The organism is Bacillus sp. mrc49 (genome assembly GCF_002803435.1).
Genome location: NZ_PHNG01000800.1, coordinates 634,089 through 691,759 on the forward strand (window position 1 = coordinate 634,089; position 57,671 = coordinate 691,759).

Genomic DNA, 57,671 nt, shown 5'->3' on the forward strand with positions numbered 1-57,671 from the left:
TGGATGGAATCACGGCATTAAAGGAAATTAAAAAGATCAATCCTCAAGCTAAGGTCATTATGTGCTCAGCAATGGGGCAACAAGCGATGGTCATCGATGCGATCCAAGCTGGGGCGAAAGACTTTATCGTGAAGCCTTTCCAAGCAGATCGGGTGTTGGAAGCCATAAATAAAGCATTAAGTTAAGAGGGTGTCTTCATATTGTCTTTTATTAAAAAATGGCTACAGGTCTCATTGATGATAGCAATATTCTTCACTGGGGCCATGCAGGCCCATGCGGAAAATCTTGATAAAACGGTGAAGGATGCCTATCGACAGCCGAATGCTAACGTGGATAAAGCTGATTCCAAAGACTTACAATCTAACAATCAAGCTTCTGGTCCCGATAAAGTCGGGATAACCGTTTGGGAATTTCTCAGGATGATATTTGCAACCATCTTTGTGGTAGGTCTTCTTTATATATTATTAAAATTCATCAATAAAAAAAATAAATCATACCAAAAGGCAAATTCAGTAGAAAATATAGGCGGTACCAGCCTTGGTGCAAATCGTTCCGTTCAGCTTGTTAAAGTGGGGGGCCGAATATTGGTGATCGGGGTCGGCGAAAATATCCAACTCCTTAAAGAAATCGATGATCCTTCGGAATGCGAACAGCTTTTGCAAGACCATAACGATAAGATCGATCAAATGCTGCAGCCCGGTGCCATGGCAATGAAGCTGAAAAATAAGTGGTTGAAGAAAAATGAATCAAAATCGGCCGGTTTCTCAACCGAGTTCAAAAATCAGCTCGATCAAATGTCTGCCAGCAGGAAGAAGCTGTTAAATGAGCTTGATAGGAAAGGGAGAGACGATGAATGAATGAGTTCATGGAGTTTTTCAAAACTAGCGATCCCGCCAATGTCTCCACTTCCGTCAAGCTTGTCCTGCTCATGACCGTTTTAACGCTGGCTCCCAGCATTTTGATCCTGATGACGTGTTTCACAAGAATAATAATAGTACTGAGCTTTGTGAGAACATCATTAGGTACACAGCAGATGCCTCCGAATCAGGTGCTGGTCGGACTGGCTCTTTTCATGACATTTTTCATCATGGCACCGACATTTCAGGAAGTGAATGAGAAAGCACTGACTCCATTATTTAATGAAGAAATAGATTTGGAAGAAGCATATGTGGAGGCCTCGATACCTTTTAAGGAATTCATGAGCGCCCATACAAGGCAGAAGGATCTGGCGTTGTTTTTGGACTATGCAAAGGTGGAAAAGCCTGAAACGATACAGGATATACCTTTGACTGCCTTTGTACCGGCGTTTGCAATCAGTGAAATCAAAACGGCTTTTCAAATTGGCTTTATGATATTCATTCCATTTTTGGTTATCGATATGGTCGTAGCAAGCGTCCTGATGTCGATGGGGATGATGATGCTGCCGCCGGTCATGATTTCCCTGCCCTTTAAAATCCTTCTTTTCATTCTTGTCGATGGATGGTATTTGGTCGTGAAGTCTTTATTACAGAGTTTTTAAGCGGGTGAAAAAATGAATGCAGAGTTTGTTATCGATATAGCAGAAAAAGGAATATATATGGTATTGATCATTGCTGGCCCATTGATGGTGATAGCTCTGGTTGTAGGGCTTTTAGTAAGCATTTTTCAGGCGACTACACAGATTCAGGAACAGACCTTGGCATTCGTTCCGAAAATCGTGGCCGTTTTGTTGGGACTCATACTTCTGGCTCCGTGGATGCTGAGCCATTTATTATCATACGCAAATGAAATTTTCGGTAACCTGAATCGATTTGTAGGGTAGGGCATGGAAGAACTATTTCCGCATTTTCCTGCTTTTTTATTAATCGTGGTCAGGGTCACCACATTTTTTGTGGCAATGCCGATTTTCTCCTACCGCTCAATACCGGTGCAGCATCGTCTTGGGCTTGGAATCTTCCTTGCCTGGATCATGTACTATACCATTGATGCCCCCATCCTTGATTTGGATGCCACATTTTATTTGTTGATCATTAAGGAAGCACTTGTGGGGCTTTTCATTGGATTTGCTGCCTATATGATTTTATCAGCCGTTCAGGTAGCAGGGGGATTGATTGATTTTCAGTTGGGTTTTTCGATAGCCAATGTCATCGATCCCCAAACCGGTGCCCAAAGCCCGTTGATGGGACAATATCTATATACCATCGCTTTATTATTCCTATTGAGCACGAACGGCCATCATTTGCTTTTGGACGGGATATTTTATAGCTACCAATTCATTCCGATCGATCAATTGTTTGTGCCATTTGGGGATCATAGATTGATAGAATACTTGGCCAAGGCATTCGGAAAAGCGTTCATGATTGCCTTTCAAATGTCGATACCAGTGGTGGGAAGCATTTTTCTGGTGGATGTCACGCTAGGCATCCTTGCAAGGACGGTTCCCCAATTGAATGTATTCGTTGTCGGAATCCCAGTCAAAATCATAGCGGGCTTGGCGGTTATTGTTTTGGTAATGGGAATGATGATGACGGTTGTCACCCAACTCTTCAATTTCTTGCTTGTGACGATGCGTCATCTCATGCAGCTGATCGGAGGCATATGATTTGGACAAAATTCAGCTGGATTTACAGTTCTTCGCAGGTGAGAAGACTGAAAAGGCGACACCGAAAAAACGCCAGGATTCGAAGAAAAAAGGACAGGTGGCAAAGAGTCAGGATGTTAACACATCCGTTAATTTAATTGCTGTATTTGCGGTGCTATTGATTATGGGGCCTTATATGTACAACCATCTCGTCGCTCTCATGAAAGATTATCTGCAGCATTTTACCGTGGCTGGCTTCACGGAGGGAACTGTCCAGATTATCATGATCGAAGTACTGAAGGAAATGGGCCTAGTCCTTGGACCTGTTTTTGCAGCGGCGGTGGTGGCTGGCATTTTGGCTAATGTCATGCAGATCGGGTTCATGTTTTCAACAGAATCCATACAGTTCAAGCTTGAAAAATTGGATCCCATTAAAGGTTTCAAACGTATCTTTTCGATGAGGGCGATTGTTGAATTATTGAAATCGATTCTTAAAATATCCTTTGTTGGCTTTGTTGCCTTTTATGTACTTTGGCAGCGAATGGACGAGATTATGATTTTATCACAGATTTCTGTGGAAGAAGCGATGGCAACGCTGGCGGATATAACGATCAAAGTAGGATTTTATGCTGCCGTGGCTTTATTGTTCATTGCTCTATTGGACTATTTGTATCAGAAATATGACTTTGAAAAAAACATCCGAATGTCCAAGCAGGATATTAAGGATGAATATAAAAACTCCGAAGGCGATCCGCTCATCAAGTCAAAAATCAAGCAAAAGCAAAGGCAGATGGCTGCTCAAAGAATGATGCAGGAGATTCCCAATGCCGACGTCGTCATTACCAATCCGACACATTTTGCCATTGCTTTAAAATATGATGAAGAAAAAGCGGAGGCTCCGTTTGTAGTGGCAAAGGGCGTTGACTTTGTCGCTCAGAAAATTAAATTCATCGCTAAAGAAAACGATGTAATCATGGTGGAAAATCGCCCTTTGGCAAGATCCTTATACGATCAGGCGGAATTGGGCCAGGCGATTCCCGAGGAGTTCTTTAAGGCGGTCGCTGAAATACTCGCCTTTGTTTATAAATCCAAAGGTAAGCTGTAAAGAAGTAAAGGTAACCCGTTAGTTAGGAGAGAAAAACATGCGAGCAAGAGATTTAGTTGTTATATCGAGCGTCATCATGATCGTTGCCATGTTGGTCATTCCATTGCCGACATGGTTGTTAAGTATTTTACTCCTTTTGAATATCTCTCTTGCGCTGCTGGTTCTATTGACAACGATGAATATGAAAGAACCTCTCGAATTCTCGATCTTCCCTTCGTTGCTCCTTTTACTGACATTGTTCAGGTTGGGGTTGAATGTTTCGACGACTCGTGCCATTTTGACCTATGGTGATGCTGGCGGTGTCGTAGAAACCTTCGGGTCGTTTGTAGTCGGAGGTAATGTGCTTGTAGGATTAGTTGTGTTCATCATATTGGTCATCATCAATTTCATTGTCATCACGAAAGGATCGGAACGGGTCTCGGAGGTTGCCGCCAGGTTTACACTGGATGCGATGCCAGGGAAACAGATGGCCATTGATGCGGATTTGAATGCTGGGATGATTTCCGAAACGGAAGCACGTGCCAGAAGGGATAAAATCAGTAACGAAGCAGACTTTTATGGCTCGATGGATGGTGCGAGCAAATTTGTTAAAGGAGATGCAATTGCTGGCATCATCATAGTCATCATTAACTTGATTTTTGGGATGATCATTGGGGTCATGCAATTGGACATGGGATTTGCTGAATCCGCCACCCATTTTTCGATGTTATCCGTTGGTGATGGAATCGTCAGTCAGGTGCCGGCCTTATTGATTTCAACGGCAACAGGAATAGTCGTGACAAGGGCTGCCTCGAACGGCAACCTCGGAGCGGATATTGTTGAACAACTGTTTCAATTTCCCAAAATGCTCTACCTGACAGCAGCCACCATCTTCCTGCTTGGATTGTTCACCCCGATTTCCGACTTATTCACTTTGCCGATTGCAGCTTTGCTAGTCGTAGGCGGGTATACCATTTCCAGGATACCGAAGCAGGACGAAAGCGAAATTCAGGAGATGGAAGAAGTTCTTGAAACGGATGAAATGAAAAGTCCGGAAAGTGTCGTGAATCTGTTAAGTGTCGACCCGATCGAATTTGAGTTTGGATATGGACTGATTCCTCTTGCGGATGCCAATCAAGGAGGGGACCTGCTGGATCGCGTCGTCATGATCCGCAGACAGCTTGCCATCGAATTGGGGCTCGTGATTCCCGTCGTCAGGATCCGGGATAACATTCAGTTGAATCCCAATGAGTACCGTTTGAAAATTAAGGGGAGTGTCATGGCAAAAGGGGAATTGCTCCTTAATCATTTCTTGGCCATGAGTCCGGGAATGGAGGATGATTCGATCGAAGGGATCGATACGATTGAACCCTCCTTTGGCTTACCGGCCAAATGGATCACGGATGATATGAAGGAACATGCCGAGATGATGGGATATACCGTTGTGGACCCTCCGAGTGTAGTTTCCACACACTTGACGGAAGTCATAAAGGCCAATGCACAGGAATTATTGGGCAGGCAGGAAACGAAGCAATTGATCGATCACCTCCGGGAATCTTCACCAATCCTTGTAGAGGAAGTAACACCTAATCCCTTGTCGATTGGCGATGTGCAAAAAGTGTTGGCAAAGTTATTGAAGGAAAAGGTGTCGATAAGGAATTTACCGATCATTTTCGAAACACTTGCTGATTATGGAAAGCTATCAACTGACACGGATTTGCTTACTGAATATGTAAGGCAGAATTTAGCACGGCAAATAACCGGTTCATTTATGACCGATGAAAATAAAATCAAAGTGATAACCTTATCGGGGAAAGTGGAAAAAACGATCGCTGATGGGGTTCAGCAAACCGAACATGGTAACTATTTATCACTTGATCCAATCATATCGCAATCCATATTGGAAGCCATTTCAGCCAAGCTGGAGGAACTGACATTAATGGATCACCAACCGATCTTGCTCTGTTCCCCGGCAGTACGGATGTATGTCCGCCAATTGACGGAACGTTATTTTCCCAATGTGCCGGTTCTTTCATATAACGAACTAGAATCCAATGTAGAAGTACAAAGTGTAGGGGTGGTGAATATCGATTGAAGGTAAAGAAATATTTGGCCCCGTCAATGACCGAGGCGATGAAGCGAATTAGGGGGGAGCTAGGCAGTGAGGCGGTCATCTTAAGCTCAAAAGCTGTCTATAAAGGTGGTTTCCTAGGTTTGTTCAAGAAGAGGAATATTGAAGTCATTGCGGCGATCGATCCTGTTTCCGCTCCTCTGCAACCGGTAACCAAGCAAAAAAAGAAGAAGCTGCCTTCCAATCCGCAACCGGAAGATCAAGCACCCGCTGTTTATGAATCCAGGGGGAATTCCGAGTTAATGAAAGAAATCGAAGGCTTGAAAGACATGATTAATCGGATACAGATCCATTCATCTGATCGAAAAATCCCCGAGAGATTGCAGAAAGCCTATGATTGCTTAACGGAACAGGAAGTCGACCCGGCACTTCGGTCACAAATCATGGATGAATTACTTGAAAAATGGTTCGCTTTCAAGCAACGTGCTACCGTTGAAGAGGTACAAGCCTGGTTGGAAGAAGCGTTGCTGGCGATTTTGGATCAGGTCGAGAACGGACAACCGGGAATGCAGAAAAAGTATATCAATATTGTCGGCCCAACAGGGGTGGGCAAGACAACGACTCTTGCCAAGGTAGCTGCAGAAACCATGTTGAAGCATGATAAAAGGGTGGCTTTCATAACGACGGATACTTACAGAATTGCAGCCATAGATCAGCTTAAGACGTATGCGAAGATTTTGAACGTTCCGATCGAAGTGGCTTATAACTTGGAAGACTTCAAACGGGCGACTGAACGTTTCTCCCATTATGATTATGTTTTTATAGATACAGCCGGGAGGAATTTCCGCAATCCGCAATATGTCAAAGATCTGAATGAGATCATTCATTTTACAGATGAGATCGAAACCTATTTGGTGCTGTCATTAACCTCCAAGCAAAAAGATATGGAAGATATTTACCGACAGTTTGCAGCCATTCCGATAAAACAGGTCATTTTTACAAAAGCGGACGAAACCTCGACTTTCGGTAGCATCTTTAATTTCATACACACGCATAAAGTAGGAGCCGCTTATATAACGAATGGCCAGAATGTTCCGGATGATATTGAAATTGCGACATCATCACAGCTATTGAAAATGGCTCTTGAGGCAAAAAAATATGAAAGACCAAGCTGAGAGCCTGAGAAGGAGATTGGAAGCCCTGCAAAAACACACAATGGCAAGAACCATTGCCGTTTTAAGTGGCAAGGGCGGTGTCGGTAAATCCAATTTTTCCTTGAATTTTTCAATTGCCTTATCCAAAAGGGGAAAAAAAGTATTGCTGTTTGACATGGACATCGGCATGGGGAACATAGATATTTTAATCGGGGGGCATTCCCCCTTCAGTATTATCGATTTCTTTGAAAATGGTCGCAGTCTGCAGGAAATCATCACGGATGGTCCAGGTAATATTTCAATCATCACTGGCGGAACGGGCCTGTTGAATCTCTTTTCACTTGATGAAGTGAAGTTTGCGCGTTTCAATGAAGAATTCAGTTCATTGATGGCGAACTACGATTATATATTATTTGATATGGGTGCGGGCATTACGCATGATTCACTGAAATTCCTGTTATGTGTCGATGAATTATTCGTGATTACGACCCCGGAGCCGACTTCCATCACGGATGCCTATTCTGCAATGAAATATATTCATTCAATCAATAAAGAGATTCCATGTTTCCTTGTGTGCAATAGGATATGTTCAAGCAAGGAGGGGAAGGAAACGATTAAGCGTCTGCAAAATGCCTTCATGAAATTTTTAGATCTTGAAACGGTTGCATTAGGTTATGTACCAGACGACAGGACCGTTTCAAAAGCCGTTTCTAAACAAATGCCATTTATCCTTTTCGACCCTGAAGCCGATGTATCCCGAGCCATCATGGACATGGGGACGAGATATGCAAATCATTCATTTGGGGGGGATATGACGTTGACTAAAGGTCATTTCCTCCGAAATATGAAAAGATATTTTCTTGGAAAGTAGGTCTCCTTACATGAGTAAAGTAAGAGTATTGATAGTGGATGATTCTGCGTTCATGAGAAAGCTAATTTCAGAGTTTTTATCGGAAGAAAGCAGGATTGAGGTCATTGGAACAGCGAGAAATGGAAAAGATGCTTTAGAAAAAATCAAGGCATTGAAACCTGATGTCGTGACTTTGGATGTGGAAATGCCGGTTATGGACGGTCTGCAAGCTTTGAACTTGATCATGAATGAATGTCCAACCTCCGTGGTCATGTTATCAAGCACAACCAAGGTAGGTACCGAAAATACATTTGCTGCGATGAGCAGCGGGGCCTTTGATTTTGTGGCAAAGCCTTCCGGTGCCATTTCACTGGATTTGCATAAAATCAAGAAGGAACTTCATGAAAAAGTTATGGCAGCAAGCCGGGCAAATGTTCACAAACTGCAAAAAAACGCTCTGAATATTGAAAAAAGCCCATCAGTTTGGAAAAAACATAGTAAAATAGAATCAGTTAATTTGGTTAAAAAACAAAAAAAAGAAGCAAACTGGTCCGATGGAAATGATAAGGTCATTGTCATCGGTACATCCACTGGAGGCCCAAGAGCCTTGCAGACTGTTTTGACAGGTCTGCCTGGCGATATCGATGCGTCGATCCTTGTAGTCCAGCATATGCCTCCCGGCTTCACGAATTCCTTGGCTTCCCGCCTGAATTCATTATGCAAGATACAAGTGAAGGAAGCTGAAGAGGGGGAACTGATCCAAAAGGGCATAGCCTACATCGCTCCCGGAGGTTTTCACTTGAAAGTGAGAAAGGTCGGAATGAATTGGGCGGTTCATTTAGATCAATCGGATTTGCGCAATGGACACCGCCCTTCCGTGGATGTGCTCTTTGAATCCGTCAGTGAAATGAATGAATTTGCGAAGATAGCGGTTATCATGACCGGGATGGGAATGGACGGGGCGAGCGGCCTTAAGAAGCTGAAACAAAAGGGCCTTTCAAAGGCGATAGCGGAATCACAGGAGACATCGATCGTTTTTGGTATGCCGAAAGCGGCAATCAATACGAATTTAATAGATAACATAGAGGATGTAGAAAAAATAGCTAAATCGATAATGGGCTATTGTTAACTCGTGGAGGTGGAGATTATATGGATATGAATCAGTATTTAGAGGTATTTATTGAGGAAAGTAAGGAACATCTTCAAACAGCAAGCGAACAATTGCTGGTGCTTGAGAAGAACCCGGAAGACCTCTCGATTGTCAACGAAATCTTTCGTTCCGCTCATACGTTAAAAGGGATGTCCGCAACGATGGGGTATGAGGATTTGGCGAACTTAACCCATAAAATGGAGAATGTTTTGGATGCGATCCGTAACAGTCAAATCATTCTTACGCCTGAAGTGTTTGATGTGATATTTTTAGCCGTTGATGATTTAGAAGCGATGGTCATGTCCATTGCAGAAGGCGGAGATGGAAAAAGAGACGTCTCTAAGGTTGTCCATCAACTGGATTTGATTGAAAAAGGGGAGTCACCAGTCACATCCTCGGCCGCAGAGGTTGCAGCAGCTTCAGCCGTTCTTGATAAGGAGGAAATGAATGAGGGGCAGTATGATGAATTCGAATGGACAGTGCTTCAGCAGTCCAAAGAGCAAGGGTTCAACAGCTTTGAAATCACAATACAATTGCGTACGGATTGTCTGTTAAAAGCTGCCCGGGTATTCATGGTATTTGAAGTGCTTGAAAAAGCCGGTGAAGTCATCAAATCCCATCCGCCTGTCGAACTGTTGGAAGAAGAGCAGTTCGATCAGCAATTCAGCGTCACGATGATAACCAAGGAATCGAGTGAAGAGTTACAGAAAAAAATCATGAAGGTTTCTGAAGTGGATACTGTGGTGATACATAGCCTTGATCTGGAAGTGGCGCGACATGCAAACGTTAAAGAGGATAAAATTGCTGAAATGGATAACAAGGGACAAGAGAAGAATGATGATATGCTTCCAATCGATGTTAAAGAAAAGAAAAAACAGCCGTCCGTTAAACCTGCATCAAGCAAAACGATCCGCGTAAACATAGAACGTCTTGATATATTAATGAATTTATTCGAGGAGCTTGTAATCGATCGAGGAAGGCTTGATCAAATTTCCAATGATTTGGGTAATCAGGAGCTGCATGAAACAGTAGAAAGAATGTCCCGTATTACAAGCGATTTACAAACAATCGTATTGAATATGCGGATGGTGCCTGTGGAAACGGTATTCAATCGCTTTCCAAAAATGGTCCGCCAATTAGCGAGGGATTTAAACAAGAAAGTTGAATTGGAAATCACGGGAGCAGAAACCGAGCTTGATCGCACAGTCATCGATGAAATTGGCGATCCACTCGTCCATTTATTGAGGAACGCCATGGATCATGGAATCGAGACACCTGAAGAACGTCTGGCGAAAGGAAAGAACGAAGAAGGCAAAATCCATCTGAAAGCATATCACAGCGGAAACCATGTATTCATTGAAATTGATGATGATGGGGCAGGCATTAAAAAAGAGCGAGTTTTGAACAAGGCGCTTACCAATGGAATTATAACGAGGGAAACGGCTGCCACTCTGACAGATAAGCAAATCTATGAATTGATATTCGCCTCGGGCTTCTCGACAGCTGAAACCATTTCGGATGTATCAGGACGGGGTGTCGGTCTGGATGTAGTGAAGAATACAATCGAATCTCTGGGCGGCTCTGTCACAATCGATTCAAAAGAGGACGAAGGATCGATATTCCTTATTCAGCTGCCACTTACATTGTCGATTATTTCAGTGATGCTGGTTGCCATCCAGGATGAAAAATATGCAATACCGCTTTCTTCCATTATAGAAACAGCGATCATAAAAAAAGAAGATATCATGAACGCCCATAATCAACAGGTTATAGACTTTAGGGGCAAAGTGCTTCCGCTTCTTTTCCTTAAAGATATTTTTGAAGTGCCGATCAGTCGGGCAGAGGAAGAGTTCCTCTCTGTGGTCATCGTAAGAAAGGGCGACAAATTAGCAGGATTGGTCGTTGATTCATTCATTGGGCAGCTTGAGGTGGTCTTGAAATCACTAGGCAATTATTTAACAAGCGCCTTTGCAATATCGGGTGCGACGATTCTTGGTGACGGTCAAGTAGCTTTAATCATCGATTGCAACACATTGATTCATTGATTGATGAAAGACAGGTGATGTGATGCTGGCTGGGGCATGCCGCAGCCAGGATATCGGCAAGCTTCCAACTGCACACTTGAGTTTTTTTAAAAGAGGAGGGGAATAGATGTCGCAGGAAATGAAAGTGATCGTATTCAAAATTAAAGATAAAGAGTATGCCATTCCAGTAGATAAGGTCAGTGGAATCGAAAAGCTTTTGCACATTACGAGAGTTCCGAAGGCAGTCCAATTCGTTAAGGGTGTAATCAATTTAAGGGGCGTCATCACGCCAATTATTGATTTGCGGGTGCGCTTTGGGTTCGAAGAGGTGGAGTATGATGATTCAACAAGGATCATCATCGTCATGCTCGATGATATGGAAGTGGGGCTAATCGTGGACTCTGCCAATGATGTTTTGGATATTCCAGTGAGTAGTATTGAGCCGCAACCTGAAGTTGTTGGCCATTCGGCTTCTGAATACATAAGCGGAGTCGCAAAAATCGAAAAGCGACTGCTCGTGTTAATAAATTTGGAAAAGGCTTTAAGCTTGGAAGTGACTGAAAATATGATAAAAGAAGGATAATGAGATGTCATACATTGAGAAAATCAGTCCTCTTCAACTTGATATATTGAAGGAAATTGGCAATATAGGTGCAGGGAACGCAGCAACTTCGCTTTCGGCCATCCTTAATCGGAAAATCGATATGAATGTCCCGAATGTCCGAATCGTTTCCTTCGATGAAATGATCGAGATGGCGGGCGGTGCCGATCACGTCATCGCCAGCGTTTTCCTAAGAATAGAAGGGGATGCCTCCGGGAGTATGTTCTTTATCCTTTCACTTCCATTAGCCCAATACTTGATACGGGAGATGGCCGGTGATGACACCTTTTCAATAGATAAGACACCGCATGCCGAACTCGCTCTTTCCTGCCTGCAGGAAATTGGGAATATTTTATCCGGATCGTATCTTTCTTCTTTGGCTGATTTCACACAGTTGAATTTTTTCCCTTCCGTACCGTCATTGAGCATTGATATGGTAGGAGCGACGATCAGTTATGGGTTGTTGGAGCTGTCACAGGAGAGTGATGCAGCGGTAGTCATTGATACGGTCCTTGTAAAAGATCAACTATTGGCCGATTCCATTGACGGACATTTCTTTTTATTGCCAGACCCGGAGTTTTTTGAAATCATTTTTGGCGCTTTAGAGATGACGGCTGATGACTGAATTGTTAAAGGCCGAGGTTGTTAAAGTTGGGATAGCGGATATGAAAATTGTAAAACCTCCCTGGTCGATCCGTACGTCTGGCTTGGGATCCTGCGTCGGCGTTGTCGTTTATGACGAGAAAAAAGCGGTTGCCGGTTTGGTCCATGTGATGCTGCCGGACTCTTCACTCACAAAGACGGGACAAATCAACGTAGCTAAATTTGCAGATACGGGGGTAAGGGAATTAGTGCAACGCTTGGTAAAAGAGGGTGCGAGAATGCCTTTCTTAAAAGCGAAGCTGGCTGGCGGGGCGCAAATGTTTCAGTTTGCCTCCGGAGGGGATTTAATGAGAATAGGGCCCAGGAATGTGGAGGCTGTCCGGAAAGAGTTATCTGACTTGCATATCCCAATCGTTGCTGAAGATGTCGGCGGTAATAGCGGAAGGACGATCGAATTCAATTTGCACGATTGTTCATTGAGTATCCGCACCGTCAATAAAGGAACAAAAAACATATAGCAAGCCGACTGGGCGTGTGTAAAAAATGCTGTTCGGAGTACAAAACGTATACAATGTAAGGAGGATGTCCAATGTCTCATCTGACCATCGAAGAAGAACAAGTATGTTGGAAAAATTGGATTGATTGCAGAGATCCGCGAGCTGGGGACATTTTGGTCAAGAAATATATCCCTCTTGTTTCCTATCATGTTCAACGCATTTCGGTTAGCCTTCCTAAAAATGTGAGCCGTGATGATATCAGGAGTCTAGGGATGATGGGGTTATTCGATGCCCTGGAACGATTTGATACGAAGCGCGACCTGAAGTTCGATACATATGCTTCATTTAGAATTCGTGGAGCGATTTTAGATGGATTAAGAAAAGAGGATTGGCTTCCACGGAGTGCAAGGGATAAAGCCAAGAAAATTGAGTCAGCCATAGAAAAGCTTGAGCAAAAATACATGAGGAACCTTTCTCCAAATGAAATTGCAACCGAATTAAATATACCGGAAGAAGATGTGTACGCTGCGATACAAGGGAATTTCTTTGCAAATGTTCTGTCCATGGATGACCAGGAGCACGATGATAAGGATAGTAAGACTTTTCACATCAAGGATGAAAAAGCGGATTTGCCAGAGGAACATGTATTACGGGAAGAACTGTATATGGAATTGGCAAAAGTCATAGAGACGCTCAATGAAAAGGAACAGCTTGTCTTACAGCTCTTTTATAAGGAGGAATTGACTTTAACCGAAATCGGGCAGGTCATGAGCCTGTCCACTTCGCGAATTTCCCAGATTCATTCAAAAGCGATTTACAAATTAAGAAACGCAATGAAAGAGCAATAAAATCATTCTTCAACTGCGATTGGTCAGTCGGATTGGATGCGGCACCCTTATCAATGATTGTTCCAAAATCACAGAATGTTCGAACTGGACATCGCAAAAGAAAAGTGAGACGTAATGAAAAACCTTTTTAACTTGTCTTGTCCGGTAAAAAGGATGGACAAGTGCCCGTGCAACCAAAATGGAGCTGGGATTCAAGTGAAGATTCAATAAAGGCATTCATTTTAGCAAGCCCATGACGTCCATCGATCTAAAAAGGCTTCAACACGAAAAGCCAGAGGGCGATTCCTGGTTATTTAGGAGGCAATATGTCAGTATTTTTTATGTTTCTCTTGTTTGTATTGAATATATGCTCCATTTTTGCCATCATCATTTTATATTTGCGCCAAAACCGTCTAGCCAAGCTGGAAAAAGATCAAAAAGCCATCATTCGTGAAATGGAGCAGCTTTTGTCCGGTTACTTGATGGAAATGAAGGAAGATAATGAAGCATTGATCAAGGCGTTCACCGAGCCGGCTGCCATGAATGGCCAGCCAGAACGGTTCGGGCAAGGGAAAGAACCCATCGGAGAGAAAGAAATCAACCATGACCAAAATATGCCTGAAGGGTATAAGGTTAAAAGTCGTGCCGCCACCCAAAGGCAGGCTCTCGACGCTTACAAAAACACGCCCGCAGAGGATGAGGATAAGCCTTTGCCGCTAAAGGTCGAGGACAAAATGGAGCTTTCCCCGGCAGCCCATCCCCCAACGAATGAAGGGGAGCTGGCCGGAAAGGAATTTGCCGATTTATTAAAGTCTTCGTTGCAGGAACCCTCACTGAATGAACAAGTGTATGCATTGGCGGATCAAGGACATTCGTTAGAAGAGATTGCCAAAAAAATGGCCAGAGGTCAAACGGAAATAGAACTACTACTCAAGTTTCGCAAGAATAGATAGAAATACCTTGATTGTGAAGAGTCGTTATGATATATTATGAAATGGTGTTAATACACACGCCCCGTGATTCTTGCAGCTGGTGCTGTTTCGACAGTTTCTGTATGAAAATGATCGGGTGCGGAGGAAAAACAAAACCATTTAGGAGGAACTAAAATGTCAGTCATTTCTATGAAACAATTGCTTGAAGCTGGTGTGCATTTCGGACACCAAACACGTCGCTGGAACCCTAAAATGAAGAAATATATCTTCACTGAGCGTAACGGCATCTACATCATCGACCTTCAAAAAACAGTTAAAAAGGTTGAAGAAGCTTATAACTTCGTGAAAGAATTAGCTGCTAACGGCGGTACTGTTCTTTTCGTCGGTACTAAAAAACAAGCTCAAGAATCTGTTAAAGAAGAAGCTATCCGTTCAGGTATGTACTATGTAAACCAACGCTGGTTAGGTGGAACTTTAACAAACTTTGAAACAATCCAAAAACGTATTGCTCGTCTTAAAGATATCGAAAAAATGGAAGCAAACGGAACTTTCGAAGTACTTCCTAAAAAAGAAGTTATCCAACTTAAAAAAGAATGGGATCGCTTAGAGAAATTCTTAGGCGGTATTAAAGATATGAAGACTCTTCCTGATGCGATCTTCGTTATCGACCCTCGCAAAGAGCGTATCGCTGTTGCGGAAGCACACAAATTACACATTCCACTTGTAGGTATCGTTGATACAAACTGTGATCCGGATGAAATCGATGTAGTTATTCCTGCGAATGACGATGCAATCCGTGCTGTTAAATTATTAACAGGTAAAATGGCAGATGCTATCTTAGAAGCTAAACAAGGTGAAGAAACAGCAACTGAAACAACAACTGCTTAATAAGCAAAAAAAGGTTGCTTATTCAGTAAGAAAAAGGTGATAAGAGGATAATGCCTTTTATCCCTTTTTTTTGCACTAAATAAGCATACATAAATCACCACGCCAAGGTTGAAAAGGCAGGCTGATTTTTAAGGGAAAAAGACTTTCGGCCGTTTGGTTTTGTCGATAAGACTGGCTTTTCTGGCAAATAGTTCTGGCATTCTGCCGAATCTCGTTATTTTCTTTGATAATAACCGTATTTTCTGGCAAAAATGGGTAAAGATTGAATAAACTGCATTTAATTTGAGGAGGATATATATTATGGCAATCACTGCACAATTAGTTAAAGAATTGCGTGAAAAAACTGGTGCCGGCATGATGGATTGTAAAAAGGCGCTTGTACAAACGGAAGGCGATATGGAAAAAGCGATCGATTTCCTACGCGAAAAAGGAATTGCAAAAGCTGCCAATAAAGGAGACCGTATTGCTGCTGAAGGATTGACTTCTATCGTGGTTGACGGAAACCAAGCGGTCATTCTTGAAGTAAACTCAGAAACTGACTTCGTTGCTAAAAACGAAGGCTTCCAAACTCTTGTTAAAGAATTGGCTGCATTCCTACTTGCTAACAAACCTGAAAGCGTTGAAGTAGCTCTAGAGCAAACTATGGAAAATGGAGCAAAAGTTGCAGATCATATCAATGCTGCTGTTGCTAAAATCGGGGAAAAATTAACGCTTCGCCGTTTCCAAGTTGTTACAAAAACAGATAGCGATGCATTTGGTGCTTACCTTCACATGGGCGGCCGCATCAGCGTACTATCCGTTGTTGAAGGCACAACTGACGAAGAAGCAGCTAAAGGCGTTTCCATGCATATCGCTGCTCTTAACCCAAAATATATCTCTCGTGACCAAGTCGATGCTAGTGAATTAGATCGCGAGCGCGAAGTTCTTACACAACAAGCACTTAATGAAGGCAAACCAGAAAAAATCGTTGCAAAAATGGTTGAAGGGCGCATCAACAAATACTACGAAGAAATTTGTGTGAATGAGCAAGCTTTCGTTAAAAACCCAGATCAAAAAGTGGGAGAATTCGTTGAATCAAAAGGCGGAAAACTTCTTTCATTCGTTCGTTATGAAGTAGGGGAAGGTCTTGAGAAACGTCAAGAAAACTTTGCTGAAGAAGTAATGAACCAAGTTAAAAAAGACTAACTGCTAAATAAAAATAGGGAACACTCTGGTGTTCCCTATTTTTTGAAACTTTTTGGCATTATTGCCGTTGGAAGCATGAAGAACAATTGAATAAGATTACATAGTTGGAGGGTGTCATGAGTAACGCTAAATATAAACGTGTAGTATTAAAACTCAGCGGCGAAGCATTAGCCGGTGAAGAGGGATTTGGAATCAATCCTGCTGTAATTAAATCTATCGCTGAACAAGTCAAGGAAGTGGCAGAGCTTGATGTGGAAGTGGCTGTAGTTGTAGGCGGCGGAAACATATGGCGCGGCAAGATTGGCAGCGAAATGGGCATGGATCGTGCCAATGCCGATTATATGGGGATGCTGGCGACTGTCATGAACTCTTTGGCTCTACAGGACAGCCTTGATCAACTAGGGATCGAAACGCGTGTGCAGACTTCGATTGAGATGAGGCAGGTTGCGGAACCTTACATTAGACGCCGTGCAATCAGGCATCTGGAGAAAAAGAGAGTCGTGATCTTTGCTGCTGGTACAGGTAATCCTTATTTTTCAACGGATACCACTGCCGCTCTGCGTGCTGCTGAAATAGAAGCTGATGTCATCCTGATGGCGAAGAATAATGTGGATGGCGTCTACAATGCCGACCCTGTTAAGGATAAAAATGCAGTGAAATATGACCAACTTTCCTATCTTGATGTGATTAAAGAAGGCTTGGAAGTAATGGACTCGACTGCGTCCTCACTATGCATGGACAATGATATTCCATTGATCGTCTTCTCGATCATGGAAAAAGGCAATATAAAACGGGCCGTTTTAGGCGAAACGCTTGGAACAATAGTTAGGGGGAAATAAAAGATGCCGAAGCAAGTTATTTCAAATGCGAAAACGAAAATGGAAAAAGCCATTGGAGCGTACACACGTGAATTAGCCAGCATCCGTGCCGGCAGGGCAAATGCCTCATTGCTTGATAGAATCTCGATTGATTATTATGGTTCTCAAACACCGGTTAACCAGGTGGCAGGCATTTCCGTACCGGAAGCTCGACTATTAGTGATCCAACCCTATGATAAAACGGTTTTAGGGGAAATTGAAAAAGCGATATTAAAATCAGACCTAGGCTTAAATCCTTCAAATGACGGATCGATCATCAGGATAGCGATTCCAGCTTTAACGGAAGAACGCAGAAAAGAGCTTGTAAAAGTGGTCAAGAAAGAAGCGGAAGAAGCGAAAATCGCAATCCGCAACGTACGTCGCGATGCTAACGACGACTTGAAGAAGCTTGAAAAAAATGGTGAAATCACGGAAGATGATTTACGCGGCTATGCTGATGACATTCAAAAGATGACGGATGGCAATATCACGAAAATCGATGAGATTACCAAAGATAAAGAAAAAGAAATTTTGGAAGTATAATTTCCACTTATGGAATTGATTAAGTAAAGAGGGCCTAATCCATACTGATCATGTCTTGGTTCTAACATATAGGTGTGCTTAAAAGAGAAAACTGTTATAATAAGGTTTCTCCGATAATGCGTACTCTTTAAGTTAGGATGTTGCATGGGACGTTGGAGGTGGCCCTTTTTTTGCATTTTTCACCGGACTTCGACCCGGTAACCGAAAAAAACTTAATGTGATTACCCGCTTTCCAGCTTCTAATGAAGAAATAATTTTCATAATAATAATATGAGAACCACCTTTTTTTTGATATTATAATATAGATTCTTTTTTGCAAAAATGCTTGATATACATAGCGCACGAAAATATTGCCTTTGTAGAGAGATAAGTACAACCTGATGGGGGACTAACATATGTATTCACTATGGAAGCGTTTCGTTAAAAAAGATGCTTCTTCCGATGTAACAAATAGGATTCAGCATATTCAGCAGTTTGATGTTCCTCAGCATATCGCCATCATAATGGATGGAAATGGCCGTTGGGCGAAAAAAAGGGCATTGCCGCGAGTGGCGGGACATCATGAAGGAATGAAAACTGTTCGTAAGATTACGAAAGTTGCCAATAAATTAGGTGTCAAGACATTGACCGTCTATGCGTTTTCGACGGAAAACTGGAAACGTCCAAAAAGTGAAGTCGACTTTTTGATGAAACTTCCCCAGGAATTTCTTGGGACCTTTTTGCCTGAGCTCATTTCCGAAAATGTAAGGGTGGAAACCATTGGGGAATTGTCACTACTTCCATCTCACACTCAAAATGCCGTAATAAGGGCAATGGAAGATACGAAGGACAATGACGGGATGATCCTGAATTTCGCTTTGAACTATGGGAGCAGGGGAGAGATTGTCTCCGCGGTGAATAGCATTATTCAAGATGCTAAGAATGGTATAATAAAGGAAGAAGTATCCGAGCAAATGCTCTCCAGTTACTTGATGACCGAGCATTTGTCAGATCCTGATTTACTGATTCGCACAAGCGGTGAAATCCGTTTAAGCAATTTCATGCTATGGCAGGCCGCTTACACTGAATTATGGTTTACTGAGGTGCTATGGCCTGATTTTAGTGAGGAGCATTTATTACAGGCGGTTGAGGAGTATCAAAAGCGTTCACGTAGATTCGGTGGCGTTTAATGCAGAAGGCGAGGAAATTGGAATAATGAAACAACGAATAATTACTGCGGTCGTAGTTGCCGCTATCTTCATTCCACTGGTTATTTTAGGGGAGATCCCGTTTTTATTGACGGTTTATCTATTGGCTTCCATCGGTTTATATGAACTGATGAAGATGAAAAATTTGCGAGTATTCTCATTTGAGGCCATTCTCTCCCACATTTTATTATGGGTGCTTTTATTGCCTGAACAATATTCCGCTTTTTTGGCGGACATTGATTATGATAAGGTGCAAATCTTTTTAATCGGGGTTTTGCTGTTCTTATTGTACACTGTCGTTTCCAAAAATCGATTCACTTTCGATGATGCGGGATTTTTAGTGATTTCCATCCTTTACCTGGGAGTGGGCTTCTACTATCTATTCGAAACACGTGATTCCGCAGAACTGGGACTGATTTATATCTTGCTGACCCTATTTACGATCTGGGCAACGGATTCCGGAGCCTACTTCATTGGCAAGGCTATAGGCAAAAGAAAGCTATGGCCGGAAATAAGTCCAAATAAGACGGTGGAAGGTTTTATCGGCGGGGTATTTTCAGCGATGATCGTCGGTGTGCTCTTTTATGCCTTCTCCAGCCTGGATTACACGTTATTTCAGCTATTATTGATATCGTTGGTGATTGGGGTTTTCGGCCAATTGGGAGACCTTGTCCAATCCGCGTATAAACGTCATTATGGGGTTAAGGACTCGGGAAAGATCCTTCCAGGGCATGGCGGGATATTGGACAGGCTTGATAGTTTGATATTCATTTTACCGATTTTGCATTTATTGCACGTTTTATAATATAAATATAGGCAAGCGTCAGGAATTAGGAGATGAATAATTTGAAAAATATCAGCCTTTTGGGCGCAACAGGTTCGATTGGTCAGCAAACAGCGGATGTAGTGCGGTCACATCCTGAGCAATTCAAAATCGTGGCGCTTTCTGCTGGAAAGAATTTAGAATTGGTGAGGGCTTATATAGAAGAATTTGAACCGAAACTGGTTTCAGTCCAGGCGGAAGAAGATTATCGAGTATTGAAAAATGAATTTACCAGCCGTAAGGATATCGAATTCATGTTTGGGGATGAGGGATTGACTGCAGTTGCTGTATACGATCAAGCGACGATATTGGTCAATGCCGTCATCGGAAGCGTGGGTCTTTACCCAACGCTCCAGGCAATCAAGGCTAAAAAGGATATTGCCATCGCCAACAAGGAGACTTTAGTGACGGCGGGGCATTTGGTCATGAGTGAAGCGAAAAAAGCAGGGGTGAGATTGCTTCCTGTCGATAGTGAGCATTCCGCAATCTTTCAGGCCCTGCAGGGTGAAAACGATAAAAATATTGAACGTTTGGTCATTACTGCTTCAGGCGGCAGTTTTCGTGATAGAACCAGGGAAGAATTGAAAGGGGTAACGGTGGAAGAGGCGTTGAACCATCCGAATTGGTCGATGGGCGCGAAAATCACGATTGATTCGGCCTCCATGATGAATAAGGGATTGGAAGTGATTGAGGCACACTGGCTATTCGAGCTTCCTTACGATAAAATTGATGTACTGTTACATAAGGAGAGCATCATCCATTCCATGGTTGAATTTCATGACTCCAGCGTGATTGCGCAATTGGGAACACCAGATATGCGCGTACCGATTCAATATGCCCTTACTTACCCAGACAGGATGCCTCTTGGAGGGCGCAAACGCCTGAACTTGGCCGAAGCGGGGAAACTGCATTTTAGTGATATGGATTTCACAAGATATCCTTGTTTGCAATTCGCCTATAAAGCGGGTAAAATGGGCGGAACGATGACAACCGTGCTGAATGCAGCCAATGAAGCGGCGGTTGCCGCATTTTTATCTGGAAAGATATCTTTCCTCGAGATTGAGACACTGATCGAAAAAGCGCTGAATCAGCATTCCGTCATTGCCCTTCCGGATTTAGAAACGATTTCTGAAGTGGATATCATGACAAGGCAGTATATAGAATCCATAGTGAAAGATAGGTGATTGGAACATGCAGACTTTAGAAACGATTATAGCGTTCATCATCATATTTGGCGCTCTTGTATTTTTCCATGAGCTTGGACATTTAGTGTTTGCAAAGCGGGCAGGCATCTTATGCCGTGAGTTCGCAATTGGCTTCGGGCCAAAAGTATTCACGTACAAAAAGCAGGAAACCGTGTATACGATTCGATTGCTCCCTCTTGGCGGTTATGTACGCATGGCTGGGGAAGATGCAGAAAATATTGAACTGAAGCCCGGATATCGCGTTGGATTAATGTTTGATCAGGAAGAGAATGTTACAAAAATCATTATGAACAACAAAGATAAATATCCTGATATTCGTCTTGTGGAAGTCGAATTGATCGACCTTGATCATAAACTAATCCTGACTGGTTATGAAGAGGGCGAGGAAGATGAATTAAAGACGTTTCCCATTCATAAAGAAGCGGTAATTGTCGAAAATGGTATGGAAAACCAGATTGCCCCATACGAGCGGCAGTTTGCCTCGAAATCGCTCGGCCACCGCTTCCTCACGATTTTAGCTGGTCCGGCGATGAACTTTGTTTTGGCCTTTGTCATTTTTGTCTTGATCGGCTTATTTCAGGGAGTCGTAGTTGATGAAGCGAAGCTTGGTGAACTGACACCGGAAGGTTCGGCTGTAAATGCCGGGCTGAAGTCTGGAGATATCATTCAATCCATTGAAGGGACGGAAGTCTCCTCTTGGGAAGATGTTCAGGAAAGCATCCAAAAAAATCCTGGGCAGGAAATTGAATTTGTCGTTGATAGGGACGGAAAAACATTTGAAGTACCTGTCGTTCCTCAAGAAGTTGAGCGAGAAGGCAAGAAAATAGGGATTATCGGTGTATACCCTCCGGTTGAAAAAGCGCCTATCAAAGCAATTCAATACGGTTTTACGGAGACCTATTTCTGGACAAAACAAATTTTCATCATCCTAGGTGACCTCGTAACGGGTGGGTTTACGATTGACAGCCTTTCCGGTCCTGTAGGAATCTACAAATCCACGGAAGAAGTCGCGAAGCAAGGTATCTTCACGTTGATGAAATGGGCAGGCTTGCTCAGCATTAACCTTGGTATCATGAACTTGTTGCCGCTCCCGGCATTGGATGGAGGCAGATTGTTATTCTTTGTCGTAGAATTCTTAAGAGGAAAGCCGATCGACCGTCAAAAAGAAGGAATGGTTCACTTCATCGGCTTTGCACTGCTGATGCTGTTGATGATCGTCGTTACATGGAATGACATCCAGCGTTTCTTTTTGTAAGCCATTAATCGATAAAGTGAAACAGCCAGCAGGTTTTTCTGTTGGCTGTTTCTTATCTCATAGTTTTTTAGCTGTTTTAGGGAAATAGTTTGTTTTCTAGCGAAATCGTCAGTATAATCGAGAATGAGTATAGTAAATAAGCTTTTAAAAAAGAACCCAGATTTTTTTGTGATTGGAACCGATCATGCCATGGTATGAATGACTATGGTTATGGATTAATATTAAGGAATTATTGAAGAGGTGCAGATATGAAACAAAGTATGACGTTGATCCCTACATTGAGAGAAGTGCCTGCAGATGCTGAAATCAAGAGCCATCAGTTGTTATTGCGTGCAGGATTTATGCGACAGAACTCCAGCGGGGTTTATAGTTTCATGCCGCTTGGGAAAAAAGTGCTCCAAAAGGTTGAAGCGATCGTTCGGGAAGAGATGGAGAATGCTGGCGCTGTCGAACTATTGATGCCTGCTTTACAACAAGCCGAATTCTGGCAGGAATCAGGACGCTGGTATACGTATGGCCCGGAATTGATGCGCCTAAAGGACCGCAACAACCGTGAATTTGCGCTTGGTGCAACACATGAAGAAGTGATAACGAGCTTGGTCCGTGATGAGATTAAATCTTACAAACGCCTGCCGTTAACGGTTTACCAAATCCAAACGAAATTCCGTGATGAGAAAAGACCTCGTTTCGGGTTGTTGCGCGGACGTGAGTTCATCATGAAGGATGCCTATTCTTTCCATGCAAATCAAGAGAGCCTTGATGCAGTTTATACAAAAATATATCAAGCCTATTCGAATATATTTAGCCGCTGCGGTCTTGACTTCCGTGCCGTCATTGCCGATTCTGGGGCGATGGGCGGTAAGGATACCCATGAATTCATGGTCCTATCGGAAATCGGCGAGGATACCATCGCGTATTCGGATACTTCCGATTATGCAGCTAACATTGAAATGGCACCGGTTAGCGTAAAATATGAAAAAAGCTCAGAGGAACAAAGTCAACTGGATAAAATTCACACCCCTGGTCAAAAAACGATTGAAGAAGTAACTTCATTCTTGAATGCTGCTACTGAAAAATTAATCAAATCATTATTGTTCAAAGTGGATGAAAAGCATGTGCTCGTATTGGTGCGTGGCGACCATGAAGTGAATGATATCAAATTGAAGAATTTCTTTAACGCTTCAGCCGTTGAATTGGCCGACCCTGATGAGACGAAAGAAGTCTTGGGATGTGCAGTGGGATCTTTGGGACCAATCAATGTCGCATCTGAAGTGGAAGTAATCGCGGATGTTGCCATTGAATCAATCGTGAATGGCATCTGCGGAGCGAATGATGAGGATCATCATTATGTGAACGTAAATCCGGATCGTGATTTTAACGTGGCCCATTACATCGATCTTCGCTTCATTCAAGAGGGTGACCCATCACCGGACGGAGAAGGGACGATTAAATTCGCCAAAGGGATCGAGGTAGGTCACGTATTCAAACTTGGAACTAAATATTCCGAAGCGATGAATGCGACATTCCTGGATGAGAACGGACGGTCACAGCCAATGATCATGGGTTGTTACGGTATTGGCGTTTCACGCACACTTGCTGCCGTAGCGGAGCAATTCAACGATGATAAAGGGTTGGTATGGCCAACGAATTTAGCGCCATACCAAGTCCATTTGATTCCAATCAATGTAAAAGATGAAGCACAGAATGCCCTTGCAGAGGATTTGTATACGGATCTTAAGGCAAAAGGCATGGATGTTCTGATGGATGATCGTCAAGAGCGTGCAGGGGTCAAATTTGCAGATTCTGACTTGATCGGTCTTCCGGTGAGGGTGACGGTCGGTAAAAAGGCTTCTGAAGGAATCGTCGAAGTGAAAATCCGTCAAACGGGTGAAGTGCTTGAAATTGAAAAAACTGAACTGGCGCAAAAGCTTCTAGAAATAATGGGATGAATTTAAGAGGGGATTCGGGCATCATTCATTTGGATGATGCCTTTCCTTTTCGTGCATAAAGATAGTAGTGAATGCTTTGCAGTATGATATAATAGCCTCTGATATCAGAGTGAAGATGAATAATATCTTAAGAGATAATAGATAGGGGAGAGAGGAAATGGATCAAAATCCAAATAGCGGTAGAGAGAGATTTCAACTCTTGCTCCAGCAAATGGGCTTGGTTGAGGATGCCTTTGTGAATTTTTTCATCGGTGCCGAAATTGATAAGCTCTCGATTGAGAGGGAGTCCAAAACATGGCATTTTGCCTTCAATATACCTGCATTAATACCTTGCAGTGTTCATACAAGATTTGCCACGCAACTAGCGAGTACTTTTTCTCATATTGCCAAGGTGACCTTCACCTTGAATGTGGCTAATCCTCAAGTGACGGAACAACTGATTAAAGAATATTGGAAGAATTGTATTGGGGAGCTCGAAGGCATGTCGCCTGCCCTTTTGTCGCTTTTGAATGAACAAGAGCCCGCAGTCAATGGATATAAGCTGATTGTAAGTGCCCGAAATGATACAGAGGCAGGCCAGTTGAAACGGAAATACTCCGGCATCATTTCGAATATATACCAAACCTTTGGCTTTCCTCCGCTGACCCTGGAGGCGGAAGTGAAGGAAACGGTATCGAATCCTGATTACCAGAAATTCTTGGAAGAGAAACAAAAAGAAGACGCGGAAAAGGGCCTTGCTGCATTAGTGGAAATGCAGAAGAAGGAATCGGAAAAAGGCAGTGATGATGGCGGCTACGATGGTCCCGTTAAAATTGGCTATACGATTAAAGAAGATGCAGATTTCCGCAGGATTGAACAAATTATCGATGAAGAGCGCAGGATTGCGATTGAAGGCTTCGTCTTTGATGCAGAGGTGCGTGAGCTTCGCAGCGGGCGCAGTCTTTTGACATTTAAAGTTACCGATTATACAAGTTCGATATTAGTGAAGATGTTTTCGCGTGACAAAGAGGATGCTGCCATTCTTGCCCGTGTGAAAAAAGGGATGTGGGTACGTGCACAAGGAAGCATCCAAAACGATACATTCGTACGTGACCTGGTGATGATCGCAAATGATATCAATGAAATTTCCAAGCAAGGCCGCCAGGATAAGGCTCCTGAAGGGGAAAAACGTGTGGAACTGCACATGCACACGCCGATGAGCCAGATGGATGCAGTGACACCTACGTCCGCACTTGTTGCGCAGGCTGCAAAGTGGGGGCATAAAGCTGTTGCCATCACGGATCATGCAGGGGCACAATCTTTCCCTGAAGCTTATAGTGCAGGCAAAAAGAATGGTATCAAAATCCTTTATGGCGTTGAAGTGAATCTTGTGAATGACGGAGTGCCTATCGTCTATAACGAAGCGCATATATCTCTGGCAGATGCCACCTATGTCGTGTTTGACGTTGAGACGACAGGGCTTTCAGCCGTTTATGATACGATTATCGAATTTGCTGCAGTGAAAATTCGTGACGGTGATATCATCGACCGCTTCGAGTCATTTGCTAATCCGCATCATCCGTTATCGAACACGACGATAGAGTTGACGGGAATCACCGATGACCTTGTCGAAAACGCGCCTGAAGTCGCAGAAGTATTGGAGAAGTTCAAGGCATGGGCCGGGGATGCAATCCTGGTTGCCCACAATGCTGCTTTCGATATGGGGTTTTTGAATATTGGCTATAAAAACATCGGATATCCTAAGGCATCCAACCCTGTCCTGGATACGTTGGAGCTTGCCCGGTTCCTTTACCCGGAGTTTAAAAATCACCGATTAAATACATTGTGCAAAAAGTTCGATATCGATTTGACCCAGCATCACAGGGCCATTTATGATGCCGAAGCCACAGGGTACCTTATGCTGAAGATGCTGAAGGATGCAATGGCAAAAGAAATTACCCATCACGATCAGCTTAATGACAATATGGGTAAAGGAAATGCTTATCAACGTTCCCGCCCATCCCATTGCACATTGATTGCGCAAACGCAGGCAGGACTAAAAAACCTTTTCAAATTAATATCGATATCACATATTGATTATTATTATCGTGTGCCACGGTTGCCGCGTTCACAGCTTAAGAAGTATCGTGAAGGAATCCTGGTCGGTTCGGGCTGTGATAAAGGGGAAGTATTTGAAGGAATGATGCAAAAGGGCTTCGAGGAAGTCGTCGATATTGCCGAATTTTACGATTATCTTGAAATCCATCCGAAGGAAGTTTATCAGCACTTGATTGAGTTGGAGTATGTCCGCGATGAAAAATCGTTGGAAACGATCATCTCCAATATCGTCAAGCTTGGTGAAAAACTGGACAAACCAGTGGTAGCCACAGGGAATGTTCATTATCTGGACCCCAATGATAAAATTTACCGCAAGATCCTCGTGAATTCACAGGGGGGAGCAAATCCGCTCAATCGTCACAAGCTGCCCGACGTGCATTTCCGGACAACGGATGAGATGCTGCGGGAGTTCTCCTTCCTTGGCGCCGATAAGGCTAAGGAGGTCGTGGTGGCGAACACGAATAAAATCGCTGATATGATCGAGGATATCAAGCCTATCAAGGATGAGCTATATACACCTAAAATTGAAGGTGCAGAAGAAGAAATGCGCGAGATGAGTTATGGCATGGCAAGGAAGATATATGGTGACAACCTGCCGGAAATCGTGGAAGCCCGTCTTGAGAAAGAATTGAAAAGCATCATTGGCCATGGGTTTGCCGTCATTTATTTAATCTCCCATAAATTAGTTAAAAAATCGCTGAATGACGGGTATCTCGTTGGTTCCAGGGGCTCTGTCGGATCATCCTTCGTAGCAACGATGACCGAAATTACAGAGGTAAACCCGCTTCCGCCTCATTATGTATGTCCGGAGTGCAAGAAATCCGAATTCTTCAATGACGGATCCGTAGGTTCCGGGTTTGACCTGCCAGATAAAGACTGTCCGGATTGTGAAATCCCATATACTAAAGACGGCCATGACATTCCGTTTGAAACCTTCCTTGGATTCAAAGGGGATAAGGTTCCCGATATCGATTTGAACTTCTCCGGTGAATATCAGCCGAAGGCCCATAATTATACGAAGGTCCTATTCGGTGAGGAGTATGTATATCGTGCAGGTACGATTGGTACGGTAGCTGAAAAAACGGCTTATGGGTACGTGAAGGGATATTCCGCTGATAACAACATCCACATGCGCGGCGCTGAAACGGACCGGCTTGTCGCTGGGTGCACGGGTGTGAAACGGACAACGGGACAGCATCCGGGCGGAATCATTGTCGTGCCGGATTATATGGATATTTATGATTTCACCCCAATTCAATTCCCGGCGGATGACCGGAATTCCGAGTGGAAAACGACGCACTTCGATTTCCATTCCATCCATGATAATATTTTGAAACTCGATATACTCGGACATGATGATCCAACTGTCATCCGTATGCTCCAAGATTTGAGCGGAATCGATCCAAAGACCGTTCCAACGGATGATCCTGAAGTGATGAAAATTTTCAGCAGCACGGAATCATTGGGAGTGACCGAAGACCAGATCATGTGTAAAACGGGTACACTCGGCATTCCCGAATTCGGTACGCGGTTCGTACGGCAAATGCTTGAGGATACGAAGCCTACCACATTCTCCGAGCTTGTTCAGATTTCTGGACTGTCACATGGTACGGATGTATGGCTGAGCAATGCACAGGAGCTGATTCACAACCGGATATGTACACTGAGTGAGGTTATTGGGTGCCGGGATGATATTATGGTTTATCTCATTTATCAAGGACTAGAACCTTCCTTAGCATTCAAGATCATGGAATCGGTGCGGAAAGGGAAAGGTCTATCTGAGGAATTCGAAGAGGAAATGCGCAAAAATGAAGTGCCGGAATGGTATATCGATTCATGTAAGAAAATAAAATACATGTTCCCGAAAGCTCATGCTGCAGCCTATGTGTTGATGGCTGTCCGGATTGCTTATTTCAAGGTGCATCTGCCCTTATTATATTATGCAGCTTACTTCACGGTGCGCGCCGATGACTTTGAAATCGACGCCATGACTAGAGGATCGCAAGCGATCAAAGGGAAAATGGAAGAAATCATGGTTAAGGGATTGGACGCTTCCACAAAGGAAAAGAATACATTGACCGTTCTTGAATTGGCTTTGGAAATGTGTGAACGCGGCTATGCATTCGCTAAGGTTGATTTGTACAAATCCAGTGCGGACCAGTTCATAATTGAAGGAAACACTTTGATACCGCCTTTCAATTCGATACCAGGCCTTGGTACGAATGCTGCCATCAATATCGTCAACGCACGCAAGAATGGCGAATTCCTTTCGAAGGAAGATCTGCAGCAACGGGGGAAAGTTTCCAAGACCATCCTTGAATATCTTGATAAGCAAGGATGCCTGGAGTCATTGCCTGAACAAAATCAATTATCCTTATTTTAATGTGGGGATGAGTTCCAAAAAGGAAGAAACAGACATGATATTTGCATAAATATCTTGATTATGGTATATTTTTATTGGAAATACTAAGAGGAACCAATGGCAAGAGTGGGGAAACCCACTCTTTCGTGTTGTATTGACCATTTAATTTTGAATCCGAAACCAAGCGCATACAACGCACGTATGGAGGAAACAAATGAGTAAAAAGGTAACGGAAGTTGTAGAGGAATTAGCATTACCAATTCTTGAGGAATTGCAGCTTGAATTAGTTGAAGTGGAGTATGTGAAGGAAGGTAAAAGCTGGTTCCTTCGAGTATACATTGATAAAGAAACAGGCGTAGATATTGAAGATTGCGGAAATGTGAGTGAAAAACTCAGTGAAAAGCTTGATGAGGTTGATCCGATTCCACAAAATTATTTTCTCGAAGTTTCATCTCCCGGAGCAGAAAGGCCTCTGAAAAAAGAGAAGGATTTCCTTAATGCTATCGGTAAAAATGTTTACATAAAAACATACGAGCCCATTTTAGATGAAAAAGAATTCGAAGGAACCCTAACCAGTTTCGATGGTAAAGAAGTGACGCTGGAAGTCAGGATCAAGACACGAAAGAAAACGATCGTCATACCATTCGAAAAGGTAGCCAAAGCAAGACTGGCGATTACCTTCTCTTAAGTCAAGTAAATCATTAATTAAATATCCGTAAGGGGGATCACCATGGGCAATGAGTTATTGGATGCTCTCTATATTTTAGAAAACGAAAAAGGAATTTCCAGGGAAGTTTTGATCGACGCGATTGAAGCTGCTCTTATATCGGCATATCGCCGTAACTTTAACCAAGCGCAAAATGTACGTATCGACTTGAATCTTGGTAAAGGAACGATGCGTGTATTCGCTAGAAAAGACGTTGTTGACGAAGTATTCGATTCACGTCTGGAAATTTCTGTTGAAGAAGCAAGAGCAATTGATCCCAACTATCAGTTAGAGGACGTTGTCGAGATGGAAGTTACGCCTAAGGATTTCGGCCGTATTGCTGCCCAAACTGCGAAACAAGTCGTCACTCAAAGGGTTCGTGAAGCAGAGCGAGGCATCATTTATGCCGAATTCATCGACCGCGAGGAAGATATCATGACTGGCATCGTTCAACGCCAGGATTCCCGTTTCATCTATGTAAGCCTAGGAAAAATCGAAGCTTTGCTTCCAGTGAATGAGCAAATGCCGAATGAACAATATAAACCCCATGATCGCATCAAGGTTTTCATCACGAAAGTCGAAAAGACGTCGAAGGGCCCGCAAATTTTTGTATCCCGCTCACATCCTGGACTTTTAAAACGTTTATTCGAAATCGAAGTGCCTGAAATTTTCGATGGAACGGTGGAAATTAAGTCAGTTGCCCGCGAAGCAGGCGACCGTTCGAAGATCTCCGTTCATTCAGATAACGAAGAAGTCGATCCTGTCGGTTCCTGTGTAGGCCAAAAAGGACAACGTGTTCAGGCCATCGTCAATGAACTGAAAGGCGAAAAAATCGATATTGTCAAATGGTCGGAGAACCCGGTCATTTTCGTAGCGAATGCTTTAAGTCCTTCCAAGGTCCTTGAAGTCATCGTAAAAGAAGAAGAAAAAGCGACGACCGTCATCGTCCCTGATTATCAATTATCCCTGGCAATTGGTAAGCGTGGACAAAATGCCCGTTTGGCTGCCAAGCTTACTGGCTGGAAAATTGATATCAAGAGTGAAACGGAAGCACGTGAAGCTGGGATCTATCCAGTGGAAGAACAGGAATTCCTTTTAAGCAGAGATAGTTATGTTAATGAAGAGGATACAGATTTCGAAGAGGATAACGAGTAATCCAGAGGTGAAAAAAGATGAATAGCCGAAAAAAAATCCCGATGCGCAAATGTGTGGCGACAGGCGAAATGAAGCCCAAGAAGGAACTCATCCGCATCGTTCGATCTAAAGAAGGGGAAGTCAGCCTTGATCCGACCGGAAAGAAATCGGGAAGGGGAGCTTATTTGACTCTTGATCGGGATATTATCGAGCTGGCCAAAAAGAAAAACGTGCTGGCTAATCACCTTAGTACCCAAATCGATTCTTCCCTTTATGAACAATTGCTTGAATTAGTGAATAAGGAGAAAAACTAAACATCATGACCCAACAACAACAATGGATGTCTCTATTAGGATTGGCCAATCGAGCACGCAAGCTAATTTCGGGTGAAGAATTAGTGGTTAAAGAGATTAGAAGCGGTAATGCCAAAGTTGTTATTTTATCCGCGGACGCTTCAAAAAACACTGAAAAAAAAATATCTGATAAGTGCGCATTTTATCAGGTTCCTTTAAAAAGAGTCGAAAGCAGGTCCATGCTCGGCCATGCGATAGGCAAGGATGCTAGAGTTGCCGTCGCAGTTCTGGATGAAGGTTTTGCACAAAAACTCCGAACGCTGCTCGATTAAATTTTACGGGGGTGAACGTATGACAAAATTGCGTGTATATGAATATGCAAAACAAAAGAACGTTTCAAGCAAGGATGTAATAAATAAACTTAAAGAAATGAATATAGAGGTAACAAACCATATGACAGCATTAGACGATTCAACTGTAAATAAATTAAACGATTCAATTAAACCTAAAAACGAAGATAAAAGCCAAGCTGCTGAACCGAAAGCTAACGCCACCGTTGCAAAATACGAAGCGGAAGCAGATGAGAAAAGCACGGTAAATAAAGAAAAGCTTAAGAAAAAACCACCAGTTAAACCTGTAGGCACGAAAAAACCGGCAGGCCAGTTTAACCGGAACAGAAATAACAAAAATAAAAATAACAAACAAAGACAACAAGCGCCAGCAGCTCCTGTTACAAAGCGTAAAGAACGGGAATTGCCAGAGAAAATTACGTTCTATGAGTCTTTGACCGTCATGGAGCTTGGAAAAAAACTTCACCGTGAACCTTCAGAAATCATCAAAAAGCTCTTTATGCTTGGTGTCATGGCTACAATCAACCAAACCTTGGATAAAGACGCGATTGAATTGATTTGTGCTGAGTACGGTGTAGTGGCTGAAGAGGAAATCCGTGTCGACCTAACCGATCTTGAATCATTGGTGACTGAAGATGCTTCTGAAGATTTGATTGAACGTCCGGCCGTCGTAACGATTATGGGACACGTTGACCATGGTAAAACGACATTGCTTGATTCAATTCGCCATACTAAAGTAACGGAAGGCGAAGCTGGCGGAATCACGCAGCATATCGGTGCCTATCAAGTCAAAGTAAACGACAAGAAAATCACATTCCTTGATACGCCAGGACATGCCGCGTTTACAACAATGCGTGCCCGTGGTGCTCAGGTTACGGATATCACGATCCTGGTCGTTGCAGCGGATGATGGCGTTATGCCACAAACGGTTGAAGCCATCAACCATGCCAAAGCGGCTGAAGTTCCAATTATCGTCGCTGTAAATAAAATGGATAAAGAAGCGGCCAATCCAGACCGCGTTATGCAAGAATTGACTGAGCACGGTCTAGTTTCTGAAGCATGGGGCGGAGATACCATTTTCGTACCTATTTCAGCGAAAAATGGTGAAGGCATCGATAGCTTGCTTGAAATGATCCTGCTTGTAAGTGAAGTGGAGGAGTATAAAGCGAATCCGACCCGTAAAGCAAACGGAACGGTCATCGAAGCACGTTTGGATAAAGGACGCGGCTCTGTTGCGACATTGCTTGTTCAAAACGGTACGTTGAAAGTCGGAGATCCGATCGTTATCGGTAATACGTTCGGACGTGTGCGTGCAATGGTCAATGATCTTGGCCGCCGTGTGAAGGATGCAGGTCCGTCCACACCGGTTGAAATCACTGGATTGAACGAAGTTCCACAAGCTGGCGATCGTTTCATCGTCTTTGAAGATGAGAAAACGGCCCGTCAAGTTGGGGAAGTTCGTGCGCAAAGACAGTTGGCTTCACAACGTAATGAAAAATCCCGTGTAACGCTTGATACATTGTTCGAGCAAATGAAAGAAGGGGAAATTAAGGAATTGAACATCATCTTGAAAGCGGATGTTCAAGGTTCTGCGGAAGCAGTTGCAGCCTCCCTGAATAAAATAGAAGTGGAAGGCGCTAAAGTGAAAATCATTCACACTGGCGTCGGGGCCATCACTGAGTCGGATATCATCCTTGCGACAGCTTCGAATGCCATCGTCATCGGATTTAACGTCCGTCCTGACGTGAATGCGAAGCGGGCAGCTGAATCGGAAAATGTCGATGTCCGTCTTCACCGCATCATCTATAAAGCGATAGAAGAGATCGAGTCGGCGATGAAAGGGATGCTTGATCCTGAATTCGAAGAAAAAATCATCGGTCAGGCTGAAGTCCGTACGACTTTCAAAGTATCTAAGGTCGGCACGATTGCCGGTTCATATGTTACTGAAGGGAAAATCACACGCGATAGCGGAATCCGCTTGATTCGTCAAGGTGTCGTCATTTTCGAAGGTGAAATTGATGCGTTGAAACGTTTTAAAGATGACGTTAAAGAAGTGGCAACGAACTATGAGTGCGGGATCACCATTAAAAATTACAATGACCTTAAAGAAGGCGATGTAATCGAAGCATATGTAATGGAAGAGATCGAGCGTAAATGATCGTTGGCTCTGCCCAATGTGAATGCATCATCCATGACACCCATTCATTGAAAGAAAAACGAGCCGTGCTGCAGCGTGTCATCACACGGCTTAAACAAAAGTTCAATATATCGGTAGCCGAAACCGATTTTCAGGATTTATGGCAGCGAACGAAGATCACGATCGTAACCGTAACATCCTCAAGGAAGGCTACTGAGAGGGAACTTCAAAATGCCCTTAAATTTCTAGATTCTTTTCCGGAACTAGAGCGAACAATAACAGATATAGACTGGCTTTAGGCTATCGAGGTGATATTATGAGCCTTCGTTCAAATCGTGTTGGCGAACAAATGAAAAAAGAGCTGAGTGAAATTATCGGCCGCAAAATAAAAGACCCAAGGATCGGATTTGTAACCGTAACGGACGTTGCGGTTACAGGAGATCTACAACAGGCAACTGTTTACATTTCCGTTCTGGGTGACCAGGAGCAACGGGAAAAAACACTGCAAGGGCTAGCAAAGGCCAAAGGATTCATGCGTTCAGAAATCGGGCAAAGAATCCGTCTTCGTAAAACGCCTGAGCTGTTTTTTGAATTTGATGAATCGGTCGATTATGGCAATCGCATCGAGTCATTGATTTCCCAAATCAATTCAGAGGATAAACCGGCTGAAAAAGACGAAGAATAAGCAAGCAGTAAAAAGGAGGCCGACTCAAAAAGTGCTTTGCACTTCTTGAAGTCGGCTCCTTTTTTTTTGAAAATGAATGATGAGGTGACAGCCATGAACGGCATTCTTCCATTATGGAAACCAAAGGGAATGACATCCCATGATTGTGTTTTTAAATTAAGAAAGATATTGAAAACAAAAAAGGTTGGGCATACGGGAACGCTTGATCCTGATGTGACAGGGGTTTTGCCGATTTGTATCGGCAGGGCAACGAAAGTCGCCGAGTATTTGACAGAAGCCGGCAAGGCATACGAAGGGGAAGTGACCCTTGGCTTTTCCACGACAACAGAGGATGCAAGCGGTGAAAAAGTCGAGGAGAAAACCATCGATGAAGTGATTACGCGGGAACGGATCCTGGAAGTGCTGGAATCATTGACAGGGAAAATCGAACAGACGCCGCCGATGTTTTCAGCTGTGAAGGTGAACGGGAAGAAATTGTATGAATATGCCCGGGCAGGCATTGAAGTGGAGAGGCCGACAAGGGAGGTCACCATCTACGATATAACCCTTCTCGATGATCGTACGGAATTCACCGGAGAAACGATTTCTTTTCGATTTCGCGTCAAGTGCAGCAAAGGAACGTATATCAGGACTCTTGCGGTCATGATGGGTGAAAAGCTTGGTATACCTGCCCATATGTCAGATTTGACCCGGATTGAATCAGCCGGCTTCAAGCTTGATGACTGTTTGACGTTCGCGGAGGTCGAAGCATTCATGGAAACTGGACAATCGGATGATTTTCTATTGCCTTTAGAGCGTGGATTATTTCATTTGCCGAAATGTAAGATTAGTGATAAAGTAGCAAAGAAAGTACTCAACGGTGCGGTATTGGAACAAACAGGGGATGTTGCTGCCGAAAAAGGGGAGCCCTTTGTGATGGTGGACCCATCCGATAAGGCAATTGCCATTTATCAAGTACATCCGACAAAAGAAGGATTAATTAAACCTGTAAAAGTATTGGCACAAGAATCATAGACCGTTTTGCCGTCGGAAAGAGGAGATTGAAAGGTGAAAGTGATTGCAATAGAGCATCCTCATCAATTTAATTCGGATGATTTTCCTGAGCTTGTTATGGCGCTTGGTTTTTTTGATGGGATACATAAAGGCCATCAGATCGTTATACAAACCGCCAAGCAAAAAGCCGATGAAATGAACCTGAAGTCAGCCGTCATGACATTTGATCCGCATCCTTCTGCAGTCTTGGGAAGGAAAACGGAAAATATCCGCTATATTACCCCGCTTGAAGATAAGGTGGCTATCATCGAGTCGATGGAGATAGATTATTTATTCATTGTCCATTTCAGCAAGGAGTTCGCTTCGGTATTGCCGGAACGGTTCGTTGACGAATACATTGTAGGGTTAAATGTCCGCCACGTAGTCGCAGGCTTTGATTATTCATATGGCCGTTATGGTCAAGGTTCGATGGAAGATCTGCCTGTTTACGCACAGGGAAGGTTTTCACAGACGGTAGTCGCCAAGCAGACACTCGAAGATGAAAAAGTTAGCTCGACAAGAATCAGGGAGACCCTTGGCAATGGTGATTTCACCGATTTTTATCATTTGGCGGGCCGCCGCTTCATAACGAAGGGGCATGTCGTTCACGGTGAAAAAAGGGGCAGGAAGCTAGGATTCCCCACCGCTAATATAGAAGTGAGCGATGATTACATTTTCCCTGCTTCTGGCGTATATGCTGTCAGGATCAACATAGGCGGCAAATGGTATCATGGGGTCTGCAATGTCGGTTATAAACCCACGTTCCATGAGGAAAAACCTAAATATCCTACTGTGGAGGTCCATGCATTGGATTTTTCGGGGGATATTTATGGCAGCCAGGTTTCTGTCGAATGGCATGTTAGACTTCGGAGCGAACAGAAGTTTTCCGGGCTTGAATCATTGGTTGCCCAGATTGAAGCGGACAAGGAGAATGCGATCGCTTATTTTGCGGAGCTCGAACATAAATAGAATACCGGAAGACAGGACTTGCAATTTTAGTGAAATGCATGTATTCTATTATATGTATGAAAATAACCATTGCTTGGCTAGTCGAGACTCCGACGCTGGCTCGGTAATAGGTGATTTTACAGAATTTTAGGAGGAATAATACTATGGCAATTACACAAGTACGCAAAAACGAACTAATCGCTGAGTTCAGAACTCACGATACTGACACTGGATCTCCAGAAGTGCAAATCGCAGTTTTAACAGAAGAAATCAACAACTTGAACGGTCACTTACGCACTCACAAAAAAGACCACCATTCACGTCGCGGTCTTCTTAAAATGGTAGGTAAACGTCGTAACCTTTTAACTTACCTACGTAACAAAGACGTTACTCGTTACCGTACACTAATTAACAAATTAGGTCTACGTAGATAATTTTTTTTCAGGAAGGCGGGAAATTTCCCGCTTTTTTGATGTTAATCAAATGATTTGGACGTGTTCTACTTTAAGGCTGAGCCTTCGTCCTTGGGACTCGGCGTGAGCCGGGTCTTTTTCCGTTTATAGATGATCAGGATATACATATTCAAATGAATGAAATTTTTATTCATTTTGCTGTTAATGCTTGTTTTTTTCGTGCATAATAGGAATAGTTTGGTTTTTACTTGAGTTCAGTTACTTTCACATATAAATGATTTAATCCAATACAGGTTTAGGTAAACTAAGCCTCTAAGTGAAGATTCAGAGAGGGGTTTAATGAATGGGACAGGAAAAACATACGTATTCATTTGATTGGGCCGGCCGTAATGTTACGGTGGAAATAGGGCAATTGGCCAAACAAGCCAACGGAGCAGTGATGGTCCGTTATGGAGAGACTGCTGTATTAAGTACTGCAACGGCTTCGAAGGAACCGAGAAATGTCGACTTCTTCCCTTTGACAGTCAACTATGAAGAAAGACTTTATGCAGTCGGTAAAATTCCGGGAGGCTTCATCAAGCGTGAAGGCCGGCCAAGTGAAAGGGCGATCCTTGCTAGCCGTTTAATAGACCGTCCGATCCGTCCGTTATTCGCTGACGGCTTCAGGAATGATGTTCAGATCATCAGCATGGTCATGAGTGTCGACCAAGATTGCTCCACGGAAATGGCAGCGATGCTAGGTTCATCCCTGGCGCTTTCTGTTTCCGATATTCCGTTCGAAGGTCCAATTGCAGGAGTGGTTGTGGGAAGAATCAATAATGAATTCATTATTAACCCTACTGTCGACCAACTTACTCAAAGTGACATCAATCTGACGGTTGCCGGTACTAAAGATGCCATCAACATGGTTGAGGCAGGAGCGAATGAGGTACCTGAAGAAACGATGCTCGAAGCCATCATGTTTGGCCATGACGAAATCAAGAAGGTCATTGCATTCCAGGAGAAAATCGTTGCGGAGATCGGCAAAGAGAAAATGCAGATCGCTTTATATAAAGTGGATGCGGACCTTGAAGCGGAAGTGAAGGGCCATTGTGAAGCGGACTTGAACAAAGCAGTGCAAGTTCAGGAAAAACATGCTCGCGAAGATGCGATTAAAGTGGTAAAAGATCGTGTATTGGCCAATTATGAAGAAGAGACAGATGAAGCTAAGCTAAAACAAATCAAAGAAATCCTGAATAAATTGGTTAAATCCGAAGTCCGTCGTTTGATCACGGAAGAAAAAGTGCGTCCGGATGGCCGAAATCCTGATGAAATCAGACCACTATCTTCAGAAGTCACCATTTTGCCGCGTACACATGGCTCTGGATTGTTCACACGTGGACAAACCCAAGCGCTTTCGATTTGTACATTAGGTGCATTGGGTGATGTCCAGATTTTGGACGGCCTTGGAACCGAAGAGTCAAAACGCTTTATGCATCACTACAACTTCCCGCATTTCAGTGTAGGTGAAACGGGCCCGATCCGTGGAGCAGGCCGCCGGGAAATCGGTCATGGTGCACTTGGTGAAAGAGCCTTGGAGCCAGTCATCCCTAATGACAAAGATTTTCCTTATACGATCAGGCTTGTGTCTGAAGTCCTTGAATCGAACGGTTCAACTTCACAAGCAAGTATTTGTGCAAGCACTTTGGCAATGATGGATGCTGGGGTACCATTGAAAGCTCCAGTTGCCGGAATAGCAATGGGACTTGTCAAAACTGGCGAGCACTATACGATCCTAACTGACATTCAAGGCATGGAAGATCATCTGGGTGACATGGACTTTAAAGTCGCTGGAACTTCAAAAGGTGTCACTGCACTGCAAATGGATATCAAAATTGAAGGTCTTTCAAAGGAAATACTTGAAGAAGCATTGCTTCAAGCGAAACATGGTCGGATGCATATTTTGGAATCCATGATGTCAACCATCAATCAACCGCGTGAACAATTATCCAAATATGCTCCTAAAATCGTTACAATGTCCATCAACCCGGATAAAATCCGTGATGTCATTGGACCGAGCGGAAAACATATCAATAAGATCATTGAAGAAACTGGCGTGAAAATCGACATCGAACAAGATGGAACGGTGTTCATCTCATCAACAGATGAGCCAATGATTCAAAAAGCTAAGAAAATCATTGAGGATATCGTGCGTGAAGTCGTGGTGGGTGAACTTTATTTAGGTAAAGTGAAACGCATTGAAAAATTCGGTGCATTCGTTGAAATCTTCAATGGTAAAGACGGTTTGGTACATATTTCTGAACTGGCTGAAGAAAGAGTCGGAAAAGTGGAAGATGTCGTTTCACTTGGAGATGAGCTATTGGTGAAAGTAACCGAGATTGACAAGCAAGGCAGGGTGAACCTTTCCCGTAAAGCCGTCCTGAAAGAGCAAAAAGAGGCAGCCAACCCTTCTCAATCGTAATAGAAATAAATGTTCCCGGCATGCGATTCCTTGTGAATCTGCATGCTTTTTCTATTGAATGGGCAAATGGCCGGTTCAAGGGATATGGCATTAAAAAGATGACATGTTCTACCTTGTCCGTTTTCTTCATACATTTTGGTATGAAGGGGGCGGAAAAAATGAATAATAAATGGAAGCAGATAGTTGCGATAAGTGCCATTGCAGGTATATCATGGTTATTAGTGCAAAATCCATATACACAGCTTTATCTGGCCCAATTGACGGATGATTCAGTTGCTACGATGAAGCAAGAAGATGAAATTCTTTTACAAATCAAAGATTCAGCAAAAAAATATGAGGTTGCGCCGCAGGATGCCCGAATAGATTCGGTCTGGAAAACCGTTCCTGCCTATAATGGCCTTAAGGTCAACATTGATGATTCATATAAAGCCATGAAGAAGGCGGGCGAGTTCGATGAGGATAAACTGGTACTCGAGCAGGTCCCTGCGAAAGTACATTTAAACGATCTCGATCCCGCTCCGATTTACCGTGCCCATCCTGAAAAGCAGGTGGTTTCATTTTTAATCAATGTGGCTTGGGGGAATGAATACTTACAGGATATGCTGGCTGTATTAAAAAAGAATAACGTCAAGGCCACCTTCTTCCTGGAGGGTAATTGGACCAAGAAAAATCCGGAATTGGCCAAAATGATCAAGGATGGGGGCCATGAAATTGGCAATCACTCCTATTCACATCCCAATATGCAGAATATATCGGCACAGGCTACACGTGAAGAACTTCGAAAAACGAACGAAGTCATTGAAGCAGTGACAGGCTCAAAAATGAAATGGTTCGCCCCGCCAAGCGGCAGCTACCGGGACGAAACGGTTCAAATCGCCGATTCTTTGGGCATGGAGACCGTCATGTGGAGTGTCGATACGATTGACTGGCAAAAGCCAAGTCCTGAAGTCCTTCAACAACGAGTGCTTTCCAAGGTTCACCCGGGGGCGTTCATCTTGATGCATCCTACGGAATCTACCGCAAAATCGTTGGAAGCGCTGATTATAGAAATAAAAAAGAAAGACCTGGATGTCGTTACCGTTTCAGAAGCAGTAGATGAGAAACGATTGATCCCATAATATTTGGGTTACATTAGCAGCATAGAATGCTTGGGAGGAATGTTAGTTGATTAAGAAATACACGTGTCAAAATGGAGTAAGAATCGTATTGGAAAATATACCAACAGTACGCTCGGCAGCCATCGGAGTATGGATTAAAACCGGTTCCCGAAATGAAACCCCTGAATTGAATGGAGTTTCACATTTTCTGGAGCACATGTTTTTCAAAGGGACAACAACAAGGAATGCACGTGAAATTGCCGAGTCGTTCGATAGCGTCGGAGGCCAAGTGAATGCATTCACCTCAAAGGAATATACATGCTATTATGCAAAAGTAATGGATAACCATGCTAGCTATGCACTTGAAATCCTTGCAGATATGTTCTTTAATTCAACCTTCGATGAGGAAGAGCTGAAAAAAGAAAAAAATGTCGTCTATGAAGAGATTAAAATGTATGAAGACACACCGGATGATATTGTTCACGACCTCTTAAGCCAGGCAGTATATGAAAAACATCCGCTGGGCTATCCAATCCTGGGTACGGAGGAAACGCTTGAAACATTCAATAGTGAAACACTGAAGAAATACGTCCATGATATGTATACACCAGATAAAGTGGTAATCTCCATAGCTGGGAATGTCGATGAAAAGTTGATTCAAGAAGTCGAAAGCTACTTTGGCTCGTATCAAGGAGGGGAACACCGTCCTGAATTGATCAAGCCAGCTTTTCATGAAAATAGGATCACTCGTAAAAAAGAAACGGAGCAAGCCCACTTATGCCTTGGGTACAAAGGATTGGAAATCGGCAATGATAAAACATACAGCTTGATTACCTTGAACAATATTCTTGGGGGAAGCATGAGCAGCCGTTTATTCCAGGACGTAAGGGAGCAACGCGGCCTTGCCTATTCCGTATATTCTTATCACTCCAGCTACCAAGATAGCGGCTTGGTGACAGTCTATGGCGGGACAGGCACAAGCCAATTGGATAGCCTGTATGAAACGATTCAGGAAACATTGGATACATTAAAAAGGGACGGCATCACTGAAAAGGAATTGCGCAATAGTAAAGAGCAGCTTAAAGGCAGCTTGATGCTTAGTCTTGAAAGCACGAATAGCCGCATGAGCCGAAATGGCAAGAATGAGCTCATGTTAGGTGAGCACCGTTCCCTCGATGATATCATCATCAAGATTGACGAGGTGACGGAAGGTACCGTAAATGAACTGGCAAACCAAATCTTTACGGAGCACTCCCTGTCATTGGTGAGCCCCCTGGAAAACTGGGACAAATAATAATCAAAACGTCTGATCTTCCTCTGCAAATGGAAGGTTGGGCTTTTTTTTTGCGAAAAATCATGAAAATGGAAGGGGCGGGAGATGTGGACAATATTTGCGGAAAAGCCTTCTAAGTTTTTCTTTTTCGGATATAGATGGATTATAAGGTGAAAAAGGAGGAGCTATAAGTGAGATTGAGTGAAATGAGCGGTAAGGAGATAGTCGATGTAAACAGGGCGGAACGATTGGGGGTCCTCGGACAGACGGATCTGGAAATAGACGAAACTGGACAAATTACCACGTTGATCATCCCATCGGTCAAATGGTTCGGCCTTATGAGGAATGGAAGTGAAATCCGCGTACCTTGGAACCATATAAAAAAAATCGGGACGGATATGGTGATCATTGATTTCCAGGAAGGGCTTTCGAAAGATGGGGAGCATATGGACGGATAGAGCATGCTTACAGATCGGAGTCCTCTATGGCATGCTTCCCATGAATAGTCAAAAAACGCCTCAGCTGCGGATAGCTAAGGCGTTTTTTCTTTTCTTATCACCGTTTTTTAACTGAAAACATAAGATGGCAGGGTAACTAGAGAATGTCGGAAAAACTTAAATTGCTTCTTGAAGGGCATGTCCCTTGAAGCGAGGATGTTTAGGATCTTTTATATGAAGAAGGTGACGGTTTTAATGCTCACAGGTATGCAAATCGCTGTAATTGGTGGAGATGCGCGTCAGCTCGAAGTTGTCCGTAAACTGACGGAGCTTGATGCGAAGCTATTATTAGTTGGTTTTGAACAGCTCGACCATGCTTTTACCGGAGCGGTTAAGGAAAAAATGGAAGATATAAATTTCAAGGAAATTGATTCAGTAATCCTGCCTGTCCGGGGGACGGATCCTGATGGAAAAGTGGAAACGATTTTTTCCAGCGAAGAGGTTGTCTTGACGGAAGAAATGATAAAAGATACCCCGGCACACTGCATTTTTTATGCAGGGATCAGTAATAACTACCTCAATGAAATTTTTCAGAATGCGGACCGCAAACTTGTTCTCTTGTTCGAACGCGATGATGTGGCCATTTATAATTCAATTCCTACCGTGGAGGGTGCAATCATGATGGCCATCCAGCATACCGATTTTACAATCCATGGTTCGAATGTAGCTGTTCTTGGTTTAGGAAGGGTCGGCATGAGTGTAGCCAGATCATTCCATGCTCTTGGAGCGAAAGTTAAAGTAGGGGCCAGAAAAAGTGAAGATATTGCAAGGATAAGCGAAATGTCACTAAGCCCTTTTCAGTTAAAGGATCTAGCTGCAGAAATGAAAAATGTTGATATTTGTATCAATACGATTCCTTTTCAAATCATTACGGCAAACGTGCTGGCAAATATGCCCGTTCACACATTAATCATCGACCTTGCTTCAAAACCGGGGGGGACGGATTTTCGTTATGCTGAAAAAAGGGGAATAAAGGCGCTGTTGGCACCGAGCTTACCGGGTATAGTAGCCCCGAAAACAGCTGGTCAGATATTGGCGAACGCGCTGGGAGTATTGATTCAGGATGAGTTCAGGAAAAGGAAGGGGAATAAGATATGAGTCTCCAAGGGAAAAGGATTGGTTTTGGATTGACAGGATCACATTGCACATATGATGAAGTATTTCCTGAAATTGAAAAGCTTGTGAATGAAGGGGCGGAGGTCATCCCAATCGTAACATCGACCGTGCAGAATACGGAAACGCGTTTTGGGAAGGGTGATGATTGGGTTGAAAGAATTGAAAAATTGACGGGGAATCGAGTCGTTGATACAATCGTCAAAGCGGAGCCATTAGGGCCGAAATTGCCACTTGATTGTATGGTGATCGCTCCTTTGACAGGTAACTCAATGAGCAAAATGGCAAATGCCCTTACCGATTCGCCCGTACTTATGGCTGCAAAAGCGACGATGAGAAACCACCGTCCGGTTGTGGTGGCAATATCCACGAACGATGCACTCGGGTTAAATGGTGTCAATCTCATGAGGTTGATGGCAGCAAAGGATATTTATTTCGTTCCGTATGGTCAGGATAATCCTATAGGTAAGCCGAGCTCGATGGTTGCGAGGATGAGCATGATAAGGGACACAATCATATCGGCACTCGAAAGGGAGCAAATTCAGCCAGTCATCGTCGAAAAGTTCAAGGATAGTTTAGACTGATTTTAGTGTTCTGATACGCTCCCATGTGATAATGACTGATTTATATGCAGGGCTTTTCCGTGTGGAAAGTCATAAAAAAACACTACACTACCAGAATATTTTGTTAAAGTCCGACCCTTTGGAATGTTAATGTGTTAAAATTAATGATATTCTGAGCAAGTAGAAATATATCCAATAAATAAAATAATTTTTAGAGATAGAAAAGGAGTATGGACAAATGACTGAGACACAGGGATTGCATATTGCAGTTGTGGGAGCAACTGGAGCAGTGGGACAACAAATGATTTCAACACTCGAACAACGGAATTTACCGATCAAGAAAATCATCTTTTTATCATCGGCTCGTTCCGCAGGAACCAAACTTACGTTTAAGGGCGAAGAAATCGAAGTGCAGGAAGCAAGACCTGAAAGCTTTGAAGGCATCGATATCGCTTTATTCAGTGCTGGAGGAAGCGTGTCTAAGGAATTGGCTCCAGAAGCAGTGAAGCGCGGAGCGATAGTAGTGGATAATACGAGCGCATTCCGCATGGATGAAAATGTGCCGCTTGTCGTGCCTGAAGTAAACGAAGCTGACTTAAGACAGCATAATGGAATCATCGCCAACCCAAATTGTTCAACCATTCAAATGGTCGTGGCATTAGAACCTATCCGCGAGACCTATGGATTATCAAAAATCGTGGTTTCCACCTATCAGGCCGTTTCAGGTGCTGGGGCTGCTGCAATAAATGAATTAAAAGAACAAGCACGCGACTTGCTTGATGATAAAGAAATAGAACCAAGGATTTTACCGGTCAAGGGTGACGAAAAGCATTATCAAATCGCATTCAACGTCATTCCTCAAATCGATAAATTCCAAGATAATGGGTATACGTTTGAAGAAATGAAAATGATTAATGAAACTAAGAAAATCATGCATATGAATGATCTTCCGGTAGCTGCAACATGTGTAAGGCTCCCTGTTGTAACAGGTCATTCGGAATCTGTTTATATTGAAGTGGAAAAAGAAGGAGTGACAGCTTCTCAAATCAAGGATTTGATGAAAACGGCTCCTGGAGTAGTGCTGGAGGATGAACCGGAACATCAAATCTATCCAACGCCTGCTTCTTCCGTTGGCAAAAATGACGTATTCGTCGGTCGGATTCGCAAGGACTTGGATGAGGATAAAGGCTTCCATTTATGGGTGGTTTCCGATAATCTATTAAAGGGAGCAGCCTGGAACTCCGTCCAGATTGCTGAAAGCCTTTTAAAATTAGGTTTAGTGACCGTCAAGTAATAATTCATTCTTAAACATTCGAAAAAAGTGATATCCAACAGAATAGAGAGTTTTTGTCAGCTTCCCGAAGCGGGAAGCTGGCTTATATTTGAGGTGCATATTATGAAAATCATTGTCCAGAAATACGGTGGGACATCCGTTCGTGATGAGGAAAGCCGGTCATTTGCCCGAGGGCATATTGAAAAGGCAATTCAAGAAGGCTTTAAAGTGGTGGTCGTCGTTTCAGCGATGGGGAGGAAGGGCGATCCCTATGCAACGGACACTTTGCTTTCTTTAGTGAATGGCTCGAAAGCAATCCTTTCGAAACGTGAACAGGATCTCCTTATGTCAGTTGGTGAAACGATATCATCGGTAGTATTTACCAACATGCTGTTAGAACACGGTATTGATGCCGTCGCATATACAGGGGCACAGGCGGGATTCTTGACGAATACCGACTATTCAAGTGCGAAAATCATGGAAATGAAATGTGACCGTCTCATGAAAGAATTGGAATTGAAGGATGTAGTCGTCGTAGCAGGATTCCAGGGTGCGGCAAAAAATGGGGATATCACCACCATCGGACGTGGTGGCAGTGATACATCAGCTGCTGCGTTAGGCGCAGCTTTGCAAGCGGAGAGGGTAGATATATTTACGGATGTGGAAGGCATCATGACGGCTGATCCACGAATTGCAGATCTTGCGCGTCCGTTATCAATCGTTTCCTATACCGAAGTTTGCAACATGGCCTATCAAGGTGCGAAGGTGATACATCCACGCGCTGTTGAAATTGCCATGCAGGCAAAAGTGCCGATCCGGATCAGATCCACATACAGCGAAGGTTTGGGGACACTTGTTACAAGTGTGAATAAAGAAAGCCACGGCAGCGATATCCGTGAGAGGCTCGTCACAGGAATTGCCCATGTTCCGAAAATCACACAAATCAAGGTGCGTGCGAAAAAGGATCAATATAATTTACAAGCCGAGGTTTTCAAGGCAATGGCCAACGCCTCCATTTCGGTCGACTTCATCAATATATATCCGAGCGGTGTCGTATATACCGTTTCCGAAGAAATGACGGATCTCGCTCTTTCAATTTTGGCCGAGCTTGGTCACGAACCGGTCATTGAACGGAATTGCGCCAAAGTTTCTGTCGTCGGTGCGGGCATCAACGGAGTGCCTGGTGTTGCTGCGAAGATCGTAACGGCACTTTCGGAGAAGGAAATAGCCATTCTACAATCAGCTGACAGCCATACGACTATATGGGTCTTGGTCAAGGAAGAAGATTTGATAGAAGCTGTTAATTCACTTCACTACGCATTTCAGCTGCATGAACGTGAAATCAAATAATCCGAATTTCAATAAAAGTTTTATGAAGAGGTGTTAGATGATGATATTTGGTAGAGTATCAACTGCAATGGTCACCCCTTTCGATAGCAAGGGAAATATCGATTTGCAAAAAACGACCAAATTGGTCAATTACTTAATAAAGAATGGAACGGACTCCCTTGTACTTTCGGGGACGACGGGGGAATCTCCAACTTTATCTTCGGAGGAGAAGATCGCCTTATTGCGGCATGTCTCCAAGATTGTGGAAAAAAGAGTGCCCATCATCATGGGTACAGGTAGCAACAATACGTATGCTTCCATTGAGCTGACCAAAAAAGCAGAACAAAATGGTGCCGATGCGATCATGCTGGTGGCCCCTTATTATAGCAGGACGAATCAAGAAGGCCTTTATCAACATTTCAAAGCAATCGCAGCGAGCACGACACTGCCTGTAATGATTTATAATATCCCTGGCCGGGCTTCGGTTAACATCGAGCCGGAAACGATCATCCGCCTTTCAAAAATTGCTAATATCTTAGCGGTGAAAGAGGCTAGCGGGGATTTGAATGCAATGACCGAGATCATAGCCGGAACGGATGATGATTTCGCGTTGTACAGCGGGGATGACGCTTTAACTCTCCCAGTCCTTGCAATAGGCGGCGTTGGGGTAGTTTCAGTTGCATCCCATGTTGCGGGCAATGAGTTACAGAAAATAGTCGAGGCATTCATCAGCGGGAATTTGAAAGAGGCAGCCAGGCTGCATCAGGAACTATTACCGCTGATCAAAGGCTTATTTGCCGCCCCAAGCCCGGCACCTGTCAAAACAGCGCTTCAGTTATATGGAATTGATGTGGGGTCCGTCAGGCTGCCGATCGTGCCTTTGACGGAACAGGAACGACTCTCTTTAGCCACTGTATTAAAAAAATAAATAGCCATGGAACAAGCTGATCGTTAAAGATTGGCTTGTTTTTACATAAGCATGCATTCGAATGACAATTCCTTACTAAAGCAGGTTTAAGAATGGGATTTAAGCCCGTTCAATCGAAACCACAGTAGTATAGGTGATGAATATATGATACATATCGGTACCGCTCATTTTTAAAGGAACGGATGAAAAAAAGCAACGAAAAATGGTAAGTGTTGTCATGTTTTTTGAACTTCGGTTATAATGAAAGCATTGGGAAATTATGAACGGGATTTTTTAAGGAGGATATTCGATTGGGTAAAGATAAACATAATGGCATAAAGGTCATTTCTCTTGGAGGACAAGGGGAGCTTGGTAAAAACATGTACGTTGTTGAGGTGAATGAGGATATCTATCTGCTAGATGCAGGTCTGATGCTTCCGGAAGAAGAAATGCTGGGAATCGATGCGGTTATCCCTGATATTTCTTACTTGATCGATAATAAAGAACGTATTCAGGGAATATTCATTACCCATGGTCATGAAGACCATATGGGAGCGCTTGCATATGTTTTGAAATTTTTACCCGTTCCCGTTTATGGAACGAAGCTTACCCTTGCGCTAATTAAAACGAAATTGAAGGAAGATGGCTTTAACGGAAGGGCGACATTTACCGAGATCGATTCCGATTCTCTGTTAAGTTTCCCTCAAGCAGCCGTATCATTTTTCCGGACTAACCATAGCATCCCCGATTCCGTCGGAGTGGTAATCCACACGCGCGATGGCGCCATCGTATATACGGGGGATTTCAAATTCGACCAAGCGGCAAGCGATCTGTATAAACCAGAGATCGGAAAAATGGCCAGTATTGGCGAAGAAGGCGTCCTATGCTTGCTATCGGATAGTACGGGTGCCGAGAGGCCGGGTTACACGCCGTCAGAAGCCATTGTGGCCAAAGACATTACTGAAGCTTTCCTTGCCGCTTCAGGCAGGATCGTCGTTGCGTGCTTCGCTTCGAACATCAACCGGATCCAACATGTTTTCAATGCAGCTGCGGCAAGTCGCAGGAAAGTGGCCGTTGTAGGGAAAAGCCTGCAGCGCGTTTATGAAACAGCATTGAATCTTGGTTATTTAAAGGCAGAAGAAGAGCTGATCATCCCTATAAATGAAATTAGCCAGTATGACGATCGTGAAATCGTCGTATTATCTACAGGCCATCAAGGAGAACCGATTGCGGCGCTTCAAAAAATGGCTAAACAAACTCATAAACAGGTGACGATCAAAAAAGGTGATACCGTACTGATCAGTGCTTCACCGCTCCAGGGAGGCGAACTGATTTTATCCAAAACCGTCGATTTGCTCTATAGGGTTGGCGCTGAAGTGGTATCGTCCAATAAATATAAAGTTCACGTAACGGGACATGGAAGCCAGGAAGAACTGAAAATGATGATCAACCTGATGAATCCTAAATTCTTTATCCCGGTGCATGGTGAATATCGCCAATTATATGCTCACCAAAAAGTAGGAATCGCCGCTGGAATTAAACGGGAAAATATCGTGATTGCCGAAAAAGGTGATGTCATCGAGCTTAAAGGAAATAAAATCGGCCTAGCCGGGAAAGTCCCTTCAGGAAATATCCTGATAGATGGCAGCGGTGTAGGGGATGTCGGCAATATCGTTCTTCGTGATCGCCGCTTGTTATCCCAGGATGGCATTTTGATCGTCGTCGTAACCTTGAACCGTCAAGATAAAAGCATTGCCGCTGGTCCTGAAATCATTTCAAGGGGATTCGTTTATGTTCGTGAATCCGAAAAAATGATTGCGGAAGCGACTGAAATCGTAAGTGAAATCGTCAAAAAAAATGGATCGCGCCAACCGTTCGATTGGTCTACACTGAAACAGGAAATGCGTGATGCCTTGAATCAGTTCTTCTACGAAAAAACGAAACGTCGTCCAATGATCTTGCCGATCATCATGGAATATTAAGCAATCCTCCCCTGATAATCAAGTCAGGGGTTTTTTCCTTTTGCCCAACCTCTAATATCTTCAAGAATGAAGTCGAAGACTCGAGACATAATAAAGCTATAGGTTAAAAGAGAAAGGGGTTGGCATCGTGGATAATGCACCATTACCAAATGAAAATGAAGGCCGGCAGGAAGGGAAGAATTCCACTTTAATCGAAAAGATCCAGCAGCTGGGGGCAACGAATGTCCCGCAACTATCAAAGGACTCGAAAATCCATTGTTTGACGATCATTGGTCAAATTGAAGGACATATGCAGCTGCCGCCTCAAAATAAAACGACTAAATATGAGCATGTTATCCCACAAATCGTGGCGATTGAGCAAAACCCGAATATTGAGGGACTGCTTGTCATTTTAAATACTGTGGGTGGGGATGTTGAAGCGGGACTGGCGATTGCAGAGATGCTTGCTTCCCTGTCCAAGCCATCCGTTTCGATCGTACTCGGCGGAGGGCATTCGATCGGAGTTCCGATTGCCGTATCATGTGACCATTCCTATATCGCTGAAACGGCGACGATGACAATTCATCCGATTCGTCTGACTGGCCTTGTCATAGGTGTTCCGCAAACCTTTGAATACTTGGATAAGATGCAGGAAAGAGTCATCAAGTTTGTAACGAGGCACTCCAACGTAACGGAGGAAAGTTTCAAGGAATTAATGTTTGCCAAAGGTAATCTAACCCGTGATATCGGTACGAATGTAGTCGGGGCCGAGGCCGTCGAAATCGGCATGATCGATGATGTCGGGGGTGTGGGCCAGGCCATGAGGAAGCTGAATGGCTTCATGGAAGAAAGAAGGCCAAAAACAGCCGGTGAAGAGGAGGGGCTCCTGCAATGACACTCTATACAATCGTCCCTGAAGTAATCATCTTTCCCCATCACCATGAAAAAACGGCGAATTTAATCGAAATGATCTATAATGGTGTGCATGTAATGGTTGAACATGACGGTCAACGGTCATTTCGAATTGATCGAATTGTGAGCACCGATCCCGCGGATTATATGAACGCAAACATCCATCCGGGGGCAGTCATCAACGTGTTCGAACAGCCCAACGGCCACTGAAAACGACTAATGAAACCAATTATGATATACTGGATTGAAATCGGCAGCCATCTGGCTGCTTTATTCAGTATCTGGGCCAATTGGATCCTTTAGTTGAAAATGTACATATAACAAGGACAGTGTCATCTTTTTTTGGTATAATTTATGAACGAACATTTGTTTTGTGAAGGGAAATCAAGATGTTATGTTGAATAGGAAAGTTAGAATAGTTTCATGAAGAATCAGGTGATATGATGGCAAAGAAGAAAAAAAGAAAAAACAAAGGTACCGATAAATTAAAACTAACACTTAAATATGAATTGAGTGGCTTGACTTTAATAGGGCTGGCCGTCATTGCCATTGCCAAGCTTGGAGCGGTGGGAAATGGGACGGTTCTTTTAATTCGCTTCTTTATGGGGGAATGGTACATCCTTTTGTTGCTGGCTGCCATTGCAGCAGGCTTTTACTTGATGATCAAAAGGGAGGTTCCTTACCTGTTAAAACGGCAGTTCATCGGATTATACTTCCTTGCTGCGAGCATGCTCCTGCTCAGTCATGTGACGCTGTTCAACATGCTGGCAGATGGCGGCCCGTTCACGAAGCCAAGCGTCATTTCGAATTCATGGGAATTATTCTGGATGGAAGTGACCGGGAAGGCCAGTTCGAGGGATCTGGGAGGCGGCATGATTGGAGCGATACTATTTGCGGCTTCCTACTTTTTGTTTGATGAAGCGGGCTCCAAAATCATATCCTTCCTATTTATCATCACGGGCATTGTTCTGTTGACTGGGAAAACCTTGGGTGAGACCCTTGGAAGGTTTTTCATCGGCCTTGGGAGCTTCATCGCGAATCAATGGTCGGCTTTCAGAGATGACATGAAAACGTGGAATGAGGAGAAAAAAGAAAAGAAAAAAAATCCGCAAAAAAGAAAGAAACGCGAAAAAGATCCGGTGGCAGAAACCGATCAGCCCCTTCATCAAGAAGAGGAAACACCACAGATGGCAACGGAACGGATCATCTCCAGCTTTGCTGATAAAGCCTATAGCGACAACGAAACTGAACCTCCAGTTGCTGCAGAAGCTGTACCTGAAGCTGCCGAGGAGCAGGATGATGCCGTATTACCGATGAATTTCACTGAAGTGGAAAATAAAGAATATCTGTTGCCGCCGCTTTCATTATTATTGCAGCCTAAAAAAACGGATCAAAGCGGAGAATACCAATTGATTCATGATAATGCAGCAAAACTTGAACGGACCTTCAATAGCTTTGGGGTGAAAGCGAGGGTCACGCAGGTCCATTTGGGACCAGCGGTGACCAAATATGAGGTTCATCCCGATGTTGGGGTGAAGGTAAGCAAAATCGTCAGCCTATCTGATGACTTGGCCTTAGCCCTGGCTGCGAAGGACATCCGGATCGAGGCTCCGATACCAGGTAAATCTGCTATTGGGATAGAGGTTCCTAATTCCGAAGTGGCAATGGTATCCTTAAGGGAAGTCTTGGAGGCGAAAGAAGTTGACAAGCCCGATGCTAAATTGCAAATAGGCTTGGGGCGGAATATTTCGGGTGAAGCAGTGAAGGCAGAGCTCAATAAAATGCCCCATTTACTGGTTGCCGGAGCGACAGGGAGCGGTAAATCCGTTTGCATCAACGGCATTATCACGAGTATCCTGATGCGGGCTAAACCCCATGAAGTGAAAATGATGATGATCGATCCCAAAATGGTGGAGCTTAATGTCTATAATGGCATACCCCACTTACTTGCGCCAGTTGTGACGAATCCAAAGAAAGCGGCACAGGCCTTACAAAAGGTCGTCAGTGAAATGGAACGCCGCTATGAGCTGTTTTCACATTCAGGTACGCGTAATATTGAAGGCTATAATGATTATGTTAACCGGTATAACATAGAGGAAGATGCCAAGCAGCCGCTGCTGCCTTATATCGTGGTCATTGTAGATGAGTTGGCTGATTTAATGATGGTGGCCTCTAACGATGTAGAGGATGCCATCACACGGCTTGCACAAATGGCAAGGGCAGCCGGCATCCATTTGATCATTGCAACGCAGCGCCCTTCCGTTGATGTCATAACAGGGGTCATAAAAGCGAACATCCCATCTAGGATTGCGTTTAGTGTCTCGTCGATGACGGATTCAAGAACGATCCTGGACATGGGAGGTGCCGAAAAGCTGTTAGGCAGGGGCGATATGTTATTCCTGCCAGCGGGAGCTTCAAAACCTGTACGGGTGCAAGGTGCGTTCCTGTCCGATCATGAAGTCGAGGAAGTTGTCACATATGTCATTTCACAGCAGAAAGCCCAGTATAACGAAGAAATGATACCGGATGAAATTACTGAAACCTCAAGCGGCGAAGTGGACGACAATTTATACGACGATGCCGTAGCATTGATCATGGAAATGCAAACCGCATCGGTCTCCATGCTGCAGCGCCGATTCCGAATCGGCTACGCGCGGGCAGCGAGGCTGATCGATGAAATGGAAGCAAGGGGAATCGTCGGCCCTTATGAAGGCAGTAAGCCGCGGAATGTTTTGGTGTCAAAAGATGAACAGGATGAAGCACATTTATCATAAAAAAAACCGGGCAGCTGCCCGGTTTTTTTAATTATTCATCGCTTCGTCCAAATGTGTGAGGCAGAAGTCGGAAATCATCGCTTCTTCATCGTCATCCAAATCGAATTCGAGCGCGCCTTCATTCCCTTTTTCAAAAATATCATATTTAATCAGTTTGCCTGCTTGTTCTTCAACTGCAAAAAGAACCCGGATATATAAACCATTTTCTGAAAAGAGCTCATCCTCTTCCGGCACTTCGATATCCAGGAATAATTCGTAACGCTCCCCGGATAAAATGCCGAATGGATCATTTAATTTTTCGATACTGTATTCTGTTATAGTTAACATTATGTGTACATCCCTTCGAAGAAGATAACCTTATTATACAGGAAAACCGCAACTTGAGAAGAAAGCTGGCTGCGTTCAGAAGGCATTTCAAAAATTTTTTTTAATCTGATTTAGGAGAATAATCGTACAATTTTCGTTGTGTTTACTAGATTGAAAGACACAGAGGAGGGTAATTCCTCCTAAATTCTTTTCTGCGAATTAGGAAAACACTATTTATTTATATGAAAAAAAATGTTATATTATTTTCGATTAGTAGGAATGATTCAACATCAGAGGTCTGATGTCTTAAGAAATTAGCTGGGGGAAACTGTATGTCAATAAAATCAGATAGTCGACATTTATACTTGCAGGTCATTGATTACCTGAAGCAGGACATCGAAGCAGGAGTCTATCAGGAAAATGAAAAATTCCCTTCCGAATTCGATCTTGCCAAAAAACTGGGCGTTAGTAGGGCGACACTTCGAGAAGCGCTGCGGATTTTAGAAGAAGAAAACATTATCATTCGCCGCCATGGAGTTGGTACTTTTGTCAATCCAAAACCTCGTTTCACTTCAGGTATCGAGCAATTAAAAAGTGTCACTTCCATGATTGAAGAGGCAGGGATGAAACCTGGTACGATTTTCTTAAGCTTGACGGCTCAAGAACCGACGGAAGAGGATATACGCAGGTTTTCTTGCTCACCAGATGAGCGCATCGTGATTATCGAACGTGTAAGGACAGCGAATGGAGAGCCAGTAATTTATTGTGTCGATAAAATTCCTGAGTCAATACTATCAGAAAATTTCGACCGCAACGATGAGTCTCTTTTCGATATATTGGAAAGGGATGCAAATCGTAAAATTACGTATGCCGTGGCAGAGATCGAGCCTATAGGATATCACGAGAAAGTTTCTCCTATCCTTAAATGCTCTCCAGAAGCGGCGCTACTCGTTTTGAAGCAGATGCATCTCGATGATTGGGACCAGCCGATACTGTATTCCGTTAACTACTTTAAAGCCAATATGTTCAGTTTTCATGTTCTCCGTAAACGAGTATAACCTTTACCCATTACATGCGGATGAATGCAAGCGCTTGTACTAAAATCAAAAGCATGTAAAAAAAATTAACGAGAAGTGAAAACGCAAACATGAATGACTTTTCAGAACATTCCTGCTCTACAAACTATGCATATTAGGGGGATAAAAATTGAAAAAGCGCAAATTAGGTCTAGCTCTATCACTTGTTCTTGCAGCGGGTACGCTATTGGGGGCATGTGGTAATTCAGAGAATGATGATAAAGATTCTTCAAATGGAAAAGACAAGAAAGATAACTTCACAGTATCGATGGTTACCGATATTGGCGGTATCGACGACAAATCCTTCAACCAATCTGCTTGGGAAGGTCTGCAAGCTTTTGGTAAAGATAATGGATTGGAAAAAGGAAAAGACGGCTATAATTACATCCAGTCAAAATCGGATTCAGAGTATACGACAAATCTAAATACACTAGTTAAAGAAAATTACAATATTATTTATGCGATTGGGTATGCATTGGCGGAATCGGTTGATGAGGTGGCTACACAGCGTCCTAACTCTCAATTTGCAATCGTTGACAGCGTGGTTAAACAAGACAATGTTGCGAGCATCGTTTTTAAAGAACAACAAGGATCATTCCTAGTGGGCGTGATTGCCGGTTTACAGACGAAATCGAATAAAGTGGGCTTCATCGGCGGTGTCGATTCCGAGCTGATCAAGAAGTTTGAAGTAGGCTTCAAAGCTGGTGTCCTATCAGTGAATCCGGATGCGAAAATTACAGCACAATATGCAGGGTCGTTTGGGGACGCAGCAAAAGGTCAGCAAATGGCAAATAACATGTATTCTTCTGGAATCGATATCATTTACCAAGCAGCTGGCGGTACAGGAAACGGTGTATTCACTTCTGCTAAAGAATTGAAGAAAAAAGATCCTAAAAAAGATATTTGGGTTATCGGGGTAGACCGTGACCAAAAAGAAGAAGGAGCATTGAATGTTGATGGCAAGGATTATAATGTTACGTTGACTTCAATGGTAAAACGTGTAGATGTTGCAGTTCAAGATTTAGCGAAAAAGACAAAAGAGGGTAAATTCCCTGGTGGAGAAACGATTGAATACGGTCTTGAAGAAAACGGGATCATGATTTCGGAATCTCAAGAAAATGTATCTGAAGAATCATTGAAAGCGGTTAATGAATACGTCGAAAAAATTAAATCTGGCGAACAAAAAACTCCTGGTACTGAAAAAGAATTAAAGGAATTAGGATTCAAATAATTCACTCAGAAATGATAAGGAATGAGAAGGCCTGTTGAAGGCCTTCTAATCCTATTTCATATGAATGAAAAACCGAATGAAAGACTATGACAGATTTTGTAGTTTTTCATTTGGTTTTTTATGAAAAAAACCAAATGAGAACTATTAGGAATCTATCAATATCTCCTAGTTAGGTATCAGAATCCTCATTTCTATAGGAGTTGATTATACGTGGAACATGTAATTGAGATGCTTAATATCCGTAAAGAATTTCCAGGTATTGTTGCAAATGATGATATAACCCTTCAGGTGAAAAAAGGGGAAATTCACGCATTGTTAGGCGAAAATGGAGCTGGGAAATCCACGCTAATGAACGTACTGTTCGGTTTATATCAGCCAGAGCAGGGAGAAATTCGTGTGAATGAGCAGGTAGTTCAGATTACAAGTCCGAATGTTGCCAATGACCTCGGAATTGGAATGGTGCATCAGCATTTTATGCTAGTAGATCCATTTACTGTTACCGAAAATATCATTCTTGGAAAAGAACCATCGAAATATGGAAAGGTTAATGTAAAGGAAGCGAGTGAAGAGGTAAGGAAACTTTCGGAACGATACCATTTAAGTGTGGATCCAGATGCTAAAATTGCCGATATTTCCGTAGGGATGCAGCAAAGGGTGGAAATCTTGAAAACCCTGTACAGAGGTGCGGAAATTCTCATTTTCGATGAACCTACTGCTGTATTGACACCCCAGGAAATAAAAGAATTGATCACAATCATGAAAGCCCTTATCAAGGAAGGAAAGTCCATAATCCTGATCACCCATAAATTAAAGGAAATTATGGAAGTTTGCGATCGAGTCACGGTTATTCGAAAAGGAAAGGGCATCGGGACAGTGAATGTTAAAGAAACAAATCCTGATGAACTGGCCAGTTTAATGGTTGGACGGGATGTCGTTTTTAAAACGGATAAATCTGCAGCAAATCCTCAAGAAGTCGTGCTGGAAGTGAAGAACCTGGAAGTGAAAGATTCCCGTGGTGTATCGGCGGTCCATAACCTTGACCTTTCTGTACGTGCTGGCGAAATCATCGGAATTGCGGGGGTGGATGGCAATGGACAGTCCGAACTTATCGAGGCACTTACAGGTCTGAAGAAAGTGACTAATGGAACTATATCATTGAACGGGAAACAGGTACAGAATATGAAACCCCGTAAAATCACCGAGGCTGGAGTAGGGCACATTCCTGAAGATCGTCATAAACATGGACTTGTCCTGGACTTTAGCATTGGGGAAAACATCGTTTTGCAAACATATTATCAGGAGCCTTTTTCGACAGGCGGCATTTTGCATTCCAAGAAAATCTTTGACAAGGCTCGTACGATCATTAAAGAATATGATGTTAGGACACCTGATGAGTATACGCCTGCCCGTGCACTATCAGGAGGGAATCAGCAAAAAGCGATCATTGGCCGAGAAGTGGATAGAAATCCGGATTTATTGATAGCGGCCCAGCCAACACGTGGGTTGGATGTCGGTGCCATCGAGTTCATCCACCGTCGATTGATTGAACAGCGTGACGCTGGTAAAGCGGTTCTTCTCATCTCTTTTGAACTAGATGAAATCATGAATGTCAGTGATCGAATCGCAGTCATTTATGAAGGGGAAATCGTTGCGATCGTCGATCCTAAAGAAACGACAGAACAAGAATTGGGATTATTAATGGCTGGAAGTAAGCGTCCGGAAGCAGGTGAAAAAGAACATGTCTAAATATTTCTATAAATTAACGAGTCCATTGTTTGCTGTAATCCTAGGCTTGCTGGCTGGGGCAGTCATCATGTTGGTGAGTGGATATAATCCAGTTGAAGGGTATGGGGCAATGTTGGCTGGTATCGCTGGCGATTCCTATTATACTGGTGAAACTTTACGGACGATCATCCCGTATATCCTTGCTGGTTTAGCTGTCGCCTTCGCATTCAGAACAGGATTGTTCAATATTGGTGTTGAAGGACAATTGATCGTTGGCTGGCTGGCAGCGGTTTGGGTTGGGGTCGCTTTTGATCTCCCGAAAATCATCCACTTGCCATTAGCCATACTTGCAGGAGCTGTAGCTGGATCGCTTTGGGCCTTTATCCCAGGGTATTTGAAGGCGAAATTCCGCGTGCATGAAGTAATTGTGTCCATCATGCTGAATTACACGGCTTTGTATGTAACGAATTACTTAATTCAAAACGTTATTTCCGATAACCAGGATAAAACGGAACGGATTGCTGAAACAGCATCCCTCCGCTCGCCGTTTTTTGAGAGTTTAACAGATTTCTCCCGACTTCATTGGGGAATCTTCATAGCGATCATCTGTGTGTTCATCATGTGGTTCATCTTGGAAAAGACGAAAACCGGTTTCGAGTTGAAAGCTGTTGGTTTTAATCAGCAGGCTTCAGAATATTCCGGGATGAGCGTAAACAAAAATATCATTCTATCCATGGTCATTTCAGGTGCATTTGCAGGCTTGGCTGGAGC

General features: G+C 43.4%; 54 protein-coding genes (2 of these 54 cut by a window edge). 53 read left to right on the forward strand and 1 reads right to left on the reverse strand.

What is annotated here, in order from left to right:
• The 49 genes from CVN76_RS29440 to CVN76_RS29680 all read left to right on the forward strand — a co-directional run.
• Positions 1 to 185 carry the 3' portion of a response regulator gene (locus CVN76_RS29440; RefSeq protein WP_061144628.1) on the forward strand. 178 nt of this gene lie to the left of the window's left edge, so 185 of the gene's 363 nt are visible here — the last part of the coding sequence; the start codon falls outside the window, past its left edge; its stop codon occupies positions 183 to 185.
• A 15-nt stretch (positions 186 to 200) separates the two neighbouring features.
• On the forward strand, positions 201 to 857 hold the full coding sequence (locus CVN76_RS29445; protein WP_100534103.1) for a flagellar biosynthetic protein FliO: 657 nt from the start codon (positions 201 to 203) through the stop codon (positions 855 to 857).
• Positions 854 to 1,519: a flagellar type III secretion system pore protein FliP gene (gene fliP / locus CVN76_RS29450; protein ID WP_100534104.1), complete on the forward strand. Its 666-nt coding sequence runs from the start codon at positions 854 to 856 to the stop codon at positions 1,517 to 1,519. The genes CVN76_RS29445 and fliP overlap by 4 nt, the downstream gene beginning before the upstream one ends.
• A 12-nt stretch (positions 1,520 to 1,531) precedes the next feature.
• Positions 1,532 to 1,801: a flagellar biosynthesis protein FliQ gene (gene fliQ / locus CVN76_RS29455; RefSeq protein ID WP_061144631.1), complete on the forward strand. Its 270-nt coding sequence runs from the start codon at positions 1,532 to 1,534 to the stop codon at positions 1,799 to 1,801.
• Positions 1,802 to 1,804: 3 nt separating this feature from the next.
• Positions 1,805 to 2,581: a flagellar biosynthetic protein FliR gene (fliR, locus tag CVN76_RS29460; RefSeq protein ID WP_100534105.1), complete on the forward strand. Its 777-nt coding sequence runs from the start codon at positions 1,805 to 1,807 to the stop codon at positions 2,579 to 2,581.
• A gap of 1 nt (position 2,582) precedes the next feature.
• Positions 2,583 to 3,665 (forward strand): flagellar biosynthesis protein FlhB, encoded by a 1,083-nt coding sequence (gene flhB / locus CVN76_RS29465; RefSeq protein ID WP_100534106.1) that lies wholly within the window; start codon positions 2,583 to 2,585, stop codon positions 3,663 to 3,665.
• A gap of 37 nt (positions 3,666 to 3,702) precedes the next feature.
• Positions 3,703 to 5,739, forward strand: coding sequence for a flagellar biosynthesis protein FlhA (gene flhA, locus CVN76_RS29470; protein ID WP_100534107.1), 2,037 nt, complete (start codon positions 3,703 to 3,705; stop codon positions 5,737 to 5,739).
• Positions 5,736 to 6,890 (forward strand): flagellar biosynthesis protein FlhF, encoded by a 1,155-nt coding sequence (gene flhF, locus CVN76_RS29475; RefSeq protein ID WP_100534108.1) that lies wholly within the window; start codon positions 5,736 to 5,738, stop codon positions 6,888 to 6,890. Before flhA ends, flhF begins: the two co-directional genes overlap by 4 nt.
• The gene (locus CVN76_RS29480) at positions 6,874 to 7,740 is read left to right on the forward strand and encodes a MinD/ParA family protein (RefSeq protein WP_100534109.1); all 867 of its coding nucleotides are present in this window, start codon (positions 6,874 to 6,876) and stop codon (positions 7,738 to 7,740) included. Before flhF ends, CVN76_RS29480 begins: the two co-directional genes overlap by 17 nt.
• 10 nt (positions 7,741 to 7,750) lie before the next feature.
• Positions 7,751 to 8,848: a protein-glutamate methylesterase/protein-glutamine glutaminase gene (locus tag CVN76_RS29485; protein WP_100534110.1), complete on the forward strand. Its 1,098-nt coding sequence runs from the start codon at positions 7,751 to 7,753 to the stop codon at positions 8,846 to 8,848.
• 20 nt (positions 8,849 to 8,868) lie between these two features.
• Positions 8,869 to 10,914 (forward strand): chemotaxis protein CheA, encoded by a 2,046-nt coding sequence (locus CVN76_RS29490; protein WP_100534111.1) that lies wholly within the window; start codon positions 8,869 to 8,871, stop codon positions 10,912 to 10,914.
• A gap of 106 nt (positions 10,915 to 11,020) precedes the next feature.
• Positions 11,021 to 11,476 carry a chemotaxis protein CheW gene (locus CVN76_RS29495; RefSeq protein ID WP_100534112.1) on the forward strand — a complete coding sequence of 152 codons (456 nt, stop codon included), beginning with the start codon at positions 11,021 to 11,023 and terminating at the stop codon, positions 11,474 to 11,476.
• A gap of 4 nt (positions 11,477 to 11,480) precedes the next feature.
• Positions 11,481 to 12,119 carry a chemotaxis protein CheC gene (locus CVN76_RS29500; RefSeq protein WP_100534113.1) on the forward strand — a complete coding sequence of 213 codons (639 nt, stop codon included), beginning with the start codon at positions 11,481 to 11,483 and terminating at the stop codon, positions 12,117 to 12,119.
• Complete coding sequence (locus CVN76_RS29505; protein WP_100534114.1) at positions 12,112 to 12,615, forward strand: chemotaxis protein CheD; 504 nt, start codon at positions 12,112 to 12,114, stop codon at positions 12,613 to 12,615. Before CVN76_RS29500 ends, CVN76_RS29505 begins: the two co-directional genes overlap by 8 nt.
• Positions 12,616 to 12,686: 71 nt before the next feature.
• Entirely contained in the window at positions 12,687 to 13,442 is a 756-nt protein-coding gene (locus CVN76_RS29510; protein WP_100534115.1) for a FliA/WhiG family RNA polymerase sigma factor, read from the forward strand.
• 305 nt (positions 13,443 to 13,747) lie between these two features.
• On the forward strand, positions 13,748 to 14,374 hold the full coding sequence (locus CVN76_RS29515; protein ID WP_100534116.1) for a hypothetical protein: 627 nt from the start codon (positions 13,748 to 13,750) through the stop codon (positions 14,372 to 14,374).
• Positions 14,375 to 14,527: 153 nt separating this feature from the next.
• Positions 14,528 to 15,241 (forward strand): 30S ribosomal protein S2, encoded by a 714-nt coding sequence (gene rpsB / locus CVN76_RS29520; protein WP_057913389.1) that lies wholly within the window; start codon positions 14,528 to 14,530, stop codon positions 15,239 to 15,241.
• A 300-nt stretch (positions 15,242 to 15,541) separates the two neighbouring features.
• Positions 15,542 to 16,426 (forward strand): translation elongation factor Ts, encoded by an 885-nt coding sequence (gene tsf, locus CVN76_RS29525; protein WP_100534117.1) that lies wholly within the window; start codon positions 15,542 to 15,544, stop codon positions 16,424 to 16,426.
• 116 nt (positions 16,427 to 16,542) lie between these two features.
• A complete protein-coding gene (gene pyrH / locus CVN76_RS29530; protein ID WP_061144645.1) occupies positions 16,543 to 17,265 on the forward strand; it encodes a UMP kinase in 723 nt (240 codons plus the stop codon).
• Positions 17,266 to 17,268: 3 nt separating this feature from the next.
• A complete protein-coding gene (frr, locus tag CVN76_RS29535) occupies positions 17,269 to 17,826 on the forward strand; it encodes a ribosome recycling factor (protein WP_061144646.1) in 558 nt (185 codons plus the stop codon).
• Between the two features lie 395 nt (positions 17,827 to 18,221).
• Positions 18,222 to 18,995: an isoprenyl transferase gene (locus tag CVN76_RS29540; protein ID WP_100534118.1), complete on the forward strand. Its 774-nt coding sequence runs from the start codon at positions 18,222 to 18,224 to the stop codon at positions 18,993 to 18,995.
• A 25-nt stretch (positions 18,996 to 19,020) separates the two neighbouring features.
• On the forward strand, positions 19,021 to 19,818 hold the full coding sequence (locus CVN76_RS29545; protein ID WP_100534239.1) for a phosphatidate cytidylyltransferase: 798 nt from the start codon (positions 19,021 to 19,023) through the stop codon (positions 19,816 to 19,818).
• Positions 19,819 to 19,859: 41 nt separating this feature from the next.
• Positions 19,860 to 21,020, forward strand: a complete 1,161-nt coding sequence (gene dxr / locus CVN76_RS29550; RefSeq protein ID WP_100534119.1) for a 1-deoxy-D-xylulose-5-phosphate reductoisomerase — start codon at positions 19,860 to 19,862, stop codon at positions 21,018 to 21,020.
• A 7-nt stretch (positions 21,021 to 21,027) separates the two neighbouring features.
• Positions 21,028 to 22,296, forward strand: a complete 1,269-nt coding sequence (rseP, locus tag CVN76_RS29555) for an RIP metalloprotease RseP (protein ID WP_100534120.1) — start codon at positions 21,028 to 21,030, stop codon at positions 22,294 to 22,296.
• Positions 22,297 to 22,544: 248 nt separating this feature from the next.
• Positions 22,545 to 24,245: a proline--tRNA ligase gene (locus CVN76_RS29560; protein ID WP_100534121.1), complete on the forward strand. Its 1,701-nt coding sequence runs from the start codon at positions 22,545 to 22,547 to the stop codon at positions 24,243 to 24,245.
• Positions 24,246 to 24,402: 157 nt separating this feature from the next.
• Positions 24,403 to 28,725 (forward strand): PolC-type DNA polymerase III, encoded by a 4,323-nt coding sequence (locus CVN76_RS29565; RefSeq protein ID WP_100534122.1) that lies wholly within the window; start codon positions 24,403 to 24,405, stop codon positions 28,723 to 28,725.
• A gap of 193 nt (positions 28,726 to 28,918) precedes the next feature.
• Positions 28,919 to 29,392, forward strand: coding sequence for a ribosome maturation factor RimP (gene rimP, locus CVN76_RS29570; protein ID WP_061144652.1), 474 nt, complete (start codon positions 28,919 to 28,921; stop codon positions 29,390 to 29,392).
• A gap of 42 nt (positions 29,393 to 29,434) precedes the next feature.
• Positions 29,435 to 30,565, forward strand: a complete 1,131-nt coding sequence (gene nusA, locus CVN76_RS29575; protein WP_057913379.1) for a transcription termination factor NusA — start codon at positions 29,435 to 29,437, stop codon at positions 30,563 to 30,565.
• Between the two features lie 17 nt (positions 30,566 to 30,582).
• Complete coding sequence (gene rnpM, locus CVN76_RS29580; RefSeq protein ID WP_057913378.1) at positions 30,583 to 30,858, forward strand: RNase P modulator RnpM; 276 nt, start codon at positions 30,583 to 30,585, stop codon at positions 30,856 to 30,858.
• 5 nt (positions 30,859 to 30,863) lie between these two features.
• A complete protein-coding gene (locus CVN76_RS29585; protein WP_061144653.1) occupies positions 30,864 to 31,169 on the forward strand; it encodes a YlxQ family RNA-binding protein in 306 nt (101 codons plus the stop codon).
• A 19-nt stretch (positions 31,170 to 31,188) separates the two neighbouring features.
• Positions 31,189 to 33,345, forward strand: coding sequence for a translation initiation factor IF-2 (gene infB / locus CVN76_RS29590; protein WP_100534123.1), 2,157 nt, complete (start codon positions 31,189 to 31,191; stop codon positions 33,343 to 33,345).
• Complete coding sequence (locus CVN76_RS29595; protein WP_100534124.1) at positions 33,342 to 33,623, forward strand: DUF503 domain-containing protein; 282 nt, start codon at positions 33,342 to 33,344, stop codon at positions 33,621 to 33,623. The genes infB and CVN76_RS29595 overlap by 4 nt, the downstream gene beginning before the upstream one ends.
• Positions 33,624 to 33,640: 17 nt before the next feature.
• Positions 33,641 to 34,009 carry a 30S ribosome-binding factor RbfA gene (gene rbfA / locus CVN76_RS29600; RefSeq protein ID WP_034313607.1) on the forward strand — a complete coding sequence of 123 codons (369 nt, stop codon included), beginning with the start codon at positions 33,641 to 33,643 and terminating at the stop codon, positions 34,007 to 34,009.
• Positions 34,010 to 34,102: 93 nt separating this feature from the next.
• A complete protein-coding gene (gene truB / locus CVN76_RS29605) occupies positions 34,103 to 35,023 on the forward strand; it encodes a tRNA pseudouridine(55) synthase TruB (protein ID WP_100534240.1) in 921 nt (306 codons plus the stop codon).
• A 33-nt stretch (positions 35,024 to 35,056) separates the two neighbouring features.
• Positions 35,057 to 36,010: a bifunctional riboflavin kinase/FAD synthetase gene (ribF, locus tag CVN76_RS29610; RefSeq protein WP_100534125.1), complete on the forward strand. Its 954-nt coding sequence runs from the start codon at positions 35,057 to 35,059 to the stop codon at positions 36,008 to 36,010.
• 143 nt (positions 36,011 to 36,153) lie between these two features.
• Positions 36,154 to 36,423 carry a 30S ribosomal protein S15 gene (rpsO, locus tag CVN76_RS29615; RefSeq protein WP_053345367.1) on the forward strand — a complete coding sequence of 90 codons (270 nt, stop codon included), beginning with the start codon at positions 36,154 to 36,156 and terminating at the stop codon, positions 36,421 to 36,423.
• Between the two features lie 322 nt (positions 36,424 to 36,745).
• On the forward strand, positions 36,746 to 38,863 hold the full coding sequence (gene pnp / locus CVN76_RS29620) for a polyribonucleotide nucleotidyltransferase (RefSeq protein WP_100534126.1): 2,118 nt from the start codon (positions 36,746 to 36,748) through the stop codon (positions 38,861 to 38,863).
• Between the two features lie 158 nt (positions 38,864 to 39,021).
• A complete protein-coding gene (locus tag CVN76_RS29625) occupies positions 39,022 to 39,981 on the forward strand; it encodes a polysaccharide deacetylase family protein (protein WP_100534127.1) in 960 nt (319 codons plus the stop codon).
• A 46-nt stretch (positions 39,982 to 40,027) separates the two neighbouring features.
• The gene (locus tag CVN76_RS29630) at positions 40,028 to 41,254 is read left to right on the forward strand and encodes a M16 family metallopeptidase (RefSeq protein WP_061144658.1); all 1,227 of its coding nucleotides are present in this window, start codon (positions 40,028 to 40,030) and stop codon (positions 41,252 to 41,254) included.
• A gap of 170 nt (positions 41,255 to 41,424) precedes the next feature.
• Positions 41,425 to 41,691, forward strand: coding sequence for a YlmC/YmxH family sporulation protein (locus CVN76_RS29635; protein WP_100534128.1), 267 nt, complete (start codon positions 41,425 to 41,427; stop codon positions 41,689 to 41,691).
• Between the two features lie 234 nt (positions 41,692 to 41,925).
• Positions 41,926 to 42,828, forward strand: coding sequence for a dipicolinic acid synthetase subunit A (dpaA, locus tag CVN76_RS29640; RefSeq protein WP_100534129.1), 903 nt, complete (start codon positions 41,926 to 41,928; stop codon positions 42,826 to 42,828).
• Positions 42,825 to 43,427 (forward strand): dipicolinate synthase subunit B, encoded by a 603-nt coding sequence (locus CVN76_RS29645; RefSeq protein ID WP_061144661.1) that lies wholly within the window; start codon positions 42,825 to 42,827, stop codon positions 43,425 to 43,427. Before dpaA ends, CVN76_RS29645 begins: the two co-directional genes overlap by 4 nt.
• Positions 43,428 to 43,644: 217 nt before the next feature.
• Positions 43,645 to 44,700 (forward strand): aspartate-semialdehyde dehydrogenase, encoded by a 1,056-nt coding sequence (gene asd, locus CVN76_RS29650; RefSeq protein WP_100534130.1) that lies wholly within the window; start codon positions 43,645 to 43,647, stop codon positions 44,698 to 44,700.
• Between the two features lie 102 nt (positions 44,701 to 44,802).
• Entirely contained in the window at positions 44,803 to 46,029 is a 1,227-nt protein-coding gene (gene dapG / locus CVN76_RS29655; RefSeq protein ID WP_100534131.1) for an aspartate kinase, read from the forward strand.
• Positions 46,030 to 46,066: 37 nt separating this feature from the next.
• Entirely contained in the window at positions 46,067 to 46,936 is an 870-nt protein-coding gene (gene dapA / locus CVN76_RS29660) for a 4-hydroxy-tetrahydrodipicolinate synthase (RefSeq protein ID WP_100534132.1), read from the forward strand.
• 290 nt (positions 46,937 to 47,226) lie between these two features.
• Positions 47,227 to 48,897, forward strand: a complete 1,671-nt coding sequence (locus CVN76_RS29665) for a ribonuclease J (RefSeq protein WP_061144665.1) — start codon at positions 47,227 to 47,229, stop codon at positions 48,895 to 48,897.
• A gap of 190 nt (positions 48,898 to 49,087) precedes the next feature.
• Positions 49,088 to 49,771, forward strand: coding sequence for a ClpP family protease (locus CVN76_RS29670; protein WP_442857619.1), 684 nt, complete (start codon positions 49,088 to 49,090; stop codon positions 49,769 to 49,771).
• On the forward strand, positions 49,768 to 49,998 hold the full coding sequence (locus CVN76_RS29675; protein ID WP_061144667.1) for a YlzJ-like family protein: 231 nt from the start codon (positions 49,768 to 49,770) through the stop codon (positions 49,996 to 49,998). The genes CVN76_RS29670 and CVN76_RS29675 overlap by 4 nt, the downstream gene beginning before the upstream one ends.
• Before the next feature lie 233 nt (positions 49,999 to 50,231).
• Positions 50,232 to 52,562, forward strand: a complete 2,331-nt coding sequence (locus CVN76_RS29680; RefSeq protein ID WP_100534134.1) for a DNA translocase FtsK — start codon at positions 50,232 to 50,234, stop codon at positions 52,560 to 52,562.
• Between the two features lie 27 nt (positions 52,563 to 52,589).
• Here the strand turns inward: CVN76_RS29680 and CVN76_RS29685 are convergent, their stop codons facing one another.
• Positions 52,590 to 52,889 (reverse strand): DUF6509 family protein, encoded by a 300-nt coding sequence (locus CVN76_RS29685; protein WP_100534135.1) that lies wholly within the window; start codon positions 52,887 to 52,889, stop codon positions 52,590 to 52,592.
• A gap of 311 nt (positions 52,890 to 53,200) precedes the next feature.
• On the opposite strand from CVN76_RS29685, the gene CVN76_RS29690 reads away from it, so the two are divergent.
• The 4 genes from CVN76_RS29690 to CVN76_RS29705 form a co-directional block, all read left to right on the forward strand.
• On the forward strand, positions 53,201 to 53,926 hold the full coding sequence (locus tag CVN76_RS29690; protein ID WP_061144670.1) for a GntR family transcriptional regulator: 726 nt from the start codon (positions 53,201 to 53,203) through the stop codon (positions 53,924 to 53,926).
• A gap of 148 nt (positions 53,927 to 54,074) precedes the next feature.
• Positions 54,075 to 55,175: a BMP family lipoprotein gene (locus tag CVN76_RS29695; protein ID WP_100534136.1), complete on the forward strand. Its 1,101-nt coding sequence runs from the start codon at positions 54,075 to 54,077 to the stop codon at positions 55,173 to 55,175.
• A gap of 210 nt (positions 55,176 to 55,385) precedes the next feature.
• On the forward strand, positions 55,386 to 56,921 hold the full coding sequence (locus CVN76_RS29700; protein ID WP_061144672.1) for an ABC transporter ATP-binding protein: 1,536 nt from the start codon (positions 55,386 to 55,388) through the stop codon (positions 56,919 to 56,921).
• A protein-coding gene (locus CVN76_RS29705) for an ABC transporter permease (protein ID WP_061144673.1) crosses the window boundary here: on the forward strand, positions 56,914 to 57,671 show its 5' portion. It continues 286 nt past the right edge of the window; only the first 758 of its 1,044 coding nucleotides appear in the window; its start codon is at positions 56,914 to 56,916; the stop codon falls past the right edge of the window. Before CVN76_RS29700 ends, CVN76_RS29705 begins: the two co-directional genes overlap by 8 nt.

Coding starts and splice junctions, on each gene's coding strand:
- rseP (WP_100534120.1), top strand. CDS start 21,028: ATGCAGACTTTAGAAACGATTATAGCGTTCATCATCATATTTGGCGCT.
- CVN76_RS29625 (WP_100534127.1), top strand. CDS start 39,022: ATGAATAATAAATGGAAGCAGATAGTTGCGATAAGTGCCATTGCAGGT.
- infB (WP_100534123.1), top strand. CDS start 31,189: ATGACAAAATTGCGTGTATATGAATATGCAAAACAAAAGAACGTTTCA.
- CVN76_RS29690 (WP_061144670.1), top strand. CDS start 53,201: ATGTCAATAAAATCAGATAGTCGACATTTATACTTGCAGGTCATTGAT.
- CVN76_RS29490 (WP_100534111.1), top strand. CDS start 8,869: ATGGATATGAATCAGTATTTAGAGGTATTTATTGAGGAAAGTAAGGAA.
- flhA (WP_100534107.1), top strand. CDS start 3,703: ATGCGAGCAAGAGATTTAGTTGTTATATCGAGCGTCATCATGATCGTT.
- CVN76_RS29480 (WP_100534109.1), top strand. CDS start 6,874: ATGAAAGACCAAGCTGAGAGCCTGAGAAGGAGATTGGAAGCCCTGCAA.
- CVN76_RS29500 (WP_100534113.1), top strand. CDS start 11,481: ATGTCATACATTGAGAAAATCAGTCCTCTTCAACTTGATATATTGAAG.
- fliR (WP_100534105.1), top strand. CDS start 1,805: ATGGAAGAACTATTTCCGCATTTTCCTGCTTTTTTATTAATCGTGGTC.
- dpaA (WP_100534129.1), top strand. CDS start 41,926: ATGCTCACAGGTATGCAAATCGCTGTAATTGGTGGAGATGCGCGTCAG.
- CVN76_RS29545 (WP_100534239.1), top strand. CDS start 19,021: ATGAAACAACGAATAATTACTGCGGTCGTAGTTGCCGCTATCTTCATT.
- nusA (WP_057913379.1), top strand. CDS start 29,435: ATGGGCAATGAGTTATTGGATGCTCTCTATATTTTAGAAAACGAAAAA.
- pnp (WP_100534126.1), top strand. CDS start 36,746: ATGGGACAGGAAAAACATACGTATTCATTTGATTGGGCCGGCCGTAAT.
- CVN76_RS29685 (WP_100534135.1), bottom strand. CDS start 52,889: ATGTTAACTATAACAGAATACAGTATCGAAAAATTAAATGATCCATTC.
- rpsO (WP_053345367.1), top strand. CDS start 36,154: ATGGCAATTACACAAGTACGCAAAAACGAACTAATCGCTGAGTTCAGA.
- CVN76_RS29515 (WP_100534116.1), top strand. CDS start 13,748: ATGTCAGTATTTTTTATGTTTCTCTTGTTTGTATTGAATATATGCTCC.
- CVN76_RS29595 (WP_100534124.1), top strand. CDS start 33,342: ATGATCGTTGGCTCTGCCCAATGTGAATGCATCATCCATGACACCCAT.
- CVN76_RS29505 (WP_100534114.1), top strand. CDS start 12,112: ATGACTGAATTGTTAAAGGCCGAGGTTGTTAAAGTTGGGATAGCGGAT.
- CVN76_RS29540 (WP_100534118.1), top strand. CDS start 18,222: ATGTATTCACTATGGAAGCGTTTCGTTAAAAAAGATGCTTCTTCCGAT.
- rbfA (WP_034313607.1), top strand. CDS start 33,641: ATGAGCCTTCGTTCAAATCGTGTTGGCGAACAAATGAAAAAAGAGCTG.
- frr (WP_061144646.1), top strand. CDS start 17,269: ATGCCGAAGCAAGTTATTTCAAATGCGAAAACGAAAATGGAAAAAGCC.
- CVN76_RS29680 (WP_100534134.1), top strand. CDS start 50,232: ATGGCAAAGAAGAAAAAAAGAAAAAACAAAGGTACCGATAAATTAAAA.
- fliQ (WP_061144631.1), top strand. CDS start 1,532: ATGAATGCAGAGTTTGTTATCGATATAGCAGAAAAAGGAATATATATG.
- CVN76_RS29645 (WP_061144661.1), top strand. CDS start 42,825: ATGAGTCTCCAAGGGAAAAGGATTGGTTTTGGATTGACAGGATCACAT.
- rimP (WP_061144652.1), top strand. CDS start 28,919: ATGAGTAAAAAGGTAACGGAAGTTGTAGAGGAATTAGCATTACCAATT.
- pyrH (WP_061144645.1), top strand. CDS start 16,543: ATGAGTAACGCTAAATATAAACGTGTAGTATTAAAACTCAGCGGCGAA.
- CVN76_RS29510 (WP_100534115.1), top strand. CDS start 12,687: ATGTCTCATCTGACCATCGAAGAAGAACAAGTATGTTGGAAAAATTGG.
- CVN76_RS29675 (WP_061144667.1), top strand. CDS start 49,768: ATGACACTCTATACAATCGTCCCTGAAGTAATCATCTTTCCCCATCAC.
- CVN76_RS29585 (WP_061144653.1), top strand. CDS start 30,864: ATGACCCAACAACAACAATGGATGTCTCTATTAGGATTGGCCAATCGA.
- truB (WP_100534240.1), top strand. CDS start 34,103: ATGAACGGCATTCTTCCATTATGGAAACCAAAGGGAATGACATCCCAT.
- rpsB (WP_057913389.1), top strand. CDS start 14,528: ATGTCAGTCATTTCTATGAAACAATTGCTTGAAGCTGGTGTGCATTTC.
- rnpM (WP_057913378.1), top strand. CDS start 30,583: ATGAATAGCCGAAAAAAAATCCCGATGCGCAAATGTGTGGCGACAGGC.
- dapA (WP_100534132.1), top strand. CDS start 46,067: ATGATGATATTTGGTAGAGTATCAACTGCAATGGTCACCCCTTTCGAT.
- asd (WP_100534130.1), top strand. CDS start 43,645: ATGACTGAGACACAGGGATTGCATATTGCAGTTGTGGGAGCAACTGGA.
- CVN76_RS29495 (WP_100534112.1), top strand. CDS start 11,021: ATGTCGCAGGAAATGAAAGTGATCGTATTCAAAATTAAAGATAAAGAG.
- fliP (WP_100534104.1), top strand. CDS start 854: ATGAATGAGTTCATGGAGTTTTTCAAAACTAGCGATCCCGCCAATGTC.
- tsf (WP_100534117.1), top strand. CDS start 15,542: ATGGCAATCACTGCACAATTAGTTAAAGAATTGCGTGAAAAAACTGGT.
- CVN76_RS29565 (WP_100534122.1), top strand. CDS start 24,403: ATGGATCAAAATCCAAATAGCGGTAGAGAGAGATTTCAACTCTTGCTC.
- CVN76_RS29485 (WP_100534110.1), top strand. CDS start 7,751: ATGAGTAAAGTAAGAGTATTGATAGTGGATGATTCTGCGTTCATGAGA.
- dapG (WP_100534131.1), top strand. CDS start 44,803: ATGAAAATCATTGTCCAGAAATACGGTGGGACATCCGTTCGTGATGAG.
- CVN76_RS29560 (WP_100534121.1), top strand. CDS start 22,545: ATGAAACAAAGTATGACGTTGATCCCTACATTGAGAGAAGTGCCTGCA.